The sequence below is a fragment of the Rheinheimera sp. MMS21-TC3 genome (genome assembly GCF_032229285.1).
In the GTDB taxonomy this organism is placed as follows: domain Bacteria; phylum Pseudomonadota; class Gammaproteobacteria; order Enterobacterales; family Alteromonadaceae; genus Alishewanella.
Window position 1 is genome coordinate 2,414,994 of record NZ_CP135084.1, and the last position, 57,123, is coordinate 2,472,116.

62 protein-coding genes (2 of these 62 running past the window's edge) are annotated in these 57,123 nt (G+C 41.3%); 14 read left to right on the forward strand and 48 right to left on the reverse strand.

The annotated features are described in order from the left end of the window. A protein-coding gene (locus RDV63_RS11760; protein WP_313909685.1) for a sigma-70 family RNA polymerase sigma factor crosses the window boundary here: on the forward strand, positions 1 to 981 show its 3' portion. Its footprint begins 153 nt before the window's first position; 981 of the gene's 1,134 nt are visible here — the last part of the coding sequence; its start codon lies beyond the left edge, outside the window; the stop codon is at positions 979 to 981. 30 nt (positions 982 to 1,011) lie between these two features. Here RDV63_RS11760 and RDV63_RS11765 read toward each other — a convergent pair whose 3' ends face one another. The 6 genes from RDV63_RS11765 to RDV63_RS11790 form a co-directional block, all read right to left on the reverse strand. Next, on the reverse strand, positions 1,012 to 1,950 hold the full coding sequence (locus RDV63_RS11765) for an HAAS signaling domain-containing protein (protein ID WP_313909686.1): 939 nt from the start codon (positions 1,948 to 1,950) through the stop codon (positions 1,012 to 1,014). Then, positions 1,950 to 2,297, reverse strand: a complete 348-nt coding sequence (locus RDV63_RS11770) for a PadR family transcriptional regulator (protein ID WP_313909687.1) — start codon at positions 2,295 to 2,297, stop codon at positions 1,950 to 1,952. Before RDV63_RS11770 ends, RDV63_RS11765 begins: the two co-directional genes overlap by 1 nt. Positions 2,298 to 2,479: 182 nt before the next feature. Then, positions 2,480 to 2,707 carry a hypothetical protein gene (locus RDV63_RS11775; RefSeq protein WP_313909688.1) on the reverse strand — a complete coding sequence of 76 codons (228 nt, stop codon included), beginning with the start codon at positions 2,705 to 2,707 and terminating at the stop codon, positions 2,480 to 2,482. Further along, a complete protein-coding gene (locus RDV63_RS11780; RefSeq protein WP_313909689.1) occupies positions 2,707 to 2,958 on the reverse strand; it encodes a hypothetical protein in 252 nt (83 codons plus the stop codon). Before RDV63_RS11780 ends, RDV63_RS11775 begins: the two co-directional genes overlap by 1 nt. A 32-nt stretch (positions 2,959 to 2,990) precedes the next feature. Further along, complete coding sequence (locus RDV63_RS11785; protein WP_313909690.1) at positions 2,991 to 3,491, reverse strand: hypothetical protein; 501 nt, start codon at positions 3,489 to 3,491, stop codon at positions 2,991 to 2,993. A 3-nt stretch (positions 3,492 to 3,494) separates the two neighbouring features. Further along, a complete protein-coding gene (locus RDV63_RS11790; protein WP_313909691.1) occupies positions 3,495 to 3,806 on the reverse strand; it encodes a DUF883 domain-containing protein in 312 nt (103 codons plus the stop codon). Positions 3,807 to 4,336: 530 nt separating this feature from the next. Between RDV63_RS11790 and RDV63_RS11795 the strand changes: the two genes are divergently transcribed. Continuing rightward, complete coding sequence (locus RDV63_RS11795; RefSeq protein WP_409934834.1) at positions 4,337 to 4,675, forward strand: CarD family transcriptional regulator; 339 nt, start codon at positions 4,337 to 4,339, stop codon at positions 4,673 to 4,675. Positions 4,676 to 4,974: 299 nt separating this feature from the next. Here RDV63_RS11795 and RDV63_RS11800 read toward each other — a convergent pair whose 3' ends face one another. From RDV63_RS11800 to RDV63_RS11890, 19 genes are all read right to left on the reverse strand, one after another. Next, complete coding sequence (locus tag RDV63_RS11800; RefSeq protein WP_313909692.1) at positions 4,975 to 5,244, reverse strand: hypothetical protein; 270 nt, start codon at positions 5,242 to 5,244, stop codon at positions 4,975 to 4,977. Between the two features lie 605 nt (positions 5,245 to 5,849). Next, positions 5,850 to 5,978 carry a hypothetical protein gene (locus RDV63_RS11805; protein ID WP_313909693.1) on the reverse strand — a complete coding sequence of 43 codons (129 nt, stop codon included), beginning with the start codon at positions 5,976 to 5,978 and terminating at the stop codon, positions 5,850 to 5,852. Continuing rightward, the gene (locus RDV63_RS11810) at positions 5,978 to 6,160 is read right to left on the reverse strand and encodes a hypothetical protein (protein ID WP_313909694.1); all 183 of its coding nucleotides are present in this window, start codon (positions 6,158 to 6,160) and stop codon (positions 5,978 to 5,980) included. Before RDV63_RS11810 ends, RDV63_RS11805 begins: the two co-directional genes overlap by 1 nt. Then, entirely contained in the window at positions 6,153 to 6,464 is a 312-nt protein-coding gene (locus RDV63_RS11815; RefSeq protein ID WP_313909695.1) for a BrnT family toxin, read from the reverse strand. Before RDV63_RS11815 ends, RDV63_RS11810 begins: the two co-directional genes overlap by 8 nt. Before the next feature lie 123 nt (positions 6,465 to 6,587). Continuing rightward, a complete protein-coding gene (locus tag RDV63_RS11820; RefSeq protein ID WP_313909696.1) occupies positions 6,588 to 7,034 on the reverse strand; it encodes a hypothetical protein in 447 nt (148 codons plus the stop codon). Between the two features lie 100 nt (positions 7,035 to 7,134). Continuing rightward, entirely contained in the window at positions 7,135 to 8,001 is an 867-nt protein-coding gene (locus RDV63_RS11825; protein ID WP_313909697.1) for an alpha/beta hydrolase, read from the reverse strand. Positions 8,002 to 8,486: 485 nt separating this feature from the next. After that, the gene (locus RDV63_RS11830) at positions 8,487 to 9,650 is read right to left on the reverse strand and encodes a serine hydrolase domain-containing protein (protein ID WP_313910415.1); all 1,164 of its coding nucleotides are present in this window, start codon (positions 9,648 to 9,650) and stop codon (positions 8,487 to 8,489) included. Positions 9,651 to 9,753: 103 nt separating this feature from the next. Beyond that, on the reverse strand, positions 9,754 to 10,569 hold the full coding sequence (locus tag RDV63_RS11835) for a hypothetical protein (RefSeq protein WP_313909698.1): 816 nt from the start codon (positions 10,567 to 10,569) through the stop codon (positions 9,754 to 9,756). A 90-nt stretch (positions 10,570 to 10,659) separates the two neighbouring features. Continuing rightward, the gene (locus tag RDV63_RS11840; protein WP_313909699.1) at positions 10,660 to 11,661 is read right to left on the reverse strand and encodes an SMEK domain-containing protein; all 1,002 of its coding nucleotides are present in this window, start codon (positions 11,659 to 11,661) and stop codon (positions 10,660 to 10,662) included. Between the two features lie 98 nt (positions 11,662 to 11,759). Continuing rightward, entirely contained in the window at positions 11,760 to 12,317 is a 558-nt protein-coding gene (locus RDV63_RS11845; RefSeq protein WP_313909700.1) for a GNAT family protein, read from the reverse strand. A 122-nt stretch (positions 12,318 to 12,439) separates the two neighbouring features. Beyond that, positions 12,440 to 12,919, reverse strand: a complete 480-nt coding sequence (locus tag RDV63_RS11850) for a hypothetical protein (RefSeq protein ID WP_217667590.1) — start codon at positions 12,917 to 12,919, stop codon at positions 12,440 to 12,442. A gap of 515 nt (positions 12,920 to 13,434) precedes the next feature. Next, positions 13,435 to 13,842, reverse strand: coding sequence for a hypothetical protein (locus tag RDV63_RS11855; protein WP_313909701.1), 408 nt, complete (start codon positions 13,840 to 13,842; stop codon positions 13,435 to 13,437). Between the two features lie 109 nt (positions 13,843 to 13,951). Continuing rightward, entirely contained in the window at positions 13,952 to 14,698 is a 747-nt protein-coding gene (locus tag RDV63_RS11860) for a type II CAAX prenyl endopeptidase Rce1 family protein (RefSeq protein WP_313909702.1), read from the reverse strand. Between the two features lie 104 nt (positions 14,699 to 14,802). Next, a complete protein-coding gene (locus RDV63_RS11865; RefSeq protein WP_313909703.1) occupies positions 14,803 to 15,216 on the reverse strand; it encodes a hypothetical protein in 414 nt (137 codons plus the stop codon). 106 nt (positions 15,217 to 15,322) lie between these two features. Then, a complete protein-coding gene (locus tag RDV63_RS11870) occupies positions 15,323 to 15,730 on the reverse strand; it encodes a hypothetical protein (protein ID WP_313909701.1) in 408 nt (135 codons plus the stop codon). Positions 15,731 to 15,857: 127 nt separating this feature from the next. After that, positions 15,858 to 16,076: a DUF6500 family protein gene (locus RDV63_RS11875; protein ID WP_313909704.1), complete on the reverse strand. Its 219-nt coding sequence runs from the start codon at positions 16,074 to 16,076 to the stop codon at positions 15,858 to 15,860. 146 nt (positions 16,077 to 16,222) lie between these two features. Beyond that, positions 16,223 to 16,696: a trimethoprim-resistant dihydrofolate reductase DfrA6 gene (gene dfrA6 / locus RDV63_RS11880; RefSeq protein WP_259429034.1), complete on the reverse strand. Its 474-nt coding sequence runs from the start codon at positions 16,694 to 16,696 to the stop codon at positions 16,223 to 16,225. A gap of 301 nt (positions 16,697 to 16,997) precedes the next feature. Next, on the reverse strand, positions 16,998 to 18,350 hold the full coding sequence (gene hemN, locus RDV63_RS11885; RefSeq protein WP_313909705.1) for an oxygen-independent coproporphyrinogen III oxidase: 1,353 nt from the start codon (positions 18,348 to 18,350) through the stop codon (positions 16,998 to 17,000). A gap of 90 nt (positions 18,351 to 18,440) precedes the next feature. Further along, complete coding sequence (locus tag RDV63_RS11890) at positions 18,441 to 18,932, reverse strand: SCP2 domain-containing protein (RefSeq protein ID WP_313909706.1); 492 nt, start codon at positions 18,930 to 18,932, stop codon at positions 18,441 to 18,443. A 105-nt stretch (positions 18,933 to 19,037) separates the two neighbouring features. On the opposite strand from RDV63_RS11890, the gene RDV63_RS11895 reads away from it, so the two are divergent. From RDV63_RS11895 to mog, 3 genes are read left to right on the forward strand one after another with little or no spacing between them, the layout of a single operon-like run. After that, positions 19,038 to 20,030, forward strand: coding sequence for a peptidase U32 family protein (locus RDV63_RS11895; RefSeq protein ID WP_313909707.1), 993 nt, complete (start codon positions 19,038 to 19,040; stop codon positions 20,028 to 20,030). A 23-nt stretch (positions 20,031 to 20,053) separates the two neighbouring features. Then, positions 20,054 to 20,926: a U32 family peptidase gene (locus RDV63_RS11900; protein WP_313909708.1), complete on the forward strand. Its 873-nt coding sequence runs from the start codon at positions 20,054 to 20,056 to the stop codon at positions 20,924 to 20,926. A 27-nt stretch (positions 20,927 to 20,953) separates the two neighbouring features. Continuing rightward, complete coding sequence (mog, locus tag RDV63_RS11905; RefSeq protein WP_313909709.1) at positions 20,954 to 21,490, forward strand: molybdopterin adenylyltransferase; 537 nt, start codon at positions 20,954 to 20,956, stop codon at positions 21,488 to 21,490. On the opposite strand, the gene RDV63_RS11910 is transcribed toward mog, so the two are convergent. Next, positions 21,487 to 23,232 (reverse strand): bifunctional protein-serine/threonine kinase/phosphatase, encoded by a 1,746-nt coding sequence (locus tag RDV63_RS11910; RefSeq protein WP_313909710.1) that lies wholly within the window; start codon positions 23,230 to 23,232, stop codon positions 21,487 to 21,489. The two genes, mog and RDV63_RS11910, sit on opposite strands and share 4 nt — an antisense overlap. 36 nt (positions 23,233 to 23,268) lie before the next feature. After that, positions 23,269 to 24,765: a NarK family nitrate/nitrite MFS transporter gene (locus tag RDV63_RS11915; RefSeq protein WP_313909711.1), complete on the reverse strand. Its 1,497-nt coding sequence runs from the start codon at positions 24,763 to 24,765 to the stop codon at positions 23,269 to 23,271. Between the two features lie 300 nt (positions 24,766 to 25,065). Between RDV63_RS11915 and RDV63_RS11920 the strand changes: the two genes are divergently transcribed. From RDV63_RS11920 to RDV63_RS11930, 3 genes are all read left to right on the forward strand, one after another. Continuing rightward, on the forward strand, positions 25,066 to 26,328 hold the full coding sequence (locus RDV63_RS11920; protein ID WP_313909712.1) for an MFS transporter: 1,263 nt from the start codon (positions 25,066 to 25,068) through the stop codon (positions 26,326 to 26,328). 2 nt (positions 26,329 to 26,330) lie between these two features. Further along, positions 26,331 to 27,533, forward strand: coding sequence for an NnrS family protein (locus RDV63_RS11925; RefSeq protein WP_313909713.1), 1,203 nt, complete (start codon positions 26,331 to 26,333; stop codon positions 27,531 to 27,533). A gap of 161 nt (positions 27,534 to 27,694) precedes the next feature. After that, entirely contained in the window at positions 27,695 to 28,075 is a 381-nt protein-coding gene (locus tag RDV63_RS11930; protein WP_313909714.1) for a putative zinc-binding protein, read from the forward strand. Positions 28,076 to 28,091: 16 nt separating this feature from the next. Here the strand turns inward: RDV63_RS11930 and moeB are convergent, their stop codons facing one another. The 3 genes from moeB to norR are packed head-to-tail and all read right to left on the reverse strand — an operon-like array spanning position 28,092 to position 30,788. Next, positions 28,092 to 28,871, reverse strand: a complete 780-nt coding sequence (moeB, locus tag RDV63_RS11935; RefSeq protein WP_313909715.1) for a molybdopterin-synthase adenylyltransferase MoeB — start codon at positions 28,869 to 28,871, stop codon at positions 28,092 to 28,094. Then, on the reverse strand, positions 28,855 to 29,265 hold the full coding sequence (locus RDV63_RS11940; RefSeq protein WP_313909716.1) for a YbaN family protein: 411 nt from the start codon (positions 29,263 to 29,265) through the stop codon (positions 28,855 to 28,857). The genes moeB and RDV63_RS11940 overlap by 17 nt, the downstream gene beginning before the upstream one ends. Continuing rightward, positions 29,265 to 30,788: a nitric oxide reductase transcriptional regulator NorR gene (gene norR / locus RDV63_RS11945; RefSeq protein WP_313909717.1), complete on the reverse strand. Its 1,524-nt coding sequence runs from the start codon at positions 30,786 to 30,788 to the stop codon at positions 29,265 to 29,267. The genes RDV63_RS11940 and norR overlap by 1 nt, the downstream gene beginning before the upstream one ends. Before the next feature lie 164 nt (positions 30,789 to 30,952). On the opposite strand from norR, the gene ytfE reads away from it, so the two are divergent. Continuing rightward, positions 30,953 to 31,648, forward strand: a complete 696-nt coding sequence (ytfE, locus tag RDV63_RS11950) for an iron-sulfur cluster repair protein YtfE (protein ID WP_313909718.1) — start codon at positions 30,953 to 30,955, stop codon at positions 31,646 to 31,648. A 102-nt stretch (positions 31,649 to 31,750) separates the two neighbouring features. On the opposite strand, the gene RDV63_RS11955 is transcribed toward ytfE, so the two are convergent. The 6 genes from RDV63_RS11955 to RDV63_RS11980 are packed head-to-tail and all read right to left on the reverse strand — an operon-like array spanning position 31,751 to position 38,139. Continuing rightward, complete coding sequence (locus RDV63_RS11955) at positions 31,751 to 33,496, reverse strand: ABC transporter transmembrane domain-containing protein (RefSeq protein WP_313909719.1); 1,746 nt, start codon at positions 33,494 to 33,496, stop codon at positions 31,751 to 31,753. Between the two features lie 4 nt (positions 33,497 to 33,500). Beyond that, the gene (locus RDV63_RS11960; protein ID WP_313909720.1) at positions 33,501 to 34,214 is read right to left on the reverse strand and encodes an ElyC/SanA/YdcF family protein; all 714 of its coding nucleotides are present in this window, start codon (positions 34,212 to 34,214) and stop codon (positions 33,501 to 33,503) included. Then, entirely contained in the window at positions 34,198 to 35,487 is a 1,290-nt protein-coding gene (locus tag RDV63_RS11965; RefSeq protein ID WP_313909721.1) for an O-antigen ligase family protein, read from the reverse strand. The genes RDV63_RS11960 and RDV63_RS11965 overlap by 17 nt, the downstream gene beginning before the upstream one ends. Further along, a complete protein-coding gene (locus RDV63_RS11970; protein ID WP_313909722.1) occupies positions 35,484 to 36,386 on the reverse strand; it encodes a glycosyltransferase in 903 nt (300 codons plus the stop codon). Before RDV63_RS11970 ends, RDV63_RS11965 begins: the two co-directional genes overlap by 4 nt. A gap of 29 nt (positions 36,387 to 36,415) precedes the next feature. Beyond that, on the reverse strand, positions 36,416 to 37,165 hold the full coding sequence (locus tag RDV63_RS11975) for a WecB/TagA/CpsF family glycosyltransferase (RefSeq protein ID WP_313909723.1): 750 nt from the start codon (positions 37,163 to 37,165) through the stop codon (positions 36,416 to 36,418). Beyond that, positions 37,162 to 38,139 (reverse strand): glycosyltransferase family 4 protein, encoded by a 978-nt coding sequence (locus RDV63_RS11980; protein ID WP_313909724.1) that lies wholly within the window; start codon positions 38,137 to 38,139, stop codon positions 37,162 to 37,164. The genes RDV63_RS11975 and RDV63_RS11980 overlap by 4 nt, the downstream gene beginning before the upstream one ends. A gap of 213 nt (positions 38,140 to 38,352) precedes the next feature. On the opposite strand from RDV63_RS11980, the gene wecA reads away from it, so the two are divergent. Genes wecA through RDV63_RS11995 form a run of 3 tightly spaced genes read left to right on the forward strand, consistent with a single transcriptional unit; the run spans position 38,353 to position 41,965 of the window. Further along, on the forward strand, positions 38,353 to 39,417 hold the full coding sequence (gene wecA / locus RDV63_RS11985; RefSeq protein ID WP_313909725.1) for a UDP-N-acetylglucosamine--undecaprenyl-phosphate N-acetylglucosaminephosphotransferase: 1,065 nt from the start codon (positions 38,353 to 38,355) through the stop codon (positions 39,415 to 39,417). Positions 39,418 to 39,460: 43 nt separating this feature from the next. After that, the gene (locus tag RDV63_RS11990) at positions 39,461 to 40,771 is read left to right on the forward strand and encodes a flippase (protein WP_313909726.1); all 1,311 of its coding nucleotides are present in this window, start codon (positions 39,461 to 39,463) and stop codon (positions 40,769 to 40,771) included. A 42-nt stretch (positions 40,772 to 40,813) separates the two neighbouring features. After that, positions 40,814 to 41,965: a polysaccharide pyruvyl transferase family protein gene (locus tag RDV63_RS11995; RefSeq protein ID WP_313909727.1), complete on the forward strand. Its 1,152-nt coding sequence runs from the start codon at positions 40,814 to 40,816 to the stop codon at positions 41,963 to 41,965. A 5-nt stretch (positions 41,966 to 41,970) separates the two neighbouring features. Here RDV63_RS11995 and RDV63_RS12000 read toward each other — a convergent pair whose 3' ends face one another. After that, positions 41,971 to 42,291 (reverse strand): DUF440 family protein, encoded by a 321-nt coding sequence (locus RDV63_RS12000; protein WP_313909728.1) that lies wholly within the window; start codon positions 42,289 to 42,291, stop codon positions 41,971 to 41,973. Between the two features lie 116 nt (positions 42,292 to 42,407). Here RDV63_RS12000 and rlmA point away from each other — a divergent pair, with 116 nt between their 5' ends. After that, positions 42,408 to 43,214: a 23S rRNA (guanine(745)-N(1))-methyltransferase gene (rlmA, locus tag RDV63_RS12005; RefSeq protein ID WP_313909729.1), complete on the forward strand. Its 807-nt coding sequence runs from the start codon at positions 42,408 to 42,410 to the stop codon at positions 43,212 to 43,214. Positions 43,215 to 43,218: 4 nt separating this feature from the next. Here the strand turns inward: rlmA and RDV63_RS12010 are convergent, their stop codons facing one another. The 4 genes from RDV63_RS12010 to RDV63_RS12025 form a co-directional block, all read right to left on the reverse strand. Then, positions 43,219 to 43,800, reverse strand: a complete 582-nt coding sequence (locus tag RDV63_RS12010) for a hypothetical protein (RefSeq protein ID WP_409934835.1) — start codon at positions 43,798 to 43,800, stop codon at positions 43,219 to 43,221. A gap of 190 nt (positions 43,801 to 43,990) precedes the next feature. Continuing rightward, positions 43,991 to 45,580, reverse strand: a complete 1,590-nt coding sequence (gene gshA / locus RDV63_RS12015) for a glutamate--cysteine ligase (protein ID WP_313909731.1) — start codon at positions 45,578 to 45,580, stop codon at positions 43,991 to 43,993. A gap of 129 nt (positions 45,581 to 45,709) precedes the next feature. Further along, the gene (locus RDV63_RS12020) at positions 45,710 to 46,135 is read right to left on the reverse strand and encodes a YqaA family protein (RefSeq protein WP_313909732.1); all 426 of its coding nucleotides are present in this window, start codon (positions 46,133 to 46,135) and stop codon (positions 45,710 to 45,712) included. Positions 46,136 to 46,184: 49 nt separating this feature from the next. Further along, on the reverse strand, positions 46,185 to 46,601 hold the full coding sequence (locus tag RDV63_RS12025; RefSeq protein ID WP_313909733.1) for an MAPEG family protein: 417 nt from the start codon (positions 46,599 to 46,601) through the stop codon (positions 46,185 to 46,187). A gap of 343 nt (positions 46,602 to 46,944) precedes the next feature. On the opposite strand from RDV63_RS12025, the gene RDV63_RS12030 reads away from it, so the two are divergent. Continuing rightward, positions 46,945 to 48,453, forward strand: coding sequence for a diguanylate cyclase domain-containing protein (locus tag RDV63_RS12030; protein WP_313909734.1), 1,509 nt, complete (start codon positions 46,945 to 46,947; stop codon positions 48,451 to 48,453). Between the two features lie 227 nt (positions 48,454 to 48,680). On the opposite strand, the gene RDV63_RS12035 is transcribed toward RDV63_RS12030, so the two are convergent. From RDV63_RS12035 to RDV63_RS12065, 7 genes are all read right to left on the reverse strand, one after another. After that, positions 48,681 to 50,840: a YjbH domain-containing protein gene (locus tag RDV63_RS12035; RefSeq protein ID WP_313909735.1), complete on the reverse strand. Its 2,160-nt coding sequence runs from the start codon at positions 50,838 to 50,840 to the stop codon at positions 48,681 to 48,683. Beyond that, the gene (locus RDV63_RS12040; protein WP_313909736.1) at positions 50,837 to 51,589 is read right to left on the reverse strand and encodes a capsule biosynthesis GfcC family protein; all 753 of its coding nucleotides are present in this window, start codon (positions 51,587 to 51,589) and stop codon (positions 50,837 to 50,839) included. The genes RDV63_RS12035 and RDV63_RS12040 overlap by 4 nt, the downstream gene beginning before the upstream one ends. After that, positions 51,586 to 52,311 carry a YjbF family lipoprotein gene (locus RDV63_RS12045; RefSeq protein WP_313909737.1) on the reverse strand — a complete coding sequence of 242 codons (726 nt, stop codon included), beginning with the start codon at positions 52,309 to 52,311 and terminating at the stop codon, positions 51,586 to 51,588. Before RDV63_RS12045 ends, RDV63_RS12040 begins: the two co-directional genes overlap by 4 nt. A gap of 132 nt (positions 52,312 to 52,443) precedes the next feature. Next, positions 52,444 to 52,791 carry a hypothetical protein gene (locus RDV63_RS12050; RefSeq protein ID WP_313907502.1) on the reverse strand — a complete coding sequence of 116 codons (348 nt, stop codon included), beginning with the start codon at positions 52,789 to 52,791 and terminating at the stop codon, positions 52,444 to 52,446. A 123-nt stretch (positions 52,792 to 52,914) separates the two neighbouring features. Continuing rightward, positions 52,915 to 54,846, reverse strand: coding sequence for a nucleoside-diphosphate sugar epimerase/dehydratase (locus tag RDV63_RS12055; protein WP_313909738.1), 1,932 nt, complete (start codon positions 54,844 to 54,846; stop codon positions 52,915 to 52,917). Positions 54,847 to 55,158: 312 nt separating this feature from the next. Then, positions 55,159 to 55,878 (reverse strand): thioredoxin domain-containing protein, encoded by a 720-nt coding sequence (locus RDV63_RS12060; RefSeq protein WP_313909739.1) that lies wholly within the window; start codon positions 55,876 to 55,878, stop codon positions 55,159 to 55,161. Between the two features lie 66 nt (positions 55,879 to 55,944). Then, positions 55,945 to 57,123, reverse strand: partial view of a hypothetical protein gene (locus tag RDV63_RS12065; RefSeq protein ID WP_313909740.1) — the 3' portion only. The gene runs 612 nt beyond the window's last position; the window shows 1,179 of its 1,791 coding nt (coding positions 613-1,791); its start codon lies beyond the right edge, outside the window; the stop codon is at positions 55,945 to 55,947.

A 57,123-nucleotide genomic window follows, 5' to 3' on the forward strand; every position in this document is an offset into this window, starting at 1 on the left:
GATATTACTCAACAAGTATTTATTCATATTTGGCAGCAATTAAAAACACTGCAAAATCCAGCTAGTTTCTTACCATGGACCAGACAAATCACCCGTTATCGCGCTTATAATTACCTAAGAGATAACAAAGCTAATATCAGCATAAAAGGTCAAGCTGCAGATACTTTACTGGCAGAATTTACCACCAACACTGAGTCAAGCTTTATGCTAAACGACGAACTGGGAGACCAACTGGTCAAAGAGCAGCAAAACAAAATTATGGCTAACTTTATTAACCAGTTGCCTGAAGATAGCCGGGAAATTGTTATACTCTTTTACCGTGAAGAGCAAAATAGCCAACAAGTTGCTGCGCTCTTAGGTTTAAGCGAGAGTAATGTACGTAAAAAGCTGCAGCGGGTACGCCAATTATTAAAAGAGCAGTTACTGGCAAAATATGGCAAGCTTATTCTTAGCACGGCACCAGGCCTAGGCTTAACTAGCGCTATTTGTAGCTCGCTAACCCTAGCCAGCCCTCCTTTAGCGGCAGCCTCTGTCAGTGCAGCCAGCAGTCAGGCTAGTGGTATTAGCAAACTATTACTAGTATTCGGCGGCGCTATGTTTAGCGCTGTAGCAGGCGTCATCGCTATTATAGGCGGTATGCATAAGCCAATTAAAAATGCCAACAATGCTCAGCAAAAGCAGCAATTAATTTTTGTCCGTAATGCTAGCGTTGTCTGGGTTTTATTATGTGGTCTCTTATTAACTGCAGCTTATGAATTTACAACTGGTGCTTGGGGGCCTATAACCGCTTTTAGCATATTATGTGCGGGCTTTATGGTCAGTACCACTAAAGTGTATCAATTAACAGCAACACAACAACGGGCCAAAGGCATAAGCCATTACCGTAAAAATTTATTTTGGTGTGTATTTGGCATCTTATTTGGTTTAGGCGCTGGCTTTGCCGGTTTAATTATTGGCTTAATAAACAGTGGCCGCCTATAGCGGCCAGTGTTTATAGCCTTAGTGCATTTTTTAGCGGCGGCGTAATCGTATTACGTCGCGTATTACTTCGTAAGCTGGCCAACAAGCGCCAATAAGTAATGCCCATATAGCAGCGTGCTGTAATCTTTCCCAGCCATAGATATTTGGCCAATTCTGCTGGTCAATTTGTAATAGTGGGCCGTTGAAAGCTAAATACAGCATTATTACTACAAAACCGATATTCAGCACAATATTCAGCAGTTGCATGCCCTTGTTCCATTGCCTAGCACTTAGCTGCCATAAACTAAGCAATATACCCACAACTAATAGCGGTAAGCCCATTAGCAACACCTGTTGTGTGTGTGCTGTTAGCCATACCGTTTTACCGGCCAAGTCGTCTGGTGACAACAGTAGCAAATAGCTAATAACTGCCAGTAAAAAAGTATCGGTTATTAAATCGGTAACAATATCTTGCAGTGAAATATGCTGTTTGCTAGCCTGCAACGAAGGTAGCTGCTCTACCTGCCATTCTTTAGCCTGTTGTAAATACTGTGGTTTAGCTCTGGATATGACGATAAAACTTAGCGTTATAGCGGTAAAAGCAAAACACGCATTGTTAATAAAGCCGCTTAATATGCTTTTTAGGAACAGCAGCAAACCAAAGTCGTGTTGTAGCCAGTTGGCCGTGCTATCAAACACTTGCAATACCAACAAAATACCCAACACCATATACAATGTATAACGATAAATTTGTATGTTAGCGCTAGCAATTAACGGTGCTATAGGCGCAAACTGCTGTGCAACTTGGCTCGGGTGCCCCATAGCTTTTAACACCAAAGCAATAGCACTATCAGTTAATGGCCCGTTTTGCTCTGCTTGTGCATCTAGCTGGTCCATAATATTAGCTTCTAATTCGCGGCCAATTTCTTCACGCTTATTGTCTGGCAGTTCGCGCTGCACGGCCGCCACATAACGTTTAACTAAATCCATTATTCTATCTCCCCACTGTTAGCTAATAACAATTTACCTATTGCGTTATTAAGATTTTGCCATTCATCAGTAAGTTGCGCTAACAGCTGGCTGCCTAGCTCAGATAACTGATAATAACGGCGTTCACGCCCTTCACCTTGTCGCCACTCACTGGTAAGCAATGCTTGCTCGGCCAAACGGCGGATCAGCGGATATAAGGTACCTTCATCTATATCAACGCCACCGTCTTGTAGTTGCTTTCGCAGTGAGTAGCCATAATGCGGTTGCTTTAACGAGGCTAAAACCGCCAACACTAAAACACCACGACGTAGCTCTAAACGCATTTTATCTAATTTTGCAGCTGTCATTTTGACTCCAAGCAAGCTCACTCATACTGTGCACCACACACTATACAACACATACTATGTGTCACATAGCATTAAAGCAAGCTTTTTATGACTAAAAATATAAGATTATTTACAGTTATTTGTTATCAATTAAGTTTTGAAGTTGAGAATAAGATGGGAGGGTTTGACAGATGGCTATCGATTTAGCTTGGTTTTTTGCAATGTGCTCGCAAAATACGTAGCAAGGCCTTTTCTTCCGCTTGTAACTTTTCGCCTTGTTTAGCTGTGTAGGGCTGGCGCAATTTTTTCTGAATATCTTTACGTTGCTGATTTAAACGCTGGCAATGCTCACGGCTATACTGAGTATTAGCATAGCTACTGTTAATCACCAGCATAAGTAAAGCAAAGATGCTGCAACGAATTAGCCACATTACAAAAACTGCCTTAGCCAACTAAAACCTAAAGTACTACGAACCGTTTTTACTATACTATTATGCCGCATTTGCATTAATGCCCCTGCAGCAAAACTTAGCACTAAACCTGGAGTTGAACCTAAAAACTGCAAACTACGCTGCTTTAATAGCCACTTTTCAGCCTGTAAAAGCTTCTGTTGCTGTTGCCACTGTAAAGCATTATTGGCAACTCTTTGCTGCTGTTTTTTTATTAAGTTGGCAATTAACATTACTTTCTCCGCAAACTATTATAAGTTTTACCCTAGTCAGATTTAGCAGTGTCTGTATTTTGCTTTGTAAACTGGTTAGTGCTAAATAACTGACTTAGCTGATTTAATGTCTGTTTTAAGCCTACTTGCTTAAATAAGTAGCGCATACTGCGCCAGCACCAGATTAAGGCTAAGACTTGCAGTACAATTAATATAGCCACAGCGGCTAAAACAGAATTTAACAACTGAAACATAGCCATACCTATTAAGGCTAAGATGCTTCCCCATAACATAATAAGGCCTGCTCCAAAGCACACTAATATGGCTGTCGCTAAGGTTAAACTTCGTACCGATAGCACCCACTCTGCTTTTGCTTGCTGTTTAACTAAATCTGTTTGCACCTTATATTGCTGCGCCACTGAACTGGCTAGCGCAGCAATTTCAGCAATATCATCCAAGGTCTTTTCTATACCAGAACCTTTTGCTTTATCCGCAGGCTTAGCTGCTTCTGAAGCAAACGGCTCTGCCCCTTGCTGAGTGTCTTGCTCTGACATTAACTACTTACCGCGACGTAAAAGTGCAGTAAGTAACACACCAGCGGCAAAAGCAATACCTGCCGCAGCTACTGGGTTTTCAGAGGCAAAAGTACGAGTGCGCTGGTAACCACTTTCTAATTGCTGCTGCAACTGCTCTTGCCGCTGATGCCAAGCTTCACTTGATTCAGACGCTGTTTTACGAATGGTCTCTTCTGCGTTTGCCGCTTTAGTCGACATTGCATCAACAGCATGATGTGCCGCTGCTGCCGCTTTTTCAGTTAAAGGTGAGCCAAACTCATTTACATCTGTTTTATTCTTAGTTGAATTAGCCATAATATACCTCCTTAAAACTTAAGATTAGCAGTACAACTGCAAAATCCCAGTATACTGCCTGCCCTATAACTTAAAGCAAATTACAGGCCAACAAATAAAGGCTTTTAAAATCAATGCATTAAGCCAAGAAGAAAATATAAACTATAATTAATACTTTTAATATCAGTAGCTGTTACTACCATTAAGTAATTTTTACCGACAGCAAGCTTAAGCTTAAATACATAACCACTATGCCACAAAAAAACAACAATTAATAAGACCTTAATGCCCCTTAAATTAGCCCAACTTGCATTTTGCAATGATATAGTGTAACATATTGATTGTGTTATTATTTTAATCTGTGATTATATTTCTAGAACAAGGAGAGTATTATTACTATTAATAAAGGTGATCGTATTTATCATCCCGGTCATGGTATCGGTATCGTAAAGTTTATTGGTAAAAAAAGCTTTTCTGGTGACAGCAAAGCCAAGTTTGTCAAACTCTACTTCGAACGCAACGACCTCACTTGGTTAGTTCGCGCTAACGACATGCCAAGTTCTATTCGCAATATTATAAGCGCCAAAGAGGCCAGAAAAATTATTAGCCACTTACAAAACTGGCAAGGTAAAGTTAGCGAACAATGGAAAGTTAGAGCAACAGCTAACCAAGCCGCTATAGAAAAGGGTGACCCCTTTGGCTACGCTGAAGTCGTAAAAGGCTTAACTGTTATGCAAGAACAGAACCCACTTAGCGCAACTGATCGCAAGCATTTAAATCGCGGCTTAGAATACTTATGCGAAGAGCTAGCCGACGCTTTAGGTAAAACTCACGAAAGAGTCCGCCAACTAATAGATAAAGCTACAGCCTCACAACCCTCAGTTGCCTAAAGCAACTAAAGCCATAATAGATTGGCATTTTTAAGCTATATAATCTTGGCTTTGACAACTTTTCTACTTTTTTCAATTAAGCTTTATTAATATAGCAGTATCTAACGCCTAAGATAGCACCCCTATGCTATCTGGGCGTGCTATCTGGCTAGCGCAGTTAACTACAACTATTGCCAAGCTATCCTTACCAGAAAAACTGTCGGCCCTGGAGTAAAGCATTTTGTTATAATTCATTTACTATAAGAAACAACTGGGTCCCCTCTTCTTTCAGCACTACATCAAACCCTTTGAAATATTTATTATATGTTACTACGATTAGCTAAATTTTTTTTATACTTTCGTTCGCTATAGTGCCAAGTTAGCAAGCCATAAACTACTCCCGCTAATAGCCAAACTATACAATGAGTTATGGCGCTCTTTGACGTAAAACCATCTGTAAATGGCTTGTTTATAAAAGCCATAAATATCAACATTGGTAAGCCCCATAACAAGACACCAGTAACTAGAACAAATTTTAGTTTTCCTTTTGTTCGTGTTTTTTCCCATGCTTTAAATTGATCATCTTTCATTAAATTTAACATCCAAGTTTAAATAACACATAAAGCCCCGCGCATACGCGCTAACTTGTGCGCCCCACAGGCACAGCAGGCATCTAATGACGAGATTTGTTATAAACTTTCATTGCTGCTAAAAGCAAAAATAATTGCTGATGAACTGAGAGATAATATAACTGTCTTTGAAGTCAAAACACTACTCCCCAAACCAAATAGATATAAATAATAATTAGAAAAAACGCCATACTCTCGGTTTACCTAACACATTTATAAACGGCTCGCATCCAGTGAAACCCACGTTTTTTTTGTGGACGGAACGAGGTTTGATAAATTAGTTAGGCCATATAGTAGAGCCATGGAGCCAATCATGAGAGCTTACTCCACTCCTGTGAACTAGGGAGGGTATCAAGCGCCTTTTTGCTAGCAAAGAACCGCGCCCACAGTTTTTACACACAATCTTAATTTGAATAAAAAGAAGTACAGAAATAAATATTAAGGGAAGAAAACTCTCCAAGTATTAATTATCTCCTTTACGTATAACGCCCGCCACAAACGCGAGCAACTTGTTGCGAGTCGAGCGCCCAAAGGGCGCGTTTTTGATGGCGATTGTTAGTGGCCTTTCAGTCCTCAGACTTGGGCTTTGATTTTTCTTCTTTCTGCTGTTTATACAACAATGCGAAGTTCGATTTTCCCTTCATCTTACGCAACTCTTCTAATGTCGCGCGTGTCTTTCCTGCAACCTTTTTCATTATTTTCTCCTAACTAGTTCAAATTGCTTTAGTTCTTCATCCGTTAGCTGGTAAAGATCTGGATCTTCAGCAATTTGCTTATCAATTTCTTCTTCTGTGGTTTCGTTGAATTTCTTTGCATCAGATAGACTTTTAAGCTTTCGAATTTGCTGCAATGTTAATCGTGTTGTCTGTTCAGGCATTTTTTAATCCCTCGGAAAAAGTCCTCGTTTCATATTGCTGAATGTCTTTTTTCTTAGCGCGGCGTACTGAGATAATTCTGTTTACGTGTTTACCTTCGGAATACACCCGCACTGTATATACAACGAACAAGATGCCTAGCGACCCGCGGCCAATAGTCTGATATCGTTGCTCCCCGTAGTCCTTCCGGTTATCCTCCCTTACTTGGCGTAAAGGGTCATCCCAAATTAAAGCGGCATCGATAAAGTCGATACCTCGTTCGAAAAGCGTCGTTTGTCTCTTGGATTCATCCCACTCAAATTCCATCTTATCTCCTTGTGTATTGTTAAAACTCTGTACTTGAATAGCCACTAACGCAAAGCACACGGGCGACGAGCCGCACAGCGGGTTGGCGTCCCAGCGACCAACGGGAGCGAGTGATGCGTATTGTTAGGCATTTTTCACACCTAAAACTGACCACTGCTGCCAAGAACCTAGAGCAAACAGACCGCCAATAAACAAACATATACCAGAACTAATTAACCAAAATGTCAGGCTGTTTTCTGGGAACATTGGCATTAACCCGACGAAGGAAACTCCACGAAGTAAAAAGATACCAGTAATGAGGATTAGCGCTAGTTTTGTCAGTGGTAAACGTTTAATTACGCCCGCGCCCGAAAGGCCATAAAGCGCCCAAACCAAAAGCACCATGACAATGACAGAGGTTACAATTGTCGGATACCAAAGCTCTTGCTCTGCCATCCGAGCCATCTGTTCGCCTGCACCAAAGAAACGATACCAATCGCCCCCGAATACAATACAGCCCAGATGAGCAAATGCAGCAGCGAAACAACATATCGCCGCAGCCAGAAGATATTTATTACTAACAGAATGCATCTTTCCTCCGTGAATGCCTAACGCCCAAATTTAGCGCGGAAAGCCGCGCAGCGGGTTGACGTCGCAGCCAGCGCTGTTTGCTGGCGATAAAATTTTTTTGTTAGCTGCCTTTGCTTTGTTTTGGAATAGCTTTTTGAAGACCATCCGTTAGTAACACCGCAAAGGCGCTTTGATGAGTCAATCCTGACAATATTTTGGATTGGATGCTTAAGCCTTGATAATCTCGTGATTTTAACTGATTCTCGAATGCATGCATTTCCTCTACCATACTACCTTCTTCACTACCGATGTACATGAATACACTTGCTTTCATGGCCTTATTATTTTTTGCAAAGTCACTTTCCAGCCGAAACATCGCTTTGTTGTCATACCAGAACGATGGACTACCTAAGATGTAGTAGTCAAATAGTTCGGCATTAGTGATCAAGATGTTGGCGCCAAGCAAACCGCCATATGAATGACCAACAAATATTTTTTTATCCTGTCTGATTCGGTATGTTTGACTAATCAGAGGTAAAACCTCATCTGAAATGAAACTAATGTACTGACTGGCTTTACCTGAATACTTCTGAACGTCGAGCGAATGCCCCCTTTTTTCATTTGGGGCATATGTTGGTGTGTAGTCTCTTGTGCGACTAAGCAAAGGGTTATGCCCTTTGGAATATGAAATCCCTACAATAATGACATCCTCGATGTCTCGGCCTGCCATCAGATGAACAATGCCGCTCGCCACTGCAACTGAATAACCTGTGTCGTTTAATAATACCAGCGGGTATTTTTTGTTATTTTCTGAGTAATCGTTAGGCAGGCGAATATACAGTTCATACTCCAATCCGCTTACTTCAGATTTTATATTCAGGGTATGCGTATTTCGAATTTTAAATTCAGTACTCTCTTTAGCGCATAGCGGCACTGAGAAAAAAATAACTAGAGCAAAAGCCAACTTAATAAACTTAGAAAGCATCATTTTCCTTAAATGTGTGAAGGTTAACCACAGCTAACGCCCAAAGCAAGCGCGCGGTACGCGTCGCCATGCCTTTGTTTGTTAGCAGCCTACGCCAAAACTTGCGCGGCTTGCCGCACTAGCAAACCTAAACAACGGCAGACTGCTTTTAATTAAAACTAAACCAGTTAACTGCGAAACAGCGCGCCAACCGGAACTTGTAAAACTGTTTAAACGAAGCCTCAAAGAACAACGCCACTGTGCCAACAAAGATTGCACTAAACACACAAACTGGCGTACTTTAATGGCTTGGTTTTGCTGCTATAGAAAACGAAACACGAGCAAAGCCAAAATAAAACTACAAACTGAATCCGTTAAAACCCGAAAACCTGCTAACGCCCGCGTAAAGCGCGCGAGGTACGAGCGTCGCATTTAACGCGATTGTTATGCTCTCTTTGCATGGTTAAAAACTAACACCGGATGACAAAATTTAAAATCACCCAGTTTTGTCATTGAATATACTCTTTGCGAACAACATTTGATAATTTAGGCATCAAGCTTTGCTGTAATGGAGTATTAGTCACGTACATTAAAACCACACCGTCATCAACATAATTATAGATATCCATATCAAAGAAATCGTTTGCGCCACCATGATTGATTATTCTTCGCGTACCAGCCTGATTCGCCCTAACCATCCAGCCATACCCATAAAATATTCCCGAAGTCACCTCAACATACGGAGAATACAGTTTATCTTTTGAAGCTTCAGACAAAATCGAGTTGTTTGCAAGAGCCAAGTACCAAAGGTGGAGATCATTTAGAGTGGACAGTAAGCCACCATTGCCATGCAGAGACCACCAAGGTCCATCTTTTGCCCAAGATTGCTCAAGAGGCGTTCCCCATCGGTCGCTTCTTCCAAAAACAGAACCGACACCAGCCAGCAATCGATGATGGCGATAACGTGAGTCTCTTTGATAACCAACAATGAAGTCTTGCTCACTCCATGAAGGAATTCGATAGCCTGTATTGTTCATACCTGCAGGTAAAAATAGATGTTCATGCAAAAAAGCTTCATAGCTTTGATTACTAGCTTTCTCGATAACAAGAGCTAGCAAGCTGAAACCAATGTTCGAGTAATTAAAGGTTTCACCAGGCCTTGAACGAAGTCGCGAGTTAAGTGCATGCTGCTCAAGCTGTTGACGGGTTGCTGGTGTGTAATCGCCTTTGTAGTTTGCTTTGAAGCCTGCCGTATGAGTTAAAAGTTGATGCAGTGTAATACCTTGTTTTTCAGCAGGCACATTATGGAAGAATTGCTCAAGCGTATCATGTACTGACAGAGCGCCTTGCTCTTCGAGCTTTAGAATGGCTGCTGCAGTAAACTGCTTCGTCATAGATAAGATATCGACAACAGTATCAGCAGTAAAAGGTCGTTTATCTTCCTTGTCGGCATAACCAATGCCTTGCTCAAACAGCTTCGCTTGACCTTTAGCTACAAGAACCATACCCGAAAAACCAGAAGTCTTAGCATCCTCATACCAGTCAATCAGCGGCTGTCGGGTATCAACACTGGATGCTGCGCTAGCAATCAGTCGATCATTTTCGGGTTCATCTGGCTTGCTGTTGGCTATTGAACACGAAGAAATTAGTGTTAGTGATAGCAGGCCGATCACAATTTTCAATGCATACTCCTTTTTGCATAACGCTTAGCACACGGGCGACGACCGCAACGCGGTTGGCGTCCCAGCGACCAATGGGAGCGAGTGATGCGCATTGTTAGCTATCCTGCCAAACGATTGTTCCATCTAAATACTGGCCCTTTGCTCGCTTTATTATTTCAAAATCAAATATCCCATACTTGTATCTCTTGTTGACACGAACAACAAAATTACTACCAATGTCGAACTTTTTACTGACCACGTTTGGTTTCACAGCAAAGTTCATCGAACCTTCCAAAGCTACTCCGGGGTACACAATCGAATCAATACTTGGGTGTTTTTCGAAAATTAGCTTTGATAGCTTTCTTGAATATAGATAGTCAGACTTCGATGCTGCCTTATCTCTCAACAAGCTAGACAGAAATGAATCCGTGTATACATAGCTTCGACCGATATCGAAGTTCATCTCGTTCATTATTCTGTTTAAGTGGTTTCCTAAATGATCGGATGACTGAGCTCGTCCCCATCTATGAACATTAGTAATCTCACCAACGATTGCACATCTTAATTTTGACTCTATCTTTTGTCTGTAAGCAATAATGTGAACTATGTCACCAGCTTTGCTACCTATCTCTTCCAATACGGAGAACTGATTTGTGGACAAGTAGAGCATCGGCTGCTTAGGCTCGTTCATTCTACCAGCCTTAGTTATTTCAGCCGGAGGAGCACCTAATTCGTTAGTATTGTCATATCCTATTCTGCCAATACAACACTTCCTAGCTCGCCAATAAGAGCGGTCATATGACATTTCGTAGTTCAATACACCATAGAAATCTAAAAGATGCCTGAGCATAATTTCTACACTATCCGGCTCAATACACTTCAAAATCCCTTCACATAGCTCATCTAGATATCTCAATTCCAGAACTTTCATATTCCTCCTTGGATAGCTAACGCCGCACTCTGCGGCAAATTTTGAGCGTAGCGAAAAATTTGTCCGACAGCAGTGCCTTGTTACATTTCACTACTGCAGATGTGAGAAGTCACAATCCAAAATTATTCTTCTTAGCCTGTTAAGGTCACCATTACAGAAACTTTTTAGCGCACAAAACAGATTTGTATCATCTAATTCATCTCTGAAATAAGGCTCAAGAACACTGATATATCTATCATCCCCATGTGGATCATACTCATCATTCACAAACAATAGATCTTGAGCTTTTAGGACGTGGAATATCTGCACCCCATAGTCTCCGAATGCCTGACCTACTTGGCTTGTAGGCATAACGATATTGTTTTCATCTGCGCGTCCATAAATGTTGCGAGCGAACTGACCGTGCCCAACGATGTAGAATAAGTACTCTCTCTGGTGTTTAGTCAGATTTGATAATATTTGTGCGAGTGATTTTAGGTCATTTAACAACTGCTCGGTATATTCCGGCTCATCTTCAAGGCCCAAAAAAGAAATTAATGCATTTGGCCTAGGTGTTGAGTAGGTTGTCATCAGTCCTAACGGCAGAATGCTGTCAGATTGCTCAACCCTACTAACTAAGTTTTGTGCCAAATAGCTATCAATATAGAACACATCTCTGTCATCCAAGTTTGCTATGGCCTTGTACAAATCATTGAGATTTATAACGCTAGTGTTAATGTCCTTATCTGTTAAAGTGCACAAGTCTTTATTGGAGATAATCAGAAAAATCAACTTATCAAAGTCTCGATCCAGCTGTTTCTCCTTAAATCTTTCAACCGTGCGTCTGAACTTTTGATTAGTAGATTCTGATGTGACCTGTATACAAGTTCTAGAGCTATAGTCACCCAAATCTATGGCCGGATAATTATCTTGTATTGCATTCATATCCCTTAATCGAAGATTGTATGCGATATTCAAAACATCAATAAAAAGTCGCTCAGCACTTTTGTTAATGTCGTTGAACCCAGCTTTATTTTGAATTGTTACAACATTCGCGAATGTTGAAAATCTTTCAGCCAATGCTTTAAGTACGTTTTCTCTTCTGATATCCATATTATTACTTCTTACTTGATTGTGAAATGTAACGCCCCGCGCATGCGCGCGAACTTGTGAGCGTCGCAAGGGCCACAGGCCCTGAATGACGCGGATTGTTATGTTGCACTGAACTCTGAACGGAGCAAACCGAAACATTTGAGATCATGAAACTTATTCTTCCAATAACCACACTCACGCCGAAGCCCTTCTTCTTTAAATCCAAGCCGACGCAGCAATGATTCAGAGGCACGATTGCCTGGAACTGTATCAGCTTGGACTCGATGCAATTCACCACAGGGAAGAATCCCTGCAAATCCAGCACTAATAATGGCGCGAACAGCTTCTGAGGAATACCCTTTCCGCCAAAACTCAGGCAGCAGATCATAACCAATAACGGCATTACGCATTTTGCTGCTCCACGAATTAAAGCCGCAGGTGCCTATCAATCGACCTGATGACTTTAACCGGATAGCCCACCTGATACCTTGCTGCTCCTCATATCTTGATTTAAAAAGACTAATCAAATTTGCTGCTTGGCTATGTTCGCGAAACACATCTAAATCGTAGTATTCGACCACAGATGGGTTGGAAAACAAATTGAATAGATCAGCTTCATCATCAACACAAAGTTCTGTAAGTAATAGCCGATCAGTTTCTAGTGATGGAAATACCATCTAAATTCCTTTTTCAACATAACGCCCGCGTTCAGCCGCGGCCAAAGTTGGGTGGCTTTTGTGGTATAAGCGCAGCGACCACAAAAGGCGCACAGCTTTGGACGTCGCGCTGCAACGCCTTGTTATGTTGTGGGGACACCATAGAATGCCTCTGATGCTTCCTCCTTAATATTATCAAATTCTTCCTTAGTTATTTTACCCGATTCGAGCTCTGATTTTGCTTTTGAAATTTTGGCACGATACTTCATTTCCAAAACTGCCAAAATGTACCCATACTTTTCCCTGGTTATTCGATCAGCACTTAGCTCTTTGAGTGCCAATGCTTCATTCCAGGTTTTTCCAGAAGGTGCCTCAGGTATTGAAAAATCCTTAGAAGATAAGTTCGAATCACCTAATAAGTAGCCTTGCTCTATTGCTCTTTGCGCACATTTAAAATTGTAAAAATCAACCATATGCGATGCTGCACGCCAGTCGATAAATGCATGACGACAAACTTTAATTAAATCTGGGTCGTTAGCGTGCGCCAATTTTACACTTTTCATCGAACAGGCTGATAGGCTGCTGATGATTAACACGTAAAATATACTCTTAATTAGTTTCATTTTTATGCGATCCAGTAAACAACATAACGCTTTGCTAAGGGGCAATTAACTGTTGGCTAAACTTGCGCGAAGCGCCAAGCCAACTGTTAATTGTCCCAGTGAGTTTACGAACGAACTTTAGCAACTTGTTAGCTACCGCTATACGATGAATGAACCCCGTCATAGTAACCTTGAGCAAAGGCAGCGTGCGGACTTCTATGACGAACGGTACCCGCTTGACTTTCAGGCAATGAATCCAAATCTATGTGAAGACGCTCATCTCTACGAGCTCCGGCTTGGTAACCTAATTCATAGGCACAGCCAGCGCATTTATGACGCCCATGGCCACCTTGGTCATGAGGAAGTGATTCTAAAAAAGGCCAATGACGATGTTCTTGATTACAATTACTCATTTCGATCTCCTTATATTCCGTGAAATGATTTAGGTAGCTAACGCAAAGCACACGGGCGGAAAAACGCGTTAGCGTTTGACGTCCCAGTGGCCGAAGGCCACGAGTGATGCGCATTGTTAGCCATTATTTATTTACACCGGCGATGTACTCTTTATTTATTTTGGAGTATGCATCTAAATCAATCAGACTGATTAGGACGTTATCGATTACAGCCGTGCCATTACGGTCAATATTGATTGACTCATCATCAATATAAACTTTTACCATTGGCATCTTGGTCTCATCATCAATTGCTGTATCAAATTTGACATTAACCTCTTTCCCGTTTGAAAGCTGGTATGTCCGTACAACGCTTCCATTAAAGCTGTCAAAATCTTCAGATAGCTGAGACTTTATTTCGTAGACATAAAAGGAAATATCGCTTTGCTCGAGACTGTTTGACTGAGGACCACTTTCGCCAATGTAATTAAGGGCATAGCCTATGGATATCCCCGCTATCAATACCACTGAATGTAAAATGAAATTCTTCACTGCATTTCTCCTTGCGAATGGCTAACGCGAAGCACACGGGCGAAAAAACGCGCCAGCAGGTTTGCCGTCCCAGCGACCGAAGGAAGCGAGTGATGCGTATTGTTAGAAATCAAACAAATTGACCTGAAAAGTTAACTAAATTGTGAGCGACTATGGGAAAAATTAAACTCCCAGTTTTTTCTCTTAACCACAGCAAAATAAAACCATAAACGCCTGTAATTATTATAGTAATACAAGAAAAATGCCATTCACCGGTACTGTAAATTATTCCATGAACCAAGCCAAATAGCACAACGAGCAATAGCCCCGCTACATTAATTTTTGCACCTAGTACATTATAATTCTTTGAAATTATTGCTAAAGATAAAGTGTATAAAATAATTCCTCTAAACATGGGCTCTTCATCTAGCCCAGGCATTGTTGCTTGGAATAGTAACTCTTCAATATCATAGTCAGGTCCATCACCTAAAAGAGCACTAAGCATTAACTGCAAAATTATAAATAAAATAGTAGCGATAAATGCAGGCTTAAAAGAGCTCGTTTTTTGCTTTAGGGTAAATCCAGCATCAGCGGCTTTAAAATTAGGATTAAAACGTATAAGTAAAAATAACACCAAAATCCATAGAAAGACTCCTGCTATCTTACCACCCCAATTCCAACTCAAATCATGAATAATTTTATCAATTGGGATGATTTCCCCACCTATTAACAAGACGACAAAATAGCCGAAAAATAGCGCTAGAGAAATAGCAGCCCACTTAGAATTTATGGTTACTTTTTTAAATTTCGCTAAAATCAAAACAATAATAAAAATAATTCCAACATGAACAGAAACTGATAAAAAAAACTCTAACATTTACATATACCTATGATGCTTTCTAACGCAGCCAGCAGCGGCCGAAAAACCGCGCAGCGGGTTTGAGGTCCAGGGCACGCAGTGGCCGTTGCTGACTGGCCTTGTTAGGCATTTGCCCGATGCGTGCTGCGGACTAAAAAATAAAAACACACAGCCAATAACAAATAGCGTGGCAGCGTTGTAACGATTGTATTGAGCATTTGAGGCTGTGATTGCGCAACAAAATACAGTTGTAAGAGTACTAAAGGCGCGAGCAACAAAGCGTAAAAAGTGAAATCTGGTTTGCTGATTACCAGCTTACCGGCGATTGCCACCACTAAAAATGCTGCCGCCAACGGCACTGCGATAGTGAATAAGTCGACCAGCGTAACCGCAAGGAGGCTTGATACTTGTGCAACCGGTTTTAAAATGTCAGCCGGTATTGCTACTGCGGCACCAATGCCTGCAATAGCAATTGACGCATAAGCTAGTGCAACACCTAAAATGACGGCAATTACTCGATTTTTGATTTGATCCATCTACTTACTCCTTGTTTTGCCTAACGCAAAGCACACGGGCGGAAAAACGCGTTAGCGTTTGACGTCCCAGTGGCCGAAGGCCACGAGTGATGCGCATTGTTAGCCATTATTTATTTACACCGGCGATGTACTCTTTATTTATTTTGGAGTATGCATCTAAATCAATCAGACTGATTAGGACGTTATCGATTACAGCCGTGCCATTACGGTCAATATTGATTGACTCATCATCAATATAAACTTTTACCATTGGCATCTTGGTCTCATCATCAATTGCTGTATCAAATTTGACATTAACCTCTTTCCCGTTTGAAAGCTGGTATGTCCGTACAACGCTTCCATTAAAGCTGTCAAAATCTTCAGATAGCTGAGACTTTATTTCGTAGACATAAAAGGAAATATCGCTTTGCTCGAGACTGTTTGACTGAGGACCACTTTCGCCAATGTAATTAAGGGCATAGCCTATGGATATCCCCGCTATCAATACCACTGAATGTAAAATGAAATTCTTCACTGCATTTCTCCTTGCGAATGGCTAACGCCCGGCTTTGGGGCGGACTTGTAGCCGCGCAGCGGCGGAAAGGCCGTCCCAGCCCCGAAGGGGCGACAACAGCCGTTTGTTATGTGATTTGAAGGCAAGGCTAGACACCGGCTAAAACCATATCTTTAATCTTTACCGCTTTTTCGAAGTGATCCAATTTGTGAGTTTCTATCCACCACCGAGCCGCTTCCATGAGAACCTCTGGCTGATCGTTTTTATTCTTGAAGAACGCGTAAAACGACAACCCCACCGTCGCGCCCTTCTTCTCTATTTTTAGATCACATACTTCAATAATCTTTTCTCTAAGCTCTTTCCGCAAAGCAGTATTCCTTTGTTGGGTTGATCACCTAACGCCCTGTTAAGGTGTGAGCAACGCAATACCGAAGCCTCCGCATACCACCTTAAACACTAAACGCAACGCATAGTAAAAATGCCACGCGTTGCGAATCACTCTTAAACAGATTGTTAGCCCTTTGCCCAAATTTGGTACGTGTAATCAATATTTGAACTGAAACTTTGCTCAAATGTTTGCTTGAAGCCCTGTGGAACTGGAGGAAAAAACACATCGCCAGAGATATGCTTGTGAATCACTGAAAGATGGATAACATCTGCTTGATCGATTAAAGCTTCATATATTTCACCACCACCAGAAACAAAGATATGTGCTGTCGCATTGTTTAGGTAAGCTAATGCCGATTCAACACTTGCGAAATACACAACATCAGGGTCATTCGAGATAATTTTAGAACGAGTAACCACTGCATATTTTCTATTCGGAAGTTTACCCATTGAGTCGAAGGTTTTACGACCAACTAGAAGCCATTGATTGTAAGTCATGGCTTTGAATAGGAGCTGCTCGCCTTGTACATGCCAAGGTATATCCAATCCAGAGCCAATTACTCCATTCTCGGAAACAGCTGCCATAAGAGATATTTTCATTTTTCCTCCTGAGGGCTAACGCTTATTAGGCGGAAAAATCCGTATTTAAACACGGATATTTCCGTCTTTGTAAATTTAATGTTTAAGACATTACAATGATTTTAGATTATATACAATAGGTTATGGGTACAGTGCTATTTTTTGGTGCGGCAAGTACGGAAAAGTCAGTCTAATAAAGCTAAGAACGTGTTTATCTGGTTATGTATGTAATTACAGTATTTTGCGTAAGAAGTAACCTATTAAATCACCAGCTTTGAAAGGTGGTGATTTAATGTTAGTAAGACTTTTTAAACTGTTTTATTTAAACCACTTTTGAATAACGCTGTTGGCCTTTATTTAAATAGGCATCGAAACAAGCACAGATACTGCGTACCCATAAACGGCCTGCTTGGGTGACTACTAGCTTATCTTGGTGTACTTCAACTAAAGCATCTTCAATAAAAGGGCTTAACTTTTGTTTAGCTTCAGCAAAGTAGTGCCAAAAATCGGTTAGTTGCCAGTTAGCGCTAAATTGGTTTATATCTAGTTCAAAATGACAAATTAACTGGCTAATTAAGGCTGCACGGAGTTTATCGTCGGCATTTAAACTAAAACCGCGTTCAACAGGATAAGTGCCCTGCTCTAGCGCTTTGTAATAATCGGTTACTACTTTACTGTTTTGCCATAGCACGCCATTAACTTGGCTAATGCTAGACACACCTAAGCCAACTAAGGCATCTTGACCGGCTGTGGTGTAACCTTGGAAGTTACGCTGCAACTTACCCGCTTGCTGGGCTTTAGCTAGGCTATCATTGGGCTTAGCAAAATGGTCCATACCAATAAACTGATAACCGGCATCGACAAAAGCACTGATCCCTAACTGCTGTAATTCAAGTTTAGTGGCTGCTGTAGGTAGGCTGTCGTTATCTAACTTGCGCTGGGCGGCAAAGCGCTCGGGCAAGTGGGCATAACTAAATAAAGAAATACGATCTGGGCTTAGCTTAATAATTTCTTTCAAAGTTTGCTTAAAACTTTCGCTGTGCTGAAAGGGTAAACCATAAATTAAATCTAAATTAATTGAGCTAAAACCAAGCTGCTTACTCAATGCCACTTGGCGGCGAATAAGATCTGTATCTTGCACTCTATTAATAGCTATTTGTACTTTTTCGTCTAGGTCTTGCACGCCATAACTGACACGATTAAAACCTAACTGGCGTAAATGGGCTAACTTTTGGTCACTACAACTGCGCGGATCAATTTCAATGCTTATTTCAGCATCAGCTGTTAGCTTAAAATAATGCTGGATCAGAGCCATTAATCGGCTTAACTGGACTTCAGTTAAAAAGGTAGGTGTGCCCCCGCCCAAGTGCAGCTGATTAATTAACTTTTGCTGTAATAGCGGGCCGTACATAGCCATTTCTATGGCTAAGTTATCAAGGTAAATATCCGCTTTATGTTGATGCTTGGTAATAACTTTATTACAGCCACAATAAAAGCAGAGTTTCTGACAAAAAGGGATATGAATATACAGGCTTAATTCAGCGCCGCTTTGCTCAATAGCTTTAGCAATATTAGCTAGATCAAAATCTGGATTTAACGCTAATGCGGTTGGGTAAGAGGTATAACGTGGCCCATTAATATTATATTTTTCAATTAATTTATTATCCCATCGCATTATACGGCTCTCACTTAATGTTGCTGCTAAAGGCTAATATAGCGCGCATAGCAGTTTGGTTATTGATCTAGCTCAGTTTTCTCTGCGTTATCAAAGCTGTTCTGCTACTTGATGAGCAGTTAACCAGTGTAAGCCTTCAATAATTGGTTTGGGCAAGCGCTCTAAGCCAATACTATCTAACAGGTTTTTACACTCTAGCCCTAGCTCTGTATCACCTAATATGACTAATTTTCGACGAAAGAATAAAGTATCTGGGTCAACTTGATTTGTGATCATTTGTAAAAAATCCACTGAACTTGCTTTAATTAGGCTATCTTGCTTTTGTGCTGGCAAGCTAACCTGTAATCGCTTATCTACTAAGCTAATACCAAAAGCTAACTGATAGTCAGTCACTTCAATAACCACGCTTTTGTTCAGTAAAAAGTCGAGTTCGCCACTACGGCATTCTTGTTGAAAAAACTGATTTAAAGCTAAGCTTAACACCCTTACTTGTACTGCTTTTGGCGCATAATGATTAACCCGCCGCATTATTAAGGGTATTACCGATACCACCTTTTGGTTAGCTCTTTTAATATCAAACATAGTGCACCTTTTATTAGTTTTTAAGCCCTATAATCAAACCATAATTAACTTACTGTGCACATAACCTTTCAGAGGTAGTGCAGTGATTTAAGTACAGGTGAAAATATGGAGCTTTTATGCCCAGCCGGCAGCATGCCGGCATTGCAAGCCGCTATAGATAACGGTGCAGATGCGGTTTATGTTGGTTTAAAAAATGATACTAATGCTCGGCATTTTGCCGGCTTAAATTTTGATCAAGCAAAGTTAGAGCAAGCTGCACGCTATGTTCATCAGCATGGCAAAAAACTGCATATTGCTATTAATACTTTCGCTCATCCAGATAACTGGCAACGCTGGCAACAAACCGTGGATATGGCTGTTGCTGCTGGTGCAGATGTATTAATTATTGCCGATATAGCAGTGCTTGCTTATGCCGCTGAACGTTACCCCTTTGTAGAGCGACATTTATCGGTGCAAGCTTCGGCCACTAATGCCGCTGCCATTGAGTTTTATCGCCAATTTGGTGTCAGCCGAGTGGTATTGCCACGCGTATTGTCTATCCAGCAAGTACGTGCCCTAGCCCATAGCTGCGATATTGATTTAGAAGTCTTTGCCTTTGGCAGCTTATGTATTATGGCTGAAGGCCGCTGCTACTTAAGCTCGTATATGACAGGCCAATCCCCTAATACAGCGGGGGCTTGTTCACCTGCAGCCTTTGTTCGTTGGGATGAAAACGACGGCAATTTAGAGTCGCGTTTAAACGGCATTTTGATTGATAGCTTTGCGCCTAATGAAACCGCAGGCTACCCCACTTTATGTAAAGGTCGATTTAAAGTTGGCGACGATCTTTATCATGCTTTAGAAGAACCCACTAGCTTAAATACTTTAGATCTGCTGCCCGATTTATATAAACAAGGCATAGCCTCGCTAAAAATAGAAGGCCGGCAACGCAGCCCTGCCTATGTGGCACAAATTACCCAAGTGTGGCGCGCGGCTATTGATCACGTTATGCAAGATCCAGATCACTTTATGGTGCAACAAAACTGGCAGCAGGTGTTAGCAAGCTTATCTGAGGGCAGCCAAACCACTTTAGGTGCTTATCACCGCAGTTGGAAGTAATTAGATATTTTGGAATAAATGCAATGAAATTTTCTCTAGGCCCAGTGCAATACTTTTGGCCAAAAGCGCAAATGCAGCAGTTTTATCAGCAGGCTGCCGACTCCAGCATCGATATTGTTTATCTTGGTGAAACTGTCTGCAGCAAAAGGCGTGAACTTAAGCTAGCAGATTATATGACGCTAGCCCATATGTTACGTGAAGCCGGCAAACAAGTTTGTTTGTCCACTATGACATTATTAGAAGCGCCAAGCGAGCTTAGAGAATTACGTAAGTACATTGAAAACGGTGAGTTTTTAATTGAAGCTAATGATGTAGGGGCTATTTCGTTACTGCAAGAGCAAAGTTTACCTTTTGTTGCTGGTGCGGCCATTAACTGCTACAACCAACATACCCTGCGTCGTTTAGTTGGCATGGGCATGAACCGCTGGGTTATGCCGGTTGAGTTATCACAGCAATGGTTAAGCAGCATTTTGCAGCAAAGTGTTATTACAGATATTCGTGATTGTTTTACTACCGAAGTATTTGCTTTTGGTCATCTCCCTTTAGCTTGGAGTGGTCGCTGTTTTACTGCGCGCTCAGAAAACCGCAGTAAAGATCAATGTGAACTATGCTGCATTAAATACCCGCAAGGCCGTAAAGTTAATAGCCAAGATGGCAGCCAAGTATTTATTCTTAACGGCATTCAAACTCAGTCTGGCCATCGTTATAACTTGGTTAATCAGCTGCCAACTATGCAAGGCCTAGTGGATATAGTACGCTTAAGCCCCGAAGTAGAAGGCACTTTTAGCTGGCTAGACAAATTTAAAGCCAATATTAACGGCCAAGCACCGCAAGCTTTAGCCGCTACCGACAGCAACGGCTATTGGTTGCAATTAGCCGGTATGGCAAGTCAGTAAATTTAGATGGGATAAACAGGAACAAACATGACTAATCAGATTGCTAAAATTGGCATTGTCACCGTGAGTGATCGCGCTAGCGCCGGTGAATATGAAGACATCTCTGGTCAGGCGATAATTGATACTTTAAATGACTACTTAACCAGTGAGTGGCTACCTGTATATCGGTTAATTCCTGATGAAAAAAACTTAATAGAATTAACTTTAACCGAACTAGCTGATGATGAAAACTGTAGTTTAATTGTCACTACCGGCGGTACTGGGCCAGCAAAGCGAGATCTAACCCCTGAAGCAACAGAAGCAGTGTGCGATAGAATGATGCCTGGTTTTGGTGAGCTTATGCGCGCTGAGTCATTAAAATATGTTGCCACTGCCATATTATCTAGGCAAACAGCAGGATTACGCGGCGATAGCTTAATCATTAACTTACCAGGTAAGCCTAAAGCTATTCGCCAGTGTTTAGATGCGGTGTTCCCTGCTGTACCTTACTGCATTGATTTAATGGAAGGGCCTTATTTAGTGTGTAATGAAGCGGTGATTAAACCCTTTCGACCCAAAAGCTAACGCCGTAATATAAACAGCCACACTACTAACAGCAAAGTAATAAACCAAAACCCCGACAACAACTGCCAAAATAGTAAGGGGTTGGTTTTATGCTCTTGCTTTACTTCTTGATGCAAAAACTCTGGGTTTGGCTGCTGTAGGTCGGTAAGCAATTGGTTCAGGGTTTGATAACGCTGGTTTAGCGATAAACTTACCCCTTTTTCTAAAGCGCGATCAAACCAAGTTGGGATAACAGCATTAAACTGACTGGCAGAACGATAGCGTAACTTGTCATAATCAGCGGCTGTTCTGCACTCTTCTACCGCATCGCCGTAAGGCAACTGGCCACCTGTAAACAGCTCATAGCTAATAGTTGCTAAGGCATAAATATCACCTTGAATACCTGAGTTGTGGCCAAGTAAATATTGCGGATCAGAATAACTGGCCGTACCTAAAGCGATATCCTGCTGCATAGGGCTATAAATTTCAGCTAAGCTGGCTACATAAACCGAGCCAAAATCGACCACCTTAAGTTTTCCATCTGGCAAACGTAAAACATTGCCAGGCTTTAAGTCTTGATGAATAGCCCCCACTTGATGAAAAGCTTGTAAACCTTGAGCTATCTGTTTTACTAATGAAATAGCCAGCGATGGCTTTAACGGTTGCGGCTGCTCGGCAAACCATTTATCTAAGCTTTGGCCGGGTAAATATTCCATTAAATAATATAAAAACGTGCGTGGCCTATCTTGGCGAATCACTTTTACTACATGCTCACTTTGGATCCGCAAGCCAATCCATTCTTCGCGTATAAAACGGTCAATATAAAAATGATCATCGTCAAAGTTGATTGATGGGCATTTAAGCACTAATTCAGTTGCAGTAGACTCATCTTTAACTAAATATAAATGGCTACGACTGCTGGCAAATAACTCCTTTAGTACCAAATATCCATCTATTTTCATGCCAGGCTCTAGCGCAGGTGGAAAAGGTAAACGGGTTAATTGTTGGTTTAAATCATCTAAACTTTGCTTTGGAATACTTAACACCTCAACCAAAACAGCGCTTAAATTATCATTAGAGGCAGAGGCCATAGCGGTATCATGCAAGGCTGTTACTGCTTGCTTAAGATCAGCTTGCTGCATCAGCTCAATTAGTTTTGGCTCGGTAATAAAATCGTGAATACCATCGCTAGTCAGTAAAAATCTATCGCCAGCCAAAATACTAATATTGGCATAATCTGCCGAGACCTTGGCATCCATCCCCAAAGCCCGGCCTAAAAACTGCCTCTTATCAGATAAGATAGTGGTATGGTCTTGAGTTAGCTGCTGTAACACGCCATCGCGCAAGTGATACAAGCGGCTGTCGCCAACATGAAAAAAGTGAGCAGTTTGTGATTTTAAAACTAAAGCCGTAAAAGTAGTTAAGTAGCCTTTATTCTCTTGACCATGGGAATGACTAAAGCCATGGCTAAGTTGGTAAAGCTGGGCATTAATGGTTTTTAATAGTTGCTCTGCGCTATAAGAAACTGACCAACTATCTGGTGTTTGCGGGTAATCTTTAGTAAAGCGCTGTACTGCCAACAAACTGGCTTGCTGGCCGGCTTCAGCCGTACTAACACCATCGGCTAAAGCAAAACAGGCGCCTTTATAAGTAACAAGGTGAGCATCTTGTGGTATATAGCTGGCTACCGCATCTTCGTTTGTCGGCTTAATACCGGCTTTACTTAGTTGACAGTAAGCTAGCTGTAGCTGTTGTTCACTCACCTTATTTACTTCTCCCGCGGCTTAAGCTGTTGCCAATTAGCCTACACTAATATGATGTACAGTGCCGTCTTCTCCCACTTCAGTAATATGGCCTTTAGGGTCATCTAAAAACATCACGCTAAATAATCCTACTAGCGCAGAAGCGGCTATAACATAAAAGAAGGTACTATAATCAACATAACTTAACACTGTTAAATACACCACAGCACCCACATTACCATAAGCACCTGCCATACCGGCTATTTGCCCAGTCATACTGCGCTTAATCAGTGGCACTATAGCAAAAACAGCACCCTCGCCGGCTTGAACAAAGAAACTACATAACATAGTGGCCAGAACCGCTAAAGGTATCCACCAATGGCTATCCATTAAGCCCATTAAAAAGTAACCTGCAGCTAAGCCACCAATAAGGATCACCATACTTTTGCGACGGCCAAACTTATCTGAAATCCAGCCACCCATAGGCCGCGACACTAAGTTCATAAAGGCAAAGCCAGAGGCTAATAAGCCAGCTTTAACGGCAGTTAACCCTTCGAAGGTTTCAATAAAATATAGCGGTAACATAGATACTACGGCTAGCTCAGAGCCAAAGGTAGTAAAGTAAGCTACATTTAAAATACCCACTTGTTTAAAGCTATATTTATCTGCTTCAGCTACACCAGCACGCAAATGCTCTACGTTGACGCTCCATATTTGTTGAGTTTGGCCAATAAACAGTACCACCAACACCCCCCAAAATCCGTACATAATATTCGTAGAGAATAACTCTACTCCGGCTGGGGATAAACGCCATGCCAACATACCTAGGGCTAAATACATTGGTATATTCATGATAATTAGCAAGTACAGATCGCGCCAGCTTGAAACCATCATGCCACCGGTTTTTTTCGGTTTAAAATAAACCGAACCTTTAGGGGTATTACGCACTAATTTATAAAATATTAACGCGTAAACAGCACTGACAACACCCACTGAAGCAATAGCATAGCGCCAGCCATTTTCACCACCAAACATTAACGCTAATGCTGGTAAAGTCATAGCAGCTGCCGCTGAACCAAAGTTACCCCAGCCACCATAAATGCCTTCTGCTGTGCCAACCTGATTATGCGGAAACCACTCACCTACCATACGAATACCAATTACAAAACCGGCGCCGACAAAACCTAATAAAAATCGCATTATGGCCAGCATGTTATAGGTTTGAGCAAAAGCAAAGCCAATACACAGCATGGCAGATATAAATAGTACTAAGGAATAAACAATACGAGGCCCATAACGGTCCACCATCATACCGACAATGATACGAGCCGGAATGGTTATGGCGACGTTAAGAATTAATAAGGCTTTAACCTGAGCATCACTTAAGGCTAACGCCTCTTTGATATGAATAAGCAAAGGAGCATGAGCAAACCACATAACAAAGGTTAGAAAGAATGCAAACCACGCTAAGTGCAGCATTTTTATTTTTTGATCAGCAAAATTAAGGATCCTTAATTTGCTACTGTTTTGTGCTGAATATGACGGCTCTGACATATTACCCCTCCAAGGGATTTACTAATTAACCTTACTCATTGTAAGGATCAAACCCGACAAAATCTTTGATTTAAAACAAGACAAAATAATGCTCAAGCCTGCAGCAACTCTAGCTCTAACCCCTTTTAAGTAGTAACTTATCCCTGCCATCCGCTGCTAGCTTTGCAGCAACTACCTCTATAGGAGTAGTTGGCAAAAAATGATGTGCATTTTTAGCGCATCAGAGGTACACCCTAGTAACCGCTGCAAAATTAATTGCACTGAGTAAACTAAAGCTATGGCTTACTAACGGGTAATAACATGCAAGTAAAACGGGTTAATGCAAATAAAGCTTTAATTATTGCCACGCTAGCCTTTGCTGGTTGTTTTTCAATTTGGACCCTTTATGCCGTTATGGGCTTAAACCTGCAGCAACAGCTAAAATTAACAGCAACGCAGTACGGGGTTTTATTAGCTGCGCCAATATTATCTGGCGCCTTATTGCGTATCCCTGTAGGTTTACTGGCTGATCGCTATAACAGCCGAAAGCTGTGGATAGCGCTCATGTTATTGGTATTACCCCCATTACTACTTTTGCCTTATATTAATAACTTTCAAGGTTATTTATGGCTAGGGCTTTGGTTTGGTGTTAGCGGTGCATCATTTAGCATTGGCACTCGTTATGTATCTGATTGGTTTAGCACAGCGCAACAAGGCCGAGCTTTAGGTATTTTTGGCGTTGGTAATGTAGGCGTTGCCATTAACTTTGTGTTAATTCCGCTAATACTGCACTTTTTAGATTGGCGCTGGATAGGCCCCATCTATGCCCTAGGGCTAAGTTTATTAATAATATTGCTGGCCATGGCACCTAATGTACAGCAGTCTGCCAGTACTAAACAAAAACCAATGTCATTACGCAAGTTAAGTGCTCAGTCCAGACTTTGGCGATTTTCACTGTATTATTACTTTGTTTTTGGTAGCTTTTTAGCACTTTTATTATGGCTGCCACAATATTATATGCAGGCCTATGAATTAACGGCGCAGCAAGCCATGGCCTTTACTTTATTTTTTGTTGCCAGTTCATCTATTATGCGTGCGGTTGGCGGCTGGTTTGCCGATAGATATGGTGGTAGAGCGGTAAACTGGACTGTATTTTGGGTCTGTATTGTCTGCTTATTCTTTTTAAGCTATCCACCTACTACCATGCTTATTCATGGTATAGAAAAAGACGTTACTATAAAAATCTCAGTTAACCTGTGGTGGTTTACTGCTTTAATTTTTGTTATTGGCGTTGCCCAAGGTTTTGGCCGAGCTAGTGTTTATAAAGTGCTTTATGATTATTACCCAACCCAAATGGGCGCAGCGGGGGGCTTTGTTGCCGCTATTGGTGCTTTGGGCGGTTGTACCTTGCCAATTTTATTTGGTGTAGCTCAAGATGTACTAGGCATTGTTACTGGCTGCTTTATGATTTTATATGGTGTGCTTGCACTGTGTATGGTGACAATGTTTTTTGCAAACCAAGCAGCACAATTTCAGCAGCGACTACAATTAGCGCGTGAAAATAACTTTTTACAGGATGAATAAAAATGCAAATTAGTGATCTGGCTACAGAGCAAAAACTGACGCCGTTACTACGGCAAGCATTTAGACCCATGTTTTTATTAGGTGGGGCTTTTAGCGTTATTGCTATGTTGCTGTGGGGGCTTGTCTTAGCGGGTCATATTCACCTAGCCCCCTTTGCTGATGTGTTATTTTGGCATAAACACGAAATGATCTTTGGCTTTGTTGTAGCTATTATTATTGGTTTTTTATTAACCGCAGTGCAAAACTGGACTGGCCTGCGCGCCCCTCATGGCAAAACCTTATTGTTTATTACCTTATTATGGTTAGCCGGCCGCTTAGTCTTATTATTTGGCCAGTCTTTACCCTTAGTATTAGTCGCAGCTATTGATCTTAGTTTTTTACCTGTTTGTGCTTTTTTATTAGCCAAACCGCTTATTCAAACCGGCCAACAGCGCAATTTGTTTTTTATTCCTGTGTTAGCGCTACTGACTATATGTAACTTATTAATGTACATAGGTGTTGCTTATCATCGCTATGATTTACAGCAGCTGGGCAGTCAAAATGCGGTTTGGTTAGTCACTTTATTAATGACCATAGTCGGTGGCAGAGTATTGCCTATGTTTACTGCTAACGGCACTCAAACTAAAAAAGCCGAGCCTATAGTCTGGTTAGATCGTATTGCTTTAGGCTCACTTTGGTTAATATTTATCGTCCACTTTTTTACCTTAACAAGTTATATTCCTACTTATGCTATGAGTGCCTTATTTGCTGTTAGCGCCTTAGCCATTGCTATTCGCTGCGCGCGCTGGAAAATATGGATCACCGCTAAAGTGCCTTTATTATGGTCATTGCATATTGCCTATTGGTTTATTCCAATCGGCTTAGCCTTATATAGCGCCCGTTACGCCGGTTTGCCCATTACTAATAGTGTTGCTTTACATGCTTTAACTGCTGGGGCTATGGGCTCTATGATCTTAAGTATGATGGCACGCGTTTCTTTAGGTCATAGTGGCCGAGTATTAAAACCCAAAGCCATAATGTCCGTTGCCTTTATTTTAGTTATTGCTGCGGCAGTCAGTAGAACACTGCTGATCTCAATTTGGCCGCTTGAAACAACACATTGGTTAATGTTGGGTGTGGCTGCTTGGTGTGTCGCTTATTTGCTCTATGTTATTGTCTACTTCCCAGTATTAACTACCCCGCGTCCAGATGGTCGCCCAGGTTAATAAGGCATTTTGCTACAATACAACTCCAAGCCGATTTACTCTTTAGGGGTAGATCGGCGCTTGCCTAACTGTAGTTTGATATATATCAAATCGATATTTTAATTGCGCTCTAGACTTAAGGTTACAACTTACTTTGTTGTAACCTTATAGGAGCCAAGCCAATGACCACAAATTATAAAGATAAACCTTTAGTTTACGCCTGCTCAGGCTGTTCTAATGTTGCGCAACTAGCCAATGATTTAGCCGTAGTGCTAGACAGAGAAGGTTCTGCCCAAATGTCTTGCATTGCTGGTGTTGGCGGTAAAGTGAAGCAGTTGGTTAAAGTGGCTAAATCTGGCCGGCCTATTTTAGCCGTAGATGGTTGTGCGCTTAATTGTGTAAAGCAAACCTTAGCCACTGTTGATGTGGTACCCACTTGGCATTTAGAGTTAACGTCACTTGGCTATAAAAAACGCGAACATGAAAGCTGCAACCTAAACGATGCTTATAAATTAATGCAGCTGGTACGTACCAAACACTTAGGGCTAGCGACAAGCGATTAACACCCCATGACCAGCCTTAAAGCAAAGAGCAGACCAAGCAATGCGGATCTTTAGTTAAAGTAAACTGCTGCCATTGGCTATACATAGCATCAAATAACTGCAGTTTACCAAATAAAGGCTGGCCCACTTTGGCTAAAATTTTCACCGCTTCAAGCGCTTGCATAGTGCCGACAATGCCAACTACAGGCGATAAAATGCCGGCTTCCATGCAACTTAATTGCTGCTCGCCAAATAGCTGGCTTAAACAATGGTAACAGGCTTGATCGCCCTGCATGCTAAAGCTGGCCACTTGACCTTCAAAACGAATAGCCGCACCAGATACCAAGGGCACCTTTGCCTTAACGCAGCCAGCATTAATGGCGTTACGAGTACTTAAGTTATCGGTGCAATCTAATACTAATGAATACTGCGGGATCAGTTGGGCTAAATCTTCTGCCGTTAAACGCTGCGTCAGAGTATCAATTTGTATTTCACTATTTAACTGTCTCAGCTGGGTTGCTGCTTGCTGTACTTTAGCTAAACCAATATCCGTTTCACGATACAAAATTTGCCGCTGTAAATTGCTGCTATCAATACTGTCATCATCCACCAAAGTAATAGCACCAACGCCGCTAGCAACTAAGTAAGGGGCCGCCGCACAGCCTAAGCCACCCATGCCGATAACCAGTACTTTGCTGGCTAATAAAGCTTCTTGACCGCGAAAGTCCATGGCCGGCAGCATAAGATGACGACTATAGCGCATAGCTTGTTCAGGGGTTATTTGCTTTAGTTCTTTTTTGTTAAGAGGCGTTGTCATTGTTTTTCTCTGCCAGTTGCTCAGGTATCTGCTCTGGTCGCAGCCAGATCCAAATAGCGACGGTTAACATAATTAAAGGTACAGCTATTTTTACCCAGAAAATAGCCGCTGAAAATTGTAATACAATGCCACTTATAGACATCATACCTATAGATAAGTATTTAGCTTTTCTGGGCACTATACCGTATTGACGCCACTTTATTATGGCAGGCCCAAGATGAGGCTGAGCTAATAACCAGCGCTCTAATGCCGGCCAGCCTTTACCGCCCGCCCAAGCACTGACTAATATAAATGGCACTGTAGGCATCACCGGCAATACCATACCTATTAGGCCTAATAATAAGCTGATAATGGCCAAAAAACGCCAAAACAGCACTCCCATAAAGCGCAACATTATTTCATTCCTAAACGTTGGGCTAACTTATGCAGATTACTGGCATCTATTTCTAGCTGCCGTGCTGCCTGTGACCAACTACCTGCAGAGTTAACTAAGGCTTGCTCTATCATCTGGCGTTGTAATTGATTAACTGCTTGCTTTAATGACACACCTGCCACGACTTGTTTATGAATTAACTCATGTTCACCCATTAACGCTGAGCTGGCTTCTATATCTAATAACTCAGAAGCAATAGTGACAATATCATTACGTGAAGCACCATGACTTAGCGCTTTAATTGCAGCGCGGCTAATAACATGCTCTAGCTCGCGCACATTACCCGGCCAGTTATAACTTAATAATGCTAGCTCAGCTTGTGGCTCTAAACGTAAAGCACGCAAGCCTAAGCGACGACTATTTAACTCTAAAAAGTGTCCTGCGAGTAAAGGTATATCGTCTCTGCGTTCTCTTAATGGCGGTATAGGTAACGGATAAACCGACAACCTATGATATAAATCAGCTCTGAATTCACCGCTTTTTACTTGCTGCTTTAAATCTCGATTGGTTGCGGCAACTAAGCGTACATTGACGGTTCTTGATTCATCTGAGCCTAAACGTTGAATTTCACCGTTTTGTAATACTCGCAATAATTTAGCTTGCACAGCTAAGGGTAACTCCCCTACTTCATCTAAAAATAAGGTGCCGCCATCGGCAGCTTCAAAGCGGCCAGCACGTTCGCTATTGGCACCTGAAAAAGCCCCTTTAGTGTGGCCAAATAACTCGCTTTCTGCCAAGCTTTCCGGTAAAGCCGCACAATTTAAATATATTAACGGCTTATTCGCTCGGTTAGAGCTACGATGTAACTGCCTAGCAAATAGCTCTTTACCTACCCCAGTTTCACCTAATAATAAAACCGGCAAGTCTGAATTTGCGACTATTGCTAACTCTTGCAGTACTTGCTGTAGCGGCTTACTTTGGCCAATGAGTTCATATTGCTGATCATTGGCTGTGAATACTGGCTCATTTGCCTGATGCGTTGTTCGCAGCGCTCTATTGGCTTGCTCTAACTCAGTTAACCTAACCGCCGCCTCAACATATAAGCTATAACGCTGTAACTCTATAACCGTATCCTGATTAAAGCTATTGCCGTCTAGCGCATCTAGGGTTAATACTCCCCAGCAGCGGCCTTCAATAAATAAAGAGGTGCCCATGCAATCATGTACTGGTAAGGCTTTACCGGGTTGATCGGCTAATAAACCATCATAAGGATCGGGCAGCTCTGAACTGGGATCAAACCTCACTGGATTACGACTAGCTAAAATAGCAGCTAATCGCGGGTGCTTGCCCACTAAAAATCGCCGACCATGGGCTTCGCGCACTAGCCCATGCAAGGCCACGGGTTTTAAAATTTCATGCTCTAACTTTAATAAACCCACAGCACCGCAATGAAAATGACTTCGTAAGGTGCTAACTAAACGCTGCAAACGCACCGCAGCCGGTAAGTCTGTTACTAAATCAGCAATAAGGCTTTGCTCTAGCATGGTAATTATTACCCTTTTATGGTTATTTAAACCTAGCTCAATATGGGTTCAATATACCATAGCGTTAAATAAAACCATATAAATCAATGGTGGTAGTTTTGGCCTAACTCTTGCTCTATACAGCTATATAACAAGTTTTATTTATTACTTAGCTAGGAGTCAGTATGTCATTATTAGATCAATCTTTGGGTAGCATTGCCACATCTGTTGCTGGAGCAACGGCCGTATTTCATCAATTCAAATTAGACTTTTGTTGTGGTGGCCAACTAAGTTTACGTGAAGCCTTAGCTAAACGTGAACTAAACGAACACGATGTTGTTACAGCATTAACTGCCTTACAACAACAAACAACTGATCATGTAAACTGGAAAGAAAAACCAGTTAAAGAGTTAATTGAACATGTAGTTACACGCTTTCACGAACGTCATAGACAGCAGCTACCTGAGTTAACCCGTTTAGCCCGTCGGGTTGAGCATGTTCACGGTATGGACCCTAATTGCCCTAACGGTTTAACCGAACATTTAGAGCAAATGTATCAAGAACTAGAAAGCCATATGATGAAAGAAGAGCAAATCTTATTTCCTATGCTAGCAGGTGGTATTTATCCATCAGGCCCAATTAGCGTAATGGAAGAAGAGCATATTCAGCATGGTGATGCGCTAGAAATTTTATGCAAACTCACTAATGATATTACTTTACCAGCGGGTGCGTGTAACACTTGGACCGCGCTGTATATTGGCCTTGAAGAATTAAGACAAGATTTAATGCAGCATATTTTATTAGAAAATGAAATTTTGTTTGTGCAACCTAAAGCCAAAGCCCATGGCGAAGGCGGTGTTTGCTGTGGTGGTTGCCAATAAGCTGCAGTGCACTAAACACTAAACACTAAACACTAAACACTAAACACTAAACACTAAAAAAGCCTGCTAATTTTTAGCAGGCTTTTTTGTTAGTGCTAGTTGTTAATGCAAAAGCTGCAGCTTAGCTAACTCGCTATACAGCGGGCTTTGCTCTATTAGTTGATGATGGGTACCACTGGCAATAATACGGCCGTTATCTAATAAAATAATCCGATCAGCATTAACCACTGTTGCCAAACGGTGAGCAATAATTAAGCTGGTTTTATTTTGCATTAAGTGCTCTAGCGCCAACTGAACTTGCTGCTCGCTTAAGGCATCTAAGGCACTGGTGGCTTCATCTAGCAATAATACTGGCCGGTCGGCTAAAATAGCTCTAGCAATAGCAATTCGCTGCCTTTGCCCACCAGATAACTTAACCCCGCGCTCGCCTAATTGGGTTTGATAACCTGCACTTAATTCGTTAATAAAGCCATCGGCACGGGCGGCAATACAAGCTTGCACCACTTCTTGCTCAGTCGCTTCTGGTCGACCATAACGCACATTTTCTAACACATTGTCAGCAAATATAACGGCATCTTGTGGCACTAAGGCAAATTGCTGGCGTAGTTGCGCTAACTCAAGCTGGTTAATATCCACACCATCTAAGTAAATAGCGCCTTGACTGGGCTGATAAAACCGCTGCAACAATTGAAATAAAGTGGTTTTACCGGCACCGCTTGGGCCAACTATGGCAATGCGCTCGCCTGGTTTAATAGCCAGCTGTAATTGCTGTAGCACTAGCTTGTCATCTGTATTAGGGTAAGCAAAACTTAATTGCTTTAACTCAATAGCACCGGTAATTGGCTGTGGTAAAGGTACGGTTATTTCAGCCGATTGAATATCAACTGGCATTTCTGCTAATTCAATTAAGCGTTCAGCCGCACCAGCTGCTCGCTGAATATCACCTATTACTTCGCTTATGGTCGCCGCGCCTCCTGCCACCATAACAGCATAAAACATAAAAGCCGTTAACTCGCCCGGGGTCATTTTATCGGCCATAACATCATGAGCGCCAGCCCAACTTACTAGCACCATAGCGCCTATACTTAGCATCATTACCATAGCAATTAACAAGGCGCGGTAAAAAATACGGCCGCTGGCAGCTTGCATAACTTGCTCTATGCGCTGGCCAAAACGCTGTATATCATGCTGTTCGTGGGTGTATGACTGTACGGTATGTATTTCATGTATGCTTTCATCAACATAAGCACCAACATCTGCCAGCCTATCTTGACTGGCGCGGGCTAAAAGCCGTACCTTTTTACCTAACATAAAAATTGGTAATAAGACTAAGGGCACCGCAATCAAGACTAACAGTGTCATTTTTACGCTAGTTAGTGCCATCATAATTAAACCACCGACAATAGTAACACTAGAGCGCAAGGCCATAGATAAACTAGAGCCAACCACACTTTGTAATAAGGTGGTGTCAGCGGTAAAACGCGAGATAATTTCTCCGGTGCGCATTTCGCTATAAAAGGCAGGCGATAGTTTTAACATATTCTGATACACGGTATTGCGGATATTGGCACTTACCCGCTCGCCCAACCAAGTCATTAAATAAAACCGAGCAAAAGTGGCCACTGACGCCACTAAACATAACAATAAAATAAAGCCAGTAACATAATTGAGCTGGCTTGCATTACCTTGAGCAAAGCCTTGGTCAACTAACATTTTTACGCCTTGGCCTAAGGCTAGCCAGCTTAAAGATCCTATAGCTAAAAAAACAAGGGCGGCTATAACCTTAAGCCAAAAAGGTTTTAAAAAGGTAAAAATCCATGGCAAGACTTTTGTTGATGAAGTTGTCATGCTTTTATTCAGCCTCTGGTGCTTGGTGCCATGAAGTCCAGCTACGCGTTACAACAAACACCGTGTAGCTGCTAAATTCGGCAATTAACTTACTGTATAAATCAAAATTGCTTAGATTTACGGTAAAAAAACAATTTATCCCGCAATTTACGGCGCGAAAAGTTTGGCTAGACGTTGTAATAACTTGGCTAGGCAATTTATGGTACTCAACCAGTTGCCGAACTCGCCAGCCATGAAACTGGCTAGTAACAATATAATTGGCCTTAATACCATATTTTTGGCTTAAACTAGAAAACTCTTGATAAGTATTATCGCCGCCATTAAAGCAGTTAATGGCAATATTGGGCTGATTTTGCAGTAAATAGTCAACATAAGGCTGGCAGTGGCGAGTGGTTATTACTACAGACGCAGCCTGTTTAGGTAACAGTTGTATGGCTCTATCTAAACGCGACTTAGCACAGGCGGGTAAAGCTGTCGCACTGCCACCGCAGCCCAGCACAATTGCATTGACACTGTTGGCCGATGCTAATGCCGCTCCCTGCAGTTTAAACTCGGGAAATAATGCCCTAGCTTGATTAGCAATAAAGCTATTGCCCAACACATAATAAAAAATAAATAAGCACCATAAGCCTTTTTTACGGTAGAAAATACAACTAATAAATAAAGCAAATAACACAATATTTTGTGGATATAGCAAAGGCTCAAGAATGTCTTTCACGTATCGTCCTTAGTTGCTGCTCGCTGCTTGAAAATAATAGCGCATTGCAAAGTGCCCAAGGCAACCACAATAAACCTGAGGTTATAACATGGCCTGCCATAGCAGAAACAGCCAATAATACTAGATTAAGCAATAACATAACACGGCCTGACCTTAAGCCAAGGTGTTTAATGCTATTACAAATAAATAGGCCAAAAGTGGCAATATAAACAACGCCCCCAACCACACCATAAAAGATAAATAAATCAAACCAGTCTAGTTCAGCAAAGTACTTTTTAAGCTGTAAGGCACTACCGCCTTGCCCTACCCCAAGTAGAGTTTGCCAGCTAGCATAGTGCTGCTGCACACTGGCCCATATTTGGCTGGCATAAAGATCACGCGACGATAAAATAATACCGCTAATGCCACGCTGTTGATAAACAAACTCCAACTTATGGTAAATACCTAATGCTTGTAACAGGGCTGGCAGATTAAGACTTGCTAACAATAACAGCACAATAAATACGGCCGCTATGGCAACTAACCTTAGCTGATGCTGACGCCAAAACTGAGCAGGCATAAACAATAAAGGAATAGTTAACATTAAAATTAAACAGCCAAATAGCCCGGTTTTAGTTAATAACAACAAAGCTATTACCAAGGCCAATAGGCTAACAAGGCAGTAACGCCAGCGCGATAATGGCCAAGTAAGGCTTAATAAAGCTGCCGTTAATACCAATAACAATGCCGACAATTCATTAGTGGAATAAAAGAAACCTTTTACGCCTAAAAACGCTTGCTGCACATTCTCCATCGGCCGATAAGCACTATAACCCCAGCCACTTAAACCCAATAACATATTCAGTAATAAAACGACTGAACTTACAGCTAGGGTAAAGTAGAACAGCCGTTGAGCTGAAGCAGGCTGCCGTTGCTGTAAAGTGAAAAAGTAATAAAAGCCTAACAAGGGGCTGAGTATTTTTACCACTAATTGAACGTCTGCCAAAATCCATTGGCTGCTTTGTTGCCAACTACTTAAAGCTGGCCCTAATAGCAGTAAAAGTGCAGTAGCAATATAAATTAACACGGCTTTAAACTGGCTTTGACTAAGCGCCAGCAACATTAAACTTAACAGCAAACCTTTATAAACCAAAGCCAAGCCATAAGCTGAGCCTTGGCTTTGCAATAAAGCGCCATTTAAACAATCAACCAATAAAAACCAAGGGATCAAACCGCATAACAGCCGATCGGCTTGGCTTAATAACCAAGGCTGCGTTTTTGCTGGGGCTATCACTTTTTAAACAGCCCCATAACACCCTTACTAAACAACTGCATTCGCCATTTACTTAAAATACCTAATTTATGCTTTAAATAATAACGCCACTTTAAGCCGACTAAACCGTAACGAGCACTACTAAAAAAACCAAATAAACTAAGCGGCTGATGTTGCATGGTTTGGCGGTAATACATTTGATTTTGTAAGTTACGCTCAGACATTAAGCTGCGATGCTTAGCCACAAATTGCTTGTGGGCATCTAAGCGTTTGGGTGAGTCTGTAATACGGCCCAGTTCATGGCCTACATTCACCTTATAACTTGGCTCGGCAATACGTAAAGCGGGGCCATAGTCACGCACTACCCGCACCCACATATCGTAATCTTGAAACGCGGCTAAATTTATATCAAAGCCGCCCAAGGCTAGCATGCGCTCGCGCTTTACTAGGGCTTGATTAGACAGCACATGTAAGTCTAGCAACTCAGGCAAGGCTACCACTTTGCGTTCGGTATGTAGCCGCTTTTGCAAAGAGCCATAATCCCAAATATAGCCAGAGCAAACACAGCTATATTTGTCATCATAAGCGTCATATAAGCTTTGCAGCCTATTGGCTAAAAACTCATCATCGTCATCAATACCGGTAACCCACTCGCCTTTAGCCTCGGTTATGGCTCTATTGCGGGCAGCGCAAGCACCTTGGCCTTTGTCTTGGCGAAATAAACGTACTCGGCCATCATGCTTATAGCGCTGGTTTAAAATATGCCAAGTATCATCAGGCGAGGCATCGTCTACTACCAATAACTCAAAATTAGGGTAAGTTTGCCCTAAAACAGATTCAATAGCGCGGATCGCCATATCAACCCGATTATAAGTAGGCATATAAACACTGATCAGGGGTAAAGCAGCTGCATTAACCATTCGTTATCACCCTTAATTACTAAATATCACTAAATTTTACCGCGCCAATACCACCAAATATAACGCAACAAGCCCAACTGCCGGCCTATGCGACTAGGCTGCAACAGCAACCGATAAGCCCATTCTAAATTTAGCTTGCACCACAAAGCCGGAGCCCGTTTTACATTGCCAGTAAAAACATCATAAGTGCCACCAACGCCCATATAAAAACAATCGGGGTGCGCCTTGGCTAGTCGTTGAATAAGCAACTCTTGTTTAGGTGAGCCCATAGCCACACTGACTATTTTAGCGCCGCTTTGTTTAATACTGGCGGTTAGAGCCGCTTCGTCTTTAAAATAACCATCAACCGCACCGACTAAATTCACCTGCTGTTGTTTTAGCTTAGTGGCAGTTTGCTGATTAACCTCGGGTTTAGCGCCAACAATAAATACCGGCACCTGATATTGTGCAGCGCGTAGCATTAATTGCTGCCAAAACTCACAACCGGGAATACGTTGTACTTGTTTACCTAACCGTTTACGCATAACCTTCACCACCCCTATACCATCGGCATAGCGTAAATCGGCTTGGTTAATTACCGCCTCAATTTCTGGGTTCTGCATTGCGGTTAATATTTTTTCAGGATTAATAGCAATAGCTGAGCCGGCAAACACAGTAGCATCGGGCTTAATCACTAATTCCAGCATATGCTGCATATCGTTAAAAGCCGCTACCTGAACAGGGCCAATTTTAACTGTTTCTAGGTTAATTGCTTCGTTATTTATAACTGATTCACTCATAAAACAACTCGTTGATAAACTGTCTCTAATTGCTCTGCGATATTTTTTAATAAATAGGGCTCTGCACTCATGCGGGCTTGTTGTTGCAGCCGTTGATACTGCTCGGGTGGCAGCTGCCATAAGCGTTGAATAATGGCAGTGGCATTGGTTAGCCATTGTTGCTCAGAATCAGTAGCGCTAAGTAATACCCCATTGACGCCATTTTGCACTTGCTCTTGAGCGCCATCAGTAAAGCTGGCAATCACAGGCGTATAGCAGCACATGGCCTCGGTCATCACTAAACCAAAGGCTTCGTTACGGGATAAATTTATTAAATAACGCGACTGCTGATAAAGCTGCTTTAAGGCGCTGCTATTTTTTGGCCCTACAACTAAGACATTGGAAAACTCAGTCGCCGCTGTTTGCAACCGACTTAACCAAGGGCCACTGCCAGCAATAACTACATGCTTGTCGGTTAAGTAAGGCAGCATAGCCAGCAGCCTATCCATACCTTTGTTTTCATCTAAACTACCGACATAAAGTAAATCTATGGTTTTATCTTGCCAGGCCACTTGCTCAGCTTGGCGATAAGACTCATTAATACCCGCCGCTAACACTTTGCTATTGGCTTTTGGTAAAGAAAAATGCTGCTCTAACGCCGAGCTGGCAAAGATCCACTGATCAACTTGCTTAGCACACCAGCGATATAATTTACTGGGCGGTTGATACTTATAAATATCACTGCCATGACAAGTAACGACTATTTTTAAATTTTTATTGCGACAAAATTTATAGACTAAAGCCAGCCAAATAGTCGGATAAAAAAAGTGGATATGTGCTATATCATAGCGCTGACGGCTAATAACAAAGCGCCAGATAAAACTAAGTAAAAAAACCGGATATTTCAAAAGCTTGTTCAGCAAAGAGTCACTGTGCCAGCGCATATAATGATACGCAGGATTAAGTTTAGCTAAGGCCCAAACTTGGTTATGCACAAATTTACCTTGAAATGGCGCCGATGGTTTTGGCCCCATGTTACTAATAATAAGAATTTTACACTGAGATAGTTGCACGTTACTTATTCGTCCTAACGGCCAATTGAGCCAGTTAAATTAAACAACCTTGTGCACAGTAAACCCGATTTTAGCTGACGCTGTGCTGAATAGCACTAACAGCATAGTCATAAAAATAGATATACGAGTAACTAAATGGCTGAAAATACATTACTTTACATAACTGCCTTGGTTTGCTCGACATTAGCGATAGGCTTGCTTTATCCATTGTCGATCCGCTTTGGCTTAGTTGATATTCCGCGCGGTCGCAAACAGCACCAAGGGGCTATTCCCTTAATTGGCGGTATTGCTACTTATATTGGTATCGCCATTAGTTTAAGTTTATTTGCAGATACCGCCTTACAGCCATTTTATTACTTAGCCTGTACCGGCTGCATAGTACTATTAGGTGTTTTTGATGATTATCTAGATTTAAGTGTAAAACTACGCTTAGCCGTGCAAACTCTGCTGGGTTTAGCCATGACATGGAGTTTAGGTTTGCACTTAAGTAGCTTAGGTAACTTATTTGGTTTAGGTAGCATAGAACTGGGTATTTTCGGCTTACCTATTACCTTAATTGCCGTTATTGCCGCTATTAACGCCTTTAATATGACCGATGGCATAGACGGCCTAGCGGGCATGCTTAGCTTGGTTAGCTTTAGCACTATCGCTATTTTTATGTGGTTATGGGGCCAGCAAGACTATGCCGCTTTTGTCTTAGTCATAATTTGCGCTATGGTGCCTTATTTAGCCTGTAACTTAGGGCTTATCGGTAATAAAAAGATATTTTTAGGCGATGCCGGCAGTATGTTAATTGGCTTAAGCGTTATTTGGTTACTGATTATTGGCACCCAAAGTGAAACCGCCAGTTTTAGACCTGTTACCGCCTTGTGGATTATTGCTATTCCGTTAATGGATATGATTGCCATTATGGTTAGGCGTATTCGCAAAGGCCAGTCCCCCTTTAAAGCTGATCGCGAGCATTTACACCATATTTCCTTACGTTTGGGCTTAAACTCTCGCGAGTCGTTATTATTAATAACGTCTTTAGCTTGCGTCTTTTCTTGTATTGGTATTATTGCCGAATACTTACTGGTACCCGACTTTATTATGCTGCTGTTATTTAGCTTGGCATTTGCCGGTTATTTATATTTATTGCAAAACACTTGGCGCCTAGTGTCGCATTTTCGCCAGCAAGCTTTACGTCATAACAATAAGTAAGGTTTAAACATTTTTAATCAAAGGGTTATAAGGAAGATCAAGAGTGAATTTTATAATCAAACTGCTACAAGCTAGAGCCACAGCCATGCTTGGCGATAAAATGTTTAAGTTAGCAGCAGGTGCGATTTTAACTATTTTTGTTGCCCGTATGCTAGGTGCTGCTGAGCTTGGTATTTTCTCTATTGTTATGGCTTGGAGCGCGTTTTTAGTACCTATTACTAGTTTAGGCTTAAACAATATCGTTGTTAGACAAATGGTAAAGCATGACAAGGGTAAAGATGCCATGACCATGCTGTATAGCGCTATCAGTATGCGCTTACTACTCGGCTTTATTGGTGGTAGCCTTATTTTACTGGCCTTTTATTGGCTTTATCCCGACCTCTTTGTTGGCCATTTACGCATTGCCATCCCAGCGCTATTTTTGCTGCAAACCTTCTTTGGCTTTTTATTATTTGAATTTTATTTAAATTACCAAGGCACCTTTAGAACGGTCGCTTATATTAAAGCCGCTATAACCGCTGTGAGCTTTAGCATTAAATTAACCCTGTTATATCAAGGTTTTGGTATCGCAAGTTTAATTTTATTTACCGGTATCGAGTTTTTACTGGTTGGCGTGGCGCAATACATTGTTTATCGTTTAAAGCACAAACCTTATAACGAAACAGAAAACCGCTGGCCGGGCTATCATCCGCGCTGGTTTAACCTGGCTCAGGCTAAACAATTATTAAAGCGATCATCTTGGCTTTGGCTGTCGGGTATTGTCTCGGTAATTTACTTAAAAATAGATATCGTTATGCTTGGCTCTATGGCGGGTGCTGAACAAGCCGGTATTTATGCCGCTGCCAGCCGGTTATCTGAGCTATGGTATGTTTTCCCTGCTACCTTAGCCGCGCGTTATTATCCGGATATGATCCGCGCCCATCAACAAGGCTTAACCCCCTATTATTTAAAGCTGCGTCATTTCACTTTATTGTTTTTTGCCGCGGCGTTTTCTATCGCGCTAGTGATGACGCTTATTGCACCTTGGATCATTAGTTTATTGTTTGGTGCTAACTTCTTAGCTGCCGTAGAGGTATTACAAATTCATGTGTGGGCGGGTTGTTTTATCTTTGTTCGTTATTTAATTAGCCAGCATTTACTTATTACCGAGCAAGAGCCTTTATCTTTAGCTAGCCATGTTATTGGTGCTTTACTTAATGTTGGCCTAAATATTTGGCTGATCCCGACAATGGGGATAGTTGGTGCGGCTTGGGCTACACTTATCTCTTACTCTTTTGCCTCGTTCTTTTTTCTGTTTTTATTTAAAAGTACACGCCAACAAATGTGGCAATTAGTTACAGTGCGTAAAAATTAATAAATAACCTAAGTATTTAACGCGTTTTAATAAGGGCGGTATATGAGCAAACCATTTTTTGTTGAAATTAAAGGCGTCCAGTTTCGCAATAAAGGCGCCTATTTAATGTTACTTGCCTGCTTAGATGGCTTAAAAGCCGAGCCTAACGTGCAATTAGTGTTATCACCAGGGCCTAACCTACCCTACCCTGAACGGGCGCGTTTAGGGGCTTGGCAAAAGCTATCTTTTCGCCGTGGCGGCCTAGATTTAACCCCATGGATTGGCAAGCTACCCATGCAGGGTTTATTTCGCCGTTATGGCATGCTGTGTGAGCAACAAGTCGACTTAGTGCTAGAGGCCAGCGGCTTTGCTTATGGTGATCAATGGCCACTGCGCTTTTTACAAAACACCGCCAAAGAAGTAGTGCGTTTTGCTAAGGCTGGCAAACCCTTTATTTTTATGCCCCAAGCCTTTGGCCCTTTTGAATCAGAGCCTAGCAAAGCCGCCATGCGCGATATTATTCAGCATGCTGCTTTAATATTTGTTCGTGATCCTGTGTCATTGCAGCACTTACAAAGCTGTGTAGCAGACTTACCGCAATCAGTTGTGCTAACTCCCGACTTTACAATAGGCTTAACCGCTAAAGCGAATCATGAAGTGCCAACCATTGATGGCCCCTATGCTGCGCTTATTCCTAACAATAAAGTCGTGTCTAAATTTAACCATGCCGATGCCGAGCAACAACGAGCAGAATACATTAATGCCTTTGCAGCAGCAGCCAATAAGCTAAACGAAAAAGGTTTCCAGGTTATGCTGGTGAATCATGAAGGCAAAGAAGATGCAGTGCTTTGCAATGAAATTGCCGCTAATGCCAAGTGTCAGATCGTCCAAATTGAAGATCCTTTAGCCGTAAAAGCCTTTATTGGTAAAGCCGAACTGGCCATTAGCTCACGCTTTCACGGCGCTATTAATGCTTTAAGCCAAGGGGTGCCCTGCATTGCCACTAGCTGGAGTCATAAATACCACGCCATGATGAATGATTTTGCCATGGCCGAATACTGCGTAGAGCAACTAACAGAGCAAAGCCTATTAGCCAGCTTACAGCAATTACTCGAGCATAAAACCGAGTTAAGCTTAACCTTAAAGCAAAAAGCCACTGAGCTTAAACAAAAAAATGCCGCTATGTGGCAGCGGCTGTATCAAGTGATTAAATAAAACTATTAGCCCCGCCACTGAGCGTGGCATAAGGCATCGTGCTTTTCGCGGCTTAATAAAATGCGGGCTAATACTATATCTGCCTGACCATCTTCGCCGCTTAAGCCGATTTGCGCTTCTAATTGCAGCTCTGGTTCTAGATCTTGCATCATAATTTCTACCCAATCCTCTGCCGGTGGCACTAGATCGACAAAGCCGCGACTATCCGCATGTTGTTGGTACATTGAGTAATCTAACGCAGAAAGGTTTTCAGCGGCCAGCTCTTCAAAAATGTCAAAAGCATGATCGCATAATTCATCTAAGGTCCAGAGTTCTAGATCTTGCATTACGGCTCCACTAGCGCAATAAAATAGCTTAAAAGAGGCCAGAGTATAGCAAGGCTTTGCTTAAAACACTGCGCTACTGCTACACTTAAGCCGAATTTTTTTACTTAGATTGTATTATGTATCAATGTCCGCTGTGCCAAAACCCACTTGTTATAGATAATAAGCTTTATCGCTGTGGGCAAAATCATTGTTTTGATATTGCCAAAGAAGGTTACGTTAACTTATTACCGGTGCAACAGAAAAACTCTAAGGCGCCGGGTGATAATAAAGAAATGATGCAAGCTAGGCGTGAGTTTTTACAAGCAGGCTGGTATCAACCTTTAGCCGATGCAGTGTGCAAGTTGCTGCAACCGCTTGCTTGCCAAAAGCTATTAGATTTAGGCTGTGGCGAAGGCTATTACAGCAGTAAAATACAACAAGCGTTGCCAGAATGTGCTGTTTATGGGCTAGATATTGCCAAAAATGCCATTAAAATTGCCGCTAAAGCCAATAAAAAAATCCAGTTTTGTGTCGCTAGTGCTTACCACCTTCCTTATAGCGACCAAGCTTTTGATACTGTAGTACGTATTTATGCCCCTTCCACTGCAGCTGAGTTAGCCCGAGTTATGACACCTAGTGGCCATTTATTAACAGTAACACCAGGGCCAGAGCATTTATTTGAAATTAAACAGGCTGTGTATCAGCAACCTAGATTGCATGATGATGCTATTATCACTATAGACGGTTTTAACCATCAACAGCGCCAGCGGCTTAGTTTTAAATTACACTTTAACCAAGCTGCAGATGTATTAGCCTTAATTCAAATGGTGCCCTTAGCTTGGAAGTTTACTGCCGAGCAAAAACAACATTTTGCAGAGCAAACCAAAACCATTAGTATCGACTTTTTGTTAGATTTGTATCAAAAAAGGGTCAGAGTCAATTAATACCTTATCCCCAAAATAGGCGCCATAACCAGCCACGTTTTAAATCATTTTCGCATTTATTTAATTGGCTAGCGTAGGTTTTGGCTCGGCTGTCTACTTTTTTAGCGGTGTTTATAAGCCAAGCTTTTTTCTTGTAGCTGCCGCGTTGATAGCCGCCCCAGCCTTCGTGGTAGTTTAGGTATTGGTTGTAACCATCCCATTTGGATACTTTGTTTATGCGGTGGCTTTTGCTGATATACCAGCCCATAAAGTCTATGGCATCACCAAAGTTATCTCGGCTTACCCAAAATCTGTTGGTTTCTTTTACGTAGTCGTCCCAAGTGACGGTTTTTGCTTGTGAGTAACCATAGGCCGAGCTAGCGCGACCATAAGGAATAAAGCCTAAAAACCAGCGCATGGGGGGCCTAGCATTATGTTTAAAGCTGCTTTCTTGATACATAATGCTCATGGCAATATGAATAGGTACGCCCCATTTATCACGCATTTTTACCGAGTCATCATACCAACTACGATGTTCTTTAAAGATCTCGCAAATATTAGCGCTATTTTGCGGTGGTGAAGTGCTACAACTTGCAACAAAAGCCACTGTTACCCCCAATAATATTATTCGAAGTAAACCAGCATAGTGTGAGCTATTTATCATAATTGGCGATTTTTTTTTGAACTTTCTTCATTTAATGGATACTAACAAGGTGTAGCACAAGTACAAGCGTTAAGTTTTATACTCCCTGGATAAAGTTAGGGCTACCAATGGTAGCCCTTTTTTTATCTGTTATTTACTCATCACATTCTGGTATTTCTTCGTAATACTGCTTTAGGTATTCACTAAAACTAATTTCATCTTGTTGCTCAATTAGTTTTTGCTTTTCATGTGACTTAACTGCTTCTGCAACAAACATTTGCTCTGAATACACTCGGTAAGGTTGTTGCAATATTTGCTGCTTATATTCAGCAGACAATTGCAGCATAAACTCGCCATTATCTAGTTGTTGTGGCAGCAGTTTATCCAGTATCTGCCCAGAGTAAGTTAAAGCCGGGTTTAATAAAGCTTTATAAAACTCTGTTAATACAGATTGATACTTCTGCTTGTTGTAAGCGCTGTCTAAATATTTAGCAACAGGCATCATATCGGCAAACAACTGCTCGGCCCAATCTTGCATTAAGCGTGGCTGTTCACCATCTTGCAGCTCTAAATTAAGCCTACGGCCATCAGTAACAACTTTACGTAAATTAGCATCAGCAATATCTTGCTCGGCAATTGACATCTCTGGGCTGTCTTCTAACAAACAGAACAACAAAAATGTATCTAAGAAATGCATTTGCTCAGCATTAATACCTATTTTACTAAAAGGGTTAACATCTAAAGCCCGTACCTCAACATATTCCACGCCCCGCTTAGATAAAGCACAAGTTGGCCGCTCACCTGTTTCAGCCGTCCGTTTAGGCCTAATGGTAGAATAAAACTCATTTTCAATTTGCAAAACATGAGTATTTAACTGTTGGTATTGATTATTAAACTTAACCCCAATTTTGCTGTATTGCTCTGAAGGTTTACTAATAGCATCTTGCAAACCAACCACATAGTCAGGCAAATTATTATAGCTAATATTTAAGCTAGACTGGGCGCTGCTGGTATAGCCTAAATCACTCATGCGTAAGGAGGTGGCATAAGGTAAGTATAAACTGCCCTTGCCCAAAAGCTGAAAATCATATTTAGTTTTACGATCGGCAAGAAAAGACTTACACATAGCCGGCGAGGCACCAAATAAATACACCATTAACCAAACATAGCGTTTGTAATTGCGAATAAGGCCTAAATATTGCGCTGAAATAAAATCTTGTAAATCACCGTTATCACCTAACAGCTCTTGATACTGCTGCCAAAACTGCTGTGAAAAAGAAAAGTTAAAGTGCACACCGCTTATAGCCTGCATCATCCTGCCATAACGGTTATGCAGGCCTTTACGGTATAAGGTTTTCATTCTACCAACATTAGAACTACCATATTGAGCCAGTGGAATAGTGTTTTGATCTTTAATAAAACACGGCATACTAGCCGGCCAAAACTGTTCAATGCCAATTTGCTTACTAACAAAATGATGAATATCTGTTAGCTGGGCTATAGTAGTATCAATGTCATCAGTGGCAGGGGTAATAAATTCTAACAAAGATTCTGAAAAATCAGTCGTGATCAAAGAATGGGTTAACGCCGAACCCAAAGCCGCATTATGAGGTGTTAATGCAAGCTTACCATCAGGACAAACACGCAAAGTCTCTCGCTCTATACCGCGCTTAATACCAACAATTGCTTGCTTAAAGCTAACAGTATTAAATGCAGAGAGTCGTTGTTGGATAAGTGTAGACAAAGTATTTCCTTAATCGGTAAGCATCCAACTAAAGTTGGGGATGATAATAAATAAACTCAAGTGTTTAAACCAATTTAACTGGCTAAGCACTTAAACACAACTTACAAAAAGTTGCCTTGCTAATTGCTGTTAATACCAATGCGCAGCTACACTCAATAACAGCGCATAACGGGCAGCCTTACCTAATAACACTAAGGCTAAAAACAAACTAAAGCGAACACGCAATACGCCTGCCACTAAGGTTAAAGGGTCACCCACTATAGGTAACCAAGCAAATAATAAACTTAACAGGCCAAAACGCTGAAATAAACGCTCGGCTCTTGCTAATGACTTAGCTGAAAAAGGAAACCAACGCTTAGCTGAAAACTGCCTTAACCTACTGCCTAGCCACCAATTAACACAAGATCCCAAAGTATTACCAAAACTCGCCACTAACCAAAGCAATACTGGCTGATACCCTTGATGATAAAGGGTTAATAATAACACTTCAGACGAAGCCGGAAATAACGTCGCCGCTAAAAACCCGCTAGCAAATAACAATAAGTAGCTTAGCACTATTAAATACTTATCAAAGGCTCAGAGCCCTTTATAACACAAATAAGCGTTAAACAAATAACTGCCAAGCTAATCTTAACCAGATTGCCCATAATACTGCACAACTCAGTAAAAAAATATTAAAACGCAGCCGAACATTATTGCTGCCTATATGCACTATAGTGTGGCCAAGTCGCAACAATACAAAAGCACTCGCCATAACTACATAGCCTAAGTCGGCAAAATTAGTTTGCAAGATAAAAAGCACACTAAATAAAAACAGCATTGGCATTTGAAACTGATTATCAAAGTTGCGGCTAGTTGCTATTACTTGTTCATTAGCACCGGTTAAGTTCATGGTTTTAAAAGCAGAAAGAGATATTTCTTTATTTTTAGCGGCTTTAATACGCCTATTACCCATTAAGATCATCACTATACTGGTCAATAACACTTGACCAAATACAGGTAATAAAATTAACTTCTCCATACTTTCTCTCACTATTAGCTTTAATTACATAGTACGTCAGCATAAAGTAGCTAAGCCAAGGTTACTAGGAGAAATAATTAGAATTAATGACTGTAAATAGAAATGTAAAACAATAACTAACTTACAAAATTTATATTTCTATAACCTAAGTTGCTATACTGTGCCATCGTTATTGTAGATAACTTTTTTATAACTTAAAAAGGCTGTAGCATCAGGGCTTATAAATTTTTGACTATAATATCAATATTTTTGTATGCAACGCCCACTTTAACTTAAAGTGGCAGCCTAAGAAAATAGAACACCTTAATGACAATGCTAAAGCAAATACTCAGATGAGATGACTATGACCGATGTTGAGCAGCCGCATTTTTGGCCAGTATTAGATGCCTTACCTTATCCGGTATTATATAAAGATATTAATAGCCCTAATATTTTTATTAACCTTGCTGCAAAACGGTTATTTTCAGAAAACAAAACAGACATCTCATCAGTCGTCAGCTTAGACACTATTAAAACCCTTACACTTTGTTATGCAAATACCCATCACCCTTATGGTTTGTTTAATAACCCTTTAATCCAAGCCTTAAGTGGCAATGAAATTGAACAGCATGTATATCTAGCTAAGCAGGCTAGCAGCTATCAACTGCATAGCCGTTTAGTTGAATTTCCATTGTCGTTACACCAAAGCATTGTTATTAGCTTACAACGTGCTGAACTAGGTCATATCGAGCATGATAACGCGCTTTATATTGACGAAGTGCATGAAGCTTTGGCTTTTGATAAGTTAATTTCGCTCATTTCAACTGGGTTCATTAACGTTCAAGAACATCAACTTGATATCCATATTAATGATGCAATAGCTGCAGTGGGTGAATTTTGCCAAGCCGATCGCGCTTATATGTTCCAGTTTAATGATGAATTAACCGAAATGAGTAACACTCATGAATGGGTGCGCCAAGGCGTAACTGCGCATAAAGACGAGCTACAAAATATTCCACAACATGCGCTGCCTTATTTTTATAAAACTATGCAAGAAACCTTTATTTTCAATGTTAGTGATGTCTCTAAGCTACCAGCAGAAGCGCACGCTGAACAAGCTGAGTTTGTCCGGGAGCATATTCAATCTATTCTGTGCTGTGCCATCCGTGCTGGTGATAAACTTATTGGTTTTGTCGGCTGCGATATGATTGGCCGCACCCGAAACTGGACCAGCAATGATTTACGCCGCCTTAAATTAGTAGGCGAAATGATCGCTAATACTTTACAAAGTGTCGCCTATCGCCAGTCACTACACAGCATGCAACAACAATTATTATTAGCTAATGCCGACCTACAGCAACAAGCCATGCAAGACGGCTTGACAGGCATTGCTAACCGTCGCCGCTTTGATCAATGCTTACAACAAGAACTACAGCGTAGCGCCCGCAGCAACACCCCCTTAAGCTTAGTCATGTTAGATATTGACCGTTTTAAACTATACAACGACTACTACGGCCATCAAACGGGTGATGATGCTTTAAAAACCCTAGCCAATTGCTTAAGCGAAGTATTAAAACGACAAGGTGACATAGCCGCTCGTTATGGTGGCGAAGAGTTTGCCCTTATCCTGCCCGATAGCAGTTTAGAAGACGCTATGAATGTGAGTAAGAAAATTCAACAATTGTTACAAGAAGCAGCTATAGAACACAAACACTCTGATGTTAGCAAGCTACTCACTGTTAGCATTGGCTGTTGTAGCCTTATAGCCGATAAAAACACTAAAGCTAGTCAGCTGATTAAAGCCGCTGATACGGCGTTATATGCAGCGAAGAGTAATGGCAGGAATAGGGTTGAAGTGAGTGGTGAGTGGTGAGTGTTTAGTGGTGAGTGTTTAGTGGTGAGTGTTTAGTGGTGAGTGTTTAGTGGTGAGTGTTTAGTGGTGAGTGTTTAGTGGTGAGTGACTAGTTCGCAGGGCGAACAGTGACTAGCTCACAAAGTGAGCGGTAACTAGCAGCTTTGCTGCGGTCACTCGTCACTGTTACCAAAGGTAACTTGTCACCGCTTGCCCAGCAAACTCGTCACTGCTTGCTGGGCGGTTTCTTAATCAAAAAATGGCGACCGGCTTTCAGTGGCATCAATCAAGTTAATTGGCTTATTTAACTTCTGGCCGCCATCGCGGGCAATAGGTACCCAAGGTAAGCGTCCTCGGCCTTTAGCTGGCCGTAATGAAAACAAGTCAAAGGGTATAGAAACAAAAAAGCCTTTAGTAAAGCTTCCTTCCCCATATTGCTCGGCCGATAAGTTAGTTAATGCCGCATAAGCGCCCACGACAATACCGCTATCAAAACGTTTGGCCGCTTCAATAGTCACCCCTTTATCTTTTGCTAAATACTGACCAATATTAAAGGTTAGTTGAGTATTAGGCAGTATTTCTGGTTTCCAATATAGGTTAACAAAGCCGGTAAAAGCATTGTAATCAAAAAACTTTAAATCATTATGGTAAGAGCGCTGCCTAACGTAGTTAACATCAAAACCTATAGCAAAGTTACTATCTACCGGACGATACAGCATTTCTGCACCTACACCGCCATACATAGTTTCTAAATAGCCGCCGTACACTTGAGCAAACACATTAGTTGATAACTGATCTTGCCATTGCAGATATAAGTTTTCCATACTTACCCTGTTGCCTGTTACATACTCACGTATATAAGTACGTACCCTATGCACACCAGTATCCTGCGCATCAACTTTATAATTAAACTTATCAAAATTCTCTAATAAAGTAACTTTGGCAGTCGCATTAACACTAAAGTTTTCACCTAAACGGTAGCCACCACCTAAAAACACCCCTCCTTGATACATATAAAATGCTTCAGGGTTGCCAAAGGTCTGGATCCAAAAGGCTTCCATGCTGGTATAAAAACCAGTTGAATAAGGGATATCTGCCATTGCCAATATGGTTTCATCTGGGTTTTGCCTAACATAAGTAGAAAGGACATTAGGCTCTAACACATCATAACGGGCAGCAGCTATAAAAGGCTCAACCTCTATCACCTTTTCAACCATAGCTAAATTGCCCGCATATTCGACTACTCTAATCCTTTTAATATAGCTGGGGATTTCATTAACTAATATTCGGCCTATCCGCTCTGTTGCTTCTGCATCATCACGGTAACTTAGTTGCTGACCATAAATAATAAATTCATCATCCGTCACCCTAGAGGTTTGCAATAAAAAACCTGCTTCCGTTAATAACATTCTGGGGATTATATCTTTATCAGTAATGCTAACTTTCTCTGCTAAAACTTGTGGTATAGGCTGCATAGCTGGTTTAATTTTAACCTGTTTAGCCTGGTGTAGGTTTAAAGCATAATGCACCCCAAAACCAAGAGTGTTACCTCGCTGATAATTGAGATCAAAACTAAAATTATTCCACTTATATACAGCACCAAGGTTCCAGCGGCTATCTTGGGTTAACTCACCTGCTCTATCACGGCTGTAGTCATTACCTTCATATTCCAGCTTTAAAGTTAGCGGCTGCCAAGGGGTTTGGTACTCAATGCCGCCATATACAGAAGCTGGCCCTTTAAAGAAACGCTGGTAATCAATCTTACCGCCTAAGCCACTAAAGCCACCAGGACGCTGACAAAAGCTATCTTTTATTTCACAAAATGGATTACTAATATTAGCTGCGCTACCTAAATAGCCCCAACCAATACCAAGATGAAAATCTAAGTCATGCCACTTTTTGCTAAAGGCTAAAAATTCACTTTCAAAAAAACCTGTGCCACCAAAGTCACGAAAGCCCACAGAAACTTGTGGTAAATAAGTACTTTCTTGCCACAAACGAAACTTAACATCTATACCTTTGTCTTTAAGAGTTTGATCACCACTAAATCCAGGTGAGTTGCTATATAACCGAGTGCGAACATCGGTATAACGCACCGTCGACTCCATCCAGTCAAATAGCTGTAAACTAACAGACCAAAAACGATACTCTTCGTTATCGGTATAATTAATCGTCATATCACCAGCTTCAGCCATACGTGCAGTCGGGGTTTGAATAAGCCCGACACCACCATGGACCATTTGCGAAACACCACTAGCTGGTAACTGCCAGGTCTTTACTACAGACGATGGCGTATCCTGCTCAGTCGCCATAGTATTAAATGAACAAACAGCACAGCCTATAACTGAGGCTAATAACGAAATGCGTCTAGCTTTTACACTAGGCGTATTAAAACTTCTAGCTTTCATAATAAAACCCTATGACGTGCTAATGCTAAAATATCTTGGTTTAATTGCTGCCATTTAGCAGAGAACATCGCAGGTTTAAAAGGCACAAATAATTGCGCTCCTGGCATAGCTTCAATTTTTTGCTGCTGCCAAGCACCAAGAGTTACTTTGATAATACGGCCATCAGGTTGCACTACATATAAAGTGCCTTTATCAGCTGCAGCTAGTCGCGAAATATCTGAGATGTAGTCGCCTACCTTAGTTGCATTTTTATAGCTAATACGACTTGGCTGTTGCACTAAGCCAAATACGCTTAATTGGCTGGGCCTTTTATAAAGCTGTAATAGGTAACTGCCTGGTATAAAACGCGGATTTTGCGACGGTTTTGCTCTAGCAAAGTCGTAATCTATAGGGATTAACACCCTAGTCGCTAATGACCAAGCTTGTATTTGTGCTGTCATACTGTTTAAAGCTTGCTGTACATCAGCATCAGTTGCATAGTCGTGCTGCAACTGGCTTAACTGTTGTAAAATTTTCTGCTGCAGTAATTGGGCGCTGTTGTCATCGGTTTTAAACAAAGCTGATGCGGGCCAGTACCAATTATCAGTTAAGGCAACAGGCGCTAAAACATCTGCCAACCGAGGTATTTGTGATTGTTGTTCAGCAGCATAAATATAAAGCTGTTGGTTTATCTGTACCTTTACTTCCGCTTGTGCCATTAAACCAATGCACAGAAATAAAGACCCCATAATAGCTATTACAAATTTCATGCTGCTGGTTGCTCCGTTTTCACCGCTTTACTTAGCTGCGCCTGCTTAGCTAGCTCTCTTGCTACTTTACTAACAAAAATCAATTGCATAGGCTCAGTAAAGGGGGCTAATTGTTGCTGGCTTTGCAGCAGAACACCACTGCTGGCATCAAACCAAAATATATTTTGCCAGCGTTGATCGAAGCGCAAAAAGTTAGCAGGAGTAGCATAATCTAAGTATTCAATTACCTTAGTTACTGCAATATCTTGTTGAAAAACATTAATGGTATGCCCTGTCTCCACCTTAAAAGATGAGCTTACGCTATAGCCATACTCACCTGCACGCCAATCAACTAGGCGCTGCCAATGGCTTTGTTCGTTTATAGCTTGCCAGTTAGCAATAGGATCAGTAGTTGTAGCTGTTAGCTTAAGTAAATCATTACTAAAGCCTAAGGTTTTGGTAATACGGCCATTATTGGTAATAAGCATAGCTTGGTCAGAAGAAATCCATTTTAAGTCACCCTGCTCTACAAACATTAACGCCATAACACTTTGCGGACGGTCACCGTGAGTCACATATAAGAAGTCAAAGTCTGCGTTAGATACCTCTGCCAAGGTTAAGCTGGCATCAGGTTGGCGAGTAAAAGCTAGTTGTAGCGTGTCTTTATACGAATGATAAGTACCTGCACATGACGTTAGACTTATTATTACAGCTGCAGCTGCCAACCATTTCAGCAAAACCATAGAATACCCAACCTAAAAAAGTATAAATATTACCCTAAAAGCGACTATATTAAAGAAGTGATTTACTACTTTTTAATATTAATATTTCAATAAAAAAGCCGCCCTGTGGCGGCTTTTTAAACGACTTAAAACTTACTGAACAATTGCAGGGTAAGTAAAGGTTACAGTCGCAGTTGTAGTACCGGTGCCCGTACCAGTAACAGTAGTAGTAGTGGTACCTGTACAAATACCATTTACGGGAGCTGCATCACCTGTATTACAGGTTTCTACTGGGTCAACTGGGGTTACCACTGAAGTACTGCTACTGTTAGACACTATTGCAGCAACAACAGCCACACCTACTACACCAGCTGCTACTGTTGTAGTGGCTACACCACCAATAGTACTACCAGGGGCAAAAAAACCACCTGCTTTATCATCTTGAGCGTTAACACCTAAAGATAACAACAACGCCGAAGCGGCAATAACTAATTTCTTCATCACTAATTCCTTATGCCAAATTTAAACTTACAATTACTGTTAAGAGTAAACTAAAAGACTACTATACTCAACTAACTTATCTATTTTTTTAAGCCTCTTAACGATTTTAAAGCTAAAAGCCTGCTACTGACCCAAAGCTTTTTTTGCCAACTGTGCATTAATATCTATTACTTCTGTTTTTCTGGCTTTTGCAACCAAATCAGTCACACTTGAATGGTTAAACTCCGTTGGCGCTGCTTGCAATAAGTCAACTATTTCTTGAACAGCAAAGTCACTACAGTAAGCATCTAGTTGCAACAAAACCCTTTCCATTTCAGGCCAAGTTAAACACACCTCATCAGCCGCCATAATTCTTGGATGCTCAGTATCTCGAACATTATCACCAATCAACAACTCTTCAAATAACTTTTCACCTGGGCGTAACCCTGTGTATTGTATTTCTATATCACCACTGGAATGAACTTCATCTTTTACTTCTAACCCCATTAAATGGATCATTCGCCTTGCTAAATCAGCTATTTTTACCGGCTCGCCCATATCTAGCACAAATACATCACCACTGCCGCCCATAGCACCAGCTTGGATAACTAGCTGCGCCGCCTCGGGTATAGTCATAAAATAACGAATAATATCTTTATGAGTTACCGTTACAGGGCCACCACGGCGAATTTGCTCTCTAAACAAAGGTACTACCGAGCCACTAGAGCCTAATACATTACCAAAACGGACCATACAAAAACGGGTTTTTGTTTGCCGCTTAGCTAAAGCTTGCAATACTAACTCTGCTAAGCGCTTCGACGCGCCCATTACATTTGTTGGCCTAACCGCTTTATCAGTTGAAATAAGCACAAAGTTTTCTACCTTAGCGGCAATGGCGGCTTCAGCCGCGTACCAGGTGCCAAAAACGTTGTTAGTCACGCCTTCAACAATATTATATTCAACCAGCGGCACATGCTTATAAGCCGCAGCATGGTATACCGTATCTACCATAAAAGCAGACATAACAGACTGCATCCGCTCACGCCTTTGCACTGAGCCCATAATAGGTAGTAATTTAATCTCTAGCTGTTGCCTAGCTATGGTTGCACTTAACTCTTGCTCTATGGTGTATAAGCTAAACTCACAGCGCTCAAACAACACTAATGCTTTTGGTGCACATAATAAAATTTGCCGACACAACTCTGAGCCAATAGAACCACCAGCTCCGGTTACCATAACCACTTTACCGCGAATATTGGCTTCCAGTAATTTAGTTTGTGGTGCTACTGCCTCACGGCCTAATAAATCTTCAATTTTAACATCTTGTAGCTCATCAATCTTCATTGAGCCATCAACTAAATCACTCATACCAGGAATAGACTGCACAGGTATAGGTAACTTTTCTAGCGAGTCTAATACTTCACGCCGACGTGAGCGCGAAGCCGAAGGCAAGGCTAATAAAATACGACTAACATTTTTCTTTTTAACTAAAATATTTATAGCTGAAGGATTACCAACCGGAATACCCAAAATTGTTGAACGCTGCAAAGTTGTATCGTCATCAATAAATACCACTGGATGATACTGCTCACCATTAAATAAAGCTTGAGCAAGCTGACGCCCAGATGAGCCAGCACCGTAAATTAATACTCGTTCTTTGTGGCCATTATTACGTTGCACCAAAAACACTCTGGCCAATAAGCGAATACCACCTGCACTAATTAAAGATAAAATAGCGTAAACAAAAATTAAGTTACCCTTATCTTCAACGTCAAAGGCTTTAAATAATAAGGCTAATATAATGGCGTTACTTACAATACCAGCCAATATAGCACCTAAGGCATGCTGGCCAATATAACGAATAACTGCCCGATACAACCCTAATTTAACAAAAAGCAATAATGTGAACGGTAAAGTGATAACAAAGGCAAGTGCAATACTAGTTGCTTGATAAGAATCTGTACCTTGAGTAAGAAAATAAGCACCAATGAAAGAACAACTTAAAAACACAACATCAAATAATACCGAAATTGCGCGCTTAATATAGCGAGGTAAGCCTAATAGAAATGCCAACATGGAACAGCCCCGTGTTTAGTTTATGCTTGATAAAACAAAAAGGAGATAACATAAATTACAAAGCTGCCATTTTATACTTAATGCACAAAACAAACTAGTCTCAATACAGTGTAGACTATTGCTGAGTAATTAGCCTTATACTCTTACCGTTAAACATAAAGACCATAGTTTACATCCTGTAACTGAACCTAAGATGTACTACTATGGTCAAGATGCATCGTTAAAAGCAGACTAAGATTGCCAAACCAAGTGTTTAACACACTAAGATAACAAAGTATTAAAACTAGAGAGTATTATATAATAAATCTAGCCTTACTTTGCTAGCTCATCAATAATTTTACTGAACTCTTCTACGCTTTTTGCACCAACAATAATTTCATAGTCAGTTACAGTATCGCCATCAATACGGCCTATAACAAAGGCTGGTGTATCGCCTAACCCCATTTCACTGGCATATTTTGCTGATAACGTAACGCTATTGTGAACATCAGTATTTTTTAAGCAATGTTGAAATGCGTCGCTATCTAAAGAAAAAGTATCTGGGATCGTGTTGAGATAATCTAAAGTTAAGCCTGAGGCACCAATTGAAAACAGCTCATTTTTAACCTCTGCATATTTATTTTGTTGGTTTGCACAGCGTAAAATTACCGCTGCCATACCCGCATTTTTATGTAAATTCAGTAATGGCAATTCACGGCCTACAAATAAAAGCTTATTGGTATCGATATACGCTTGTTTTAACTCTGGATATACTTCTTCATGAAATTTTTTGCAAAACGGACAGTGTAAGTCTGTAAATTCAATTATGGCTACATTGGCGTTGTTGCTTCCAACACGTATACCGTCCGCCATTTCAATTGAGTCAGGCCTTACGCGATCACCCATACCTATTTTACGGGCGATTAGAGCCTGTAATTGCTTTACTTCTGCCAACTCGGCTTTTAGAGCATTAATTTCAGCTTCCTGAGGGGATGCACAACCTTGCAGCCATAAAGTACCTAACAGTACAAAAACAATTTTTATTAACTTCATTTATGTTCCTTAATTAAAAAAGCCCTCGATAACGAGGGCTTAATATTAACTAACTAAAAAGAGTTATTACTCTCTCCAGTCGTTTAAGTCTAATACTGGAGTTACACGGTCGCCAGTTGATAAACGCTGTACACCGAAACCGTGAACTTTGTCACGAGGAGCAGTAACAGTGAATGTCATAGTTTGACGTCTGTCGTGTGAGCTAGTTTCAACACCAGTTGCACCAGCAGCATAGCCACCGTCAGCACCTAAGTAACCAGCTTCAGTTTCAGCTTGAGCAATTACGTCAGGAATAAAGTAAACTACTGATGATTTAGCAGGTACTTGGCCTAAAGATACAGCTTCAACAGCACGGTTAGCAACAGTACCATCAGCTGATTCGCCGAAAACATCAACAGTTACTTCAGCAGCTTCGCTATGCTCGTTAGTAATACGAACGAAGTTACCTTCTGCATTAAAGGTATAAGGTACTTTTAATACAGCGCCGTTAACACCGATGTTGTGAGTTAACTTGTTCGCTTCACAGTGATCAAGCAAGTTAGCATCATCGAAGTCTAACGTGTAGTGCGTGTTAACTTTGTAGTTAAAGTTCATGATATCAGCTGGAGATGTATTAGTAACAACATAATACATTTCGTTGTATAAAGCACCATCTAATACTGTGCCTACTGCAGCAGGGTTAACTTCTGGGTCACCGCCAGTTGCATCTGGTGTGAACACGTCTGTAGCATAAGTGTCATACACTGTAGCGGTAGCTAAAGTTGTACCAAACTCACCCCAAAGGATACCTGATTCAACAACTTCTTGAGTATCTAAAACACCTGTTGCTGCTAAACGTGCATTCCATAAACCCATTTCAACGTTTGAACGTGGGTCAGAAGAGGCAACAAAAGCAGTTTTTAGGTAGTCATCAACTTGTAATACAACAGCGCGATCTAAAACAGGCGCACGGTCATAGAAAGCTGTTTTATAAACAGCTTCGTGCTGCTTAGCAACTAACTGGTTAGTCACATCAGATGCATCATAAACAAACTCAGTACGAGCAACTACAGCTGCACCAGCGCTATCAGCACTTTCTGCGTTCACTTCAACTTCAGCTGTAGTGCCGCCATGTAAAGCATAGAATTGCGGAGTTATATCGATAATTTTTTGTACTTTAGAAACACCACCTTCGATATTAAAACCTGTACCACCGTCTGTTCTAGCATAAGTAGCACGAATACTTACTGACTGGTTAGATTCAGC

What these genes read in the sequence shown, in the direction of transcription:
- RDV63_RS11840 (WP_313909699.1), bottom strand. Translation starts at nt 11,661, where the DNA reads ATGGATATCAGAAGAGAAAACGTACTTAAAGCATTGGCTGAAAGATTT.
- RDV63_RS11930 (WP_313909714.1), top strand. Translation starts at nt 27,695, where the DNA reads ATGACCACAAATTATAAAGATAAACCTTTAGTTTACGCCTGCTCAGGC.
- RDV63_RS11790 (WP_313909691.1), bottom strand. Translation starts at nt 3,806, where the DNA reads ATGGCTAATTCAACTAAGAATAAAACAGATGTAAATGAGTTTGGCTCA.
- RDV63_RS11970 (WP_313909722.1), bottom strand. Translation starts at nt 36,386, where the DNA reads ATGGTTAATGCAGCTGCTTTACCCCTGATCAGTGTTTATATGCCTACT.
- RDV63_RS12050 (WP_313907502.1), bottom strand. Translation starts at nt 52,791, where the DNA reads ATGAAGAAATTAGTTATTGCCGCTTCGGCGTTGTTGTTATCTTTAGGT.
- norR (WP_313909717.1), bottom strand. Translation starts at nt 30,788, where the DNA reads ATGCTAGAGCAAAGCCTTATTGCTGATTTAGTAACAGACTTACCGGCT.
- RDV63_RS12045 (WP_313909737.1), bottom strand. Translation starts at nt 52,311, where the DNA reads ATGGTTTTGCTGAAATGGTTGGCAGCTGCAGCTGTAATAATAAGTCTA.
- ytfE (WP_313909718.1), top strand. Translation starts at nt 30,953, where the DNA reads ATGTCATTATTAGATCAATCTTTGGGTAGCATTGCCACATCTGTTGCT.
- RDV63_RS11775 (WP_313909688.1), bottom strand. Translation starts at nt 2,707, where the DNA reads ATGTGGCTAATTCGTTGCAGCATCTTTGCTTTACTTATGCTGGTGATT.
- RDV63_RS11825 (WP_313909697.1), bottom strand. Translation starts at nt 8,001, where the DNA reads ATGATGCTTTCTAAGTTTATTAAGTTGGCTTTTGCTCTAGTTATTTTT.
- RDV63_RS12035 (WP_313909735.1), bottom strand. Translation starts at nt 50,840, where the DNA reads ATGAAAGCTAGAAGTTTTAATACGCCTAGTGTAAAAGCTAGACGCATT.
- RDV63_RS11920 (WP_313909712.1), top strand. Translation starts at nt 25,066, where the DNA reads ATGCAAGTAAAACGGGTTAATGCAAATAAAGCTTTAATTATTGCCACG.
- RDV63_RS11895 (WP_313909707.1), top strand. Translation starts at nt 19,038, where the DNA reads ATGGAGCTTTTATGCCCAGCCGGCAGCATGCCGGCATTGCAAGCCGCT.
- RDV63_RS11770 (WP_313909687.1), bottom strand. Translation starts at nt 2,297, where the DNA reads ATGACAGCTGCAAAATTAGATAAAATGCGTTTAGAGCTACGTCGTGGT.
- RDV63_RS11795 (WP_409934834.1), top strand. Translation starts at nt 4,337, where the DNA reads ATGCCAAGTTCTATTCGCAATATTATAAGCGCCAAAGAGGCCAGAAAA.
- RDV63_RS12030 (WP_313909734.1), top strand. Translation starts at nt 46,945, where the DNA reads ATGACCGATGTTGAGCAGCCGCATTTTTGGCCAGTATTAGATGCCTTA.
- RDV63_RS12055 (WP_313909738.1), bottom strand. Translation starts at nt 54,846, where the DNA reads ATGTTGGCATTTCTATTAGGCTTACCTCGCTATATTAAGCGCGCAATT.
- RDV63_RS11780 (WP_313909689.1), bottom strand. Translation starts at nt 2,958, where the DNA reads ATGTTAATTGCCAACTTAATAAAAAAACAGCAGCAAAGAGTTGCCAAT.
- RDV63_RS12040 (WP_313909736.1), bottom strand. Translation starts at nt 51,589, where the DNA reads ATGAAATTTGTAATAGCTATTATGGGGTCTTTATTTCTGTGCATTGGT.
- RDV63_RS11890 (WP_313909706.1), bottom strand. Translation starts at nt 18,932, where the DNA reads ATGTTTGATATTAAAAGAGCTAACCAAAAGGTGGTATCGGTAATACCC.
- RDV63_RS11765 (WP_313909686.1), bottom strand. Translation starts at nt 1,950, where the DNA reads ATGGATTTAGTTAAACGTTATGTGGCGGCCGTGCAGCGCGAACTGCCA.
- RDV63_RS11845 (WP_313909700.1), bottom strand. Translation starts at nt 12,317, where the DNA reads ATGGTATTTCCATCACTAGAAACTGATCGGCTATTACTTACAGAACTT.
- RDV63_RS11835 (WP_313909698.1), bottom strand. Translation starts at nt 10,569, where the DNA reads ATGAAAGTTCTGGAATTGAGATATCTAGATGAGCTATGTGAAGGGATT.
- RDV63_RS11800 (WP_313909692.1), bottom strand. Translation starts at nt 5,244, where the DNA reads ATGAAAGATGATCAATTTAAAGCATGGGAAAAAACACGAACAAAAGGA.
- RDV63_RS11975 (WP_313909723.1), bottom strand. Translation starts at nt 37,165, where the DNA reads ATGAGTGAATCAGTTATAAATAACGAAGCAATTAACCTAGAAACAGTT.
- RDV63_RS12025 (WP_313909733.1), bottom strand. Translation starts at nt 46,601, where the DNA reads ATGGAGAAGTTAATTTTATTACCTGTATTTGGTCAAGTGTTATTGACC.
- RDV63_RS12060 (WP_313909739.1), bottom strand. Translation starts at nt 55,878, where the DNA reads ATGAAGTTAATAAAAATTGTTTTTGTACTGTTAGGTACTTTATGGCTG.
- wecA (WP_313909725.1), top strand. Translation starts at nt 38,353, where the DNA reads ATGGCTGAAAATACATTACTTTACATAACTGCCTTGGTTTGCTCGACA.
- RDV63_RS11940 (WP_313909716.1), bottom strand. Translation starts at nt 29,265, where the DNA reads ATGTTGCGCTTTATGGGAGTGCTGTTTTGGCGTTTTTTGGCCATTATC.
- hemN (WP_313909705.1), bottom strand. Translation starts at nt 18,350, where the DNA reads ATGCGATGGGATAATAAATTAATTGAAAAATATAATATTAATGGGCCA.
- RDV63_RS11850 (WP_217667590.1), bottom strand. Translation starts at nt 12,919, where the DNA reads ATGAAACTAATTAAGAGTATATTTTACGTGTTAATCATCAGCAGCCTA.
- RDV63_RS11925 (WP_313909713.1), top strand. Translation starts at nt 26,331, where the DNA reads ATGCAAATTAGTGATCTGGCTACAGAGCAAAAACTGACGCCGTTACTA.
- RDV63_RS11955 (WP_313909719.1), bottom strand. Translation starts at nt 33,496, where the DNA reads ATGACAACTTCATCAACAAAAGTCTTGCCATGGATTTTTACCTTTTTA.
- RDV63_RS11900 (WP_313909708.1), top strand. Translation starts at nt 20,054, where the DNA reads ATGAAATTTTCTCTAGGCCCAGTGCAATACTTTTGGCCAAAAGCGCAA.
- RDV63_RS11860 (WP_313909702.1), bottom strand. Translation starts at nt 14,698, where the DNA reads ATGTTAGAGTTTTTTTTATCAGTTTCTGTTCATGTTGGAATTATTTTT.
- rlmA (WP_313909729.1), top strand. Translation starts at nt 42,408, where the DNA reads ATGTATCAATGTCCGCTGTGCCAAAACCCACTTGTTATAGATAATAAG.
- RDV63_RS11815 (WP_313909695.1), bottom strand. Translation starts at nt 6,464, where the DNA reads ATGGAATTTGAGTGGGATGAATCCAAGAGACAAACGACGCTTTTCGAA.
- dfrA6 (WP_259429034.1), bottom strand. Translation starts at nt 16,696, where the DNA reads ATGAAAATATCTCTTATGGCAGCTGTTTCCGAGAATGGAGTAATTGGC.
- RDV63_RS11805 (WP_313909693.1), bottom strand. Translation starts at nt 5,978, where the DNA reads ATGAAAAAGGTTGCAGGAAAGACACGCGCGACATTAGAAGAGTTGCGT.
- RDV63_RS11785 (WP_313909690.1), bottom strand. Translation starts at nt 3,491, where the DNA reads ATGTCAGAGCAAGACACTCAGCAAGGGGCAGAGCCGTTTGCTTCAGAA.
- RDV63_RS12000 (WP_313909728.1), bottom strand. Translation starts at nt 42,291, where the DNA reads ATGCAAGATCTAGAACTCTGGACCTTAGATGAATTATGCGATCATGCT.
- moeB (WP_313909715.1), bottom strand. Translation starts at nt 28,871, where the DNA reads ATGACAACGCCTCTTAACAAAAAAGAACTAAAGCAAATAACCCCTGAA.
- RDV63_RS11810 (WP_313909694.1), bottom strand. Translation starts at nt 6,160, where the DNA reads ATGCCTGAACAGACAACACGATTAACATTGCAGCAAATTCGAAAGCTT.
- RDV63_RS11915 (WP_313909711.1), bottom strand. Translation starts at nt 24,765, where the DNA reads ATGTCAGAGCCGTCATATTCAGCACAAAACAGTAGCAAATTAAGGATC.
- RDV63_RS11865 (WP_313909703.1), bottom strand. Translation starts at nt 15,216, where the DNA reads ATGGATCAAATCAAAAATCGAGTAATTGCCGTCATTTTAGGTGTTGCA.
- RDV63_RS11820 (WP_313909696.1), bottom strand. Translation starts at nt 7,034, where the DNA reads ATGCATTCTGTTAGTAATAAATATCTTCTGGCTGCGGCGATATGTTGT.
- RDV63_RS11995 (WP_313909727.1), top strand. Translation starts at nt 40,814, where the DNA reads ATGAGCAAACCATTTTTTGTTGAAATTAAAGGCGTCCAGTTTCGCAAT.
- mog (WP_313909709.1), top strand. Translation starts at nt 20,954, where the DNA reads ATGACTAATCAGATTGCTAAAATTGGCATTGTCACCGTGAGTGATCGC.